The following is a 56,011-nucleotide window of genomic DNA, read 5'->3' as shown; positions in this document are numbered from 1 at the left end:
GATGTCAGCAGCGGGGTGAGGCGTTGCAAGGACTGTTCGAGGGAGCGGTTCAGTACTGCGGTGACCAAATCGCCGCGGTTCGGAAAGTAGTACTGCAGATGGCCCAGCCGTATCTCGGCGGCGGAGGCGACGGCGCGCATGGTCAGTTCGCCGTGACCTGATTCGGTGAGGATCCGTTCGGCTATGTCGAGCAGGTCGCTTCGGCGTTGGGTTCCCTTGGTGGTCCGGGCGGCGCCGCGCGGCTGGGTCATGCGGCCCTGCCGGTCTCGGCTACGGTGTCGACCCGCACACCGTGGTTCGCCAGCATGGTCGGAACCTCGGCGGGCGCGGGTGTCTGCTCTGGGAAGCTGACGCCGGGAGACGCGGGTGCGCCGTCCAGGCCCAGCACTCGGAATATTCCTTGCAGTGCGCCGACCGCCGTGAGGTGGGCTTGCCCGGCCGGGTCGGTCACGACCGCGGTACGGGTGATTCCGCCGTGGGTGACATCGATGCGTAGCTTGGCGATGCCGCCCTCACCGGGCGCATACAGCAATGTCCGCCGCGCACCGGCGAAGCAGTCGCCGCGCCCCCAGCGGAAGAACCCGATTCGCTTGACCGCGAGCAACGCGGAAGTGGACGCGGCAGAATCGAATCCGATACGGGTTGCCGCGGTGGTGGTGCCGAGTGTCAGGGGCAGTGTGAACTGTTCCGGCGTGTCGATGCGGGCGACCCGGGTGACGCTGTCGCCGATGCGGATTCGGCGAGCGTCGCTGAGCGGCATCACGGTGCGCCGCTGCCCGTCCTCGACCACCTCGTAGTCCAGTCCCAGCCGGTCCATGAACTCCACCGAGTCGGCCCCGGCTCGGTCCCGCAAGTCCCAGCGGATCGCCACCTCGACGGTGTCCGCGCCGCCGAGCTCGTCGGCGAGATGGGCCGCGACGAGGCTGGTGACGCCACCCATCCACGCCGAGGACAGCAGCACAGGTGCGGCCGGACGGAGCATCGAGGCCACGGTCGCGGCGCGTTGCAAACGGCTGGTCCAGCGGGTGACGTCGACGAACGGCACCCCGCCCGCGATCGCCGCCCGCAGGATCCGGTCATCGGGGTCGTTGACCAGCCCGGCGACCGCACGCACACCCGCTCGAAAGGGAGCCGGATCGGCCAGATCCCACACCCGCAGCGCCGCACCGGTCTCCGCCGCCAGATCCCGACCGCGTTCCACGGACCGGCCGGTGAGCAGCAGCGGCAGCGATGCGGCCGCCATCCGCGCGACCTCGGCGCCAACCGTCCCGTACCCGCCGACCAGAAGAACCGGGCCCTGCGCATCGAACTGGAGGTCATCGTTCACGAACCGTAATATAGGTCAGTCGACCTAAAATGTCCAACGCGGCACGTCGTCACAGTCGATCGGAGACGGCCCGGCGCCTCGGCCGGTCAGCGGGTCGAGGCTCGCGCTGTTCAGCCATGACGTCCGATGCCGCCCAGATTCGGTGTGGCGAGGGGATGTTCGCGGTATTCGTCCGCTCGAGCACGACTGCGACGCAAGTGTCCGGTGCACCGCGTAGAACTACCGGATGGACGAATGACCCGCTACCCGGCGCCTCGGCGGCTGATTGGGCGGAATGAGCGCTGGTATTGCCATGCATCGCACCTGGGCGCCGCCGCTCGCAAGTGCTGTGCTGGTAAGAGCCGAGATGCTTGCTCTCGCAGTCTGGGCGAAATCACCTGGGGGAGGCGCCGATCCAGATGCCGGTGATGACATTGGCCATGATCGACTGATCGGATTGTTGCTGCCCGTATACGGCGACGACGGTGCCGACGCGTATGTCGGCAGCCCGGGCGGCCGACAGGACGTGCAACTTGGTGGCGGTGTTGCTGCGGACTTTGACGCTTCTGCCGGTGATATTCTTGACCACTAGCGTCGTACCGTCGTTGGCGGTGACCTTCCCTAAGGCCACCCCGATGCCCAGCCTGGCGGCAGGTGGAACGTGTGTGGGCTTTGCCGCGGGCGCGGTAGTCGGGGGCGCCGTGGTGCTCGGCGGCGTGCTGGCGCGGAGCCAAGTGGTCGGCGTCGCCTGCTCGGTGGGACGATCGACGAACAGGCAACCGGAGACCACCAAAAGCACTATGCCGATACAGAGCCCGACGAGCGCGGCTGTGCCGGAGCGGTACGTGTGAAGCGGGAAATCTTCTCGCTCTTGCCGTTTCGGCGGTGAGATCGCCGCCGACCTTGCGCTGTAACGTGATTCGAGTTTCGCAGTCGCCGCAACCCGGGCAAGATGCGCTGTGAACGCGGCGGGTGCTTCGCTGTGGACATCCGACGGCGAATCGGTACGGGCAACGCTGTTCGATTTCGATCTCGACCTGGAAATGGTTGCCGCTGATAGCGTTTCGGTATCGTTCCATGCTGAGCTGGTGGCCCCACTATCGCTGCCGTGCGTGCTCCACCTGGGCATAAGGCAAGCGTATGTGGCCTCGTGAGTGGGTTTGTTGTCACTGGCGGGAGTACGGATGTGACCAGCGCCAACGGGCGCTCGTCGGTGAGTCGCTCGCCAAATTGGTTGCAATGCCAAGTGCCTGTTGGGTTTTCGATGGCGGTGCCGCGACCGTCGAGTTCGACCAGGGCGTCGGTTGTTGGGCCTCGAGGATGCCGACTTCGGCTGGCCGACAGCGCCTCCCGTCGGTGAGACGAGGAGGCGCTGCCGGAGATACGCCGAGCCTAATAGGGCCCGTTGACGTTATCGATCGAACCGTAGCGGTGAGCCGCGTAGTTGCAGGCAGCGGTGATGTTGGCGACCGGGTCCCAGATGTCGAAGGGGGTGCCGTCGACGTGATACGCGTTGAAGGTCGGGTCGATCACCTGGAGCAGGCCCTTGGAGGGGGTGCCTTTGGCGGCGTTGGAGTCCCACGTGTTGATGGCATGGGGGTTTCCGCCCGATTCGCGCATCACGTTGCGATGGATGCTGTCGTAGCTGCCCGGGATGTTGTGGACGCGCATAATGTCGAGGGACTGGCGGATCCAGCCGTCGAGGTTGTTCTCGTAGACCGGCGGCGGCGGTGGGGGCAGGATGCCCATCAGCGGCAGCCCGGGCAGCGGAGGCAGTGGGGGCAGGCCGGGCAGGGCGGGGGCGCCGGCGACCGGCGCGATACCGGACGGAACGCCGTCATCGGCCACCGCCACGCCGGCGGAGGAGCCGATGGCGATGATGCCGATGGCGGCCGCGAGGACGGCGCCGTTACGAAGCGACAGATGGCGGAAAGGAGAAGGGCGTGAGTCAGGCATTGCGAAATCGGTTCCTTGATCATGCGGCGATCCGGCCCGAGCAGGCAGCGCGGATCGACAGCGGGCGTCCGGTGGGAAAGTCCGCCCGAATCGGCTCGTGTGCTGTTTTCGGATTTCGTTGTGAAAGCCAGGGATTCGAATTCCTGGCGGCGCGATGCGGGAACTACTCGGGGTCGGTGCCCCTCGGGTGCCGCTGTCGTACCCGGGGAGAATCCAGTCACGGTCTGGGTTCTCAGTCTCTTTCGGACCTGATCTCAGCTTGGTCACGACAGGTGAACACACAGCAAACGGATAGTTAATAAGAGAAATTGCCGATCTTCAAGGTCCATCTTTCCGGCGTTCAATACGCGCCTGAACAGCAGTTACGATAGGAAACGTGAGATAGCTCACATTCTGGAATTATCTGTTAACGCGGGCGCTTTATCACGATCTGATCACCTAAGAGTCCGATGAATCTGTTGGTCGAGCGCGGAATGCGAAGCAAGAATCCGCCCGAGTCGGCCGATAATGAATCGCCCGTGATCTTGTCGGGGCGAGTCGGTGACTGCATAGTCCGCCGACGTCGTTCGTAGCCGGATGTTGCACCGGACGCCTGGTCTATTCGAGCACAGTGATCAGCGTCGCCGATCACTGCCATGCTCGGACGAGTTCTTCTGGGCCCCAGTGCATTGCCAGCGGCAAGGTTTCTGCGATGCAAGATCGGGAGACAGCCACGAACCGGTGTCGTGATCGGTTCCGGGCACTGCGAGCACGGAGCTGGCTAGGGTTTCGTAGTCGTGGCGGTCGAAGGGCTCAGGCGATGACCGCCGGAGGGCGGTGCATGTGTTCGATGGTCGGTTCAGCCGAGGAAATTCTCGATCAGCGGAATGGTCTCGGTCGGGCAGTCCTCGTGCACGGTGTGACCGCAACCGGGCAGTCGTCGGCGGCGGCAACGAGTGCCGCCAAGGTTCGCTTGGATCTGGCCGAAGGGTGCGTACGGGAGGGACCCTGACGATCCATGAGTGACGAACAGGCGATAGAGCGTCTATCCGCGGACTTGGCACCGCTGTGGCAGGCGTTGCATCGGCGTCTGGCGACAGGTCGGCCTGTGAATCGAGTCAAAGTCGGGCCGCTGGATACTGGCCAGCAGACGGCCCTCGCCGATTTCTTCGGGGCGTCTCGACTGCCCGGCGAGTACCGGACAGTCAGTTTGGCCGAGGTCGATGCGGTGCTGCTCGAGGTCACCGGGGCGGATGCCTACACGGTCGTCGAGCGCCTTATCGGGCCGATTGGCGACAGATCAGCCGAGCGCGCTGCTCAGCTGGCTGCTCGACAGCAATTGTGGGCGTGGTTGTCCGGCCACGGCGTCGTGCGCGCTCAACCTGCTCTGGAGGAGTGGGTGGCCTCGACGCGGCGCGCGGGGTTGATGACGAGGTCGGTCGAATACACGAGATTCGAGCTGGAACGAGCGTTTCGCGTCCTGGGCGAGCTACCCGGAGCAGGTGTCCCTTTGCCGGTGTTCGCCGAGCGAGTGCTCGGCGACCCGCACGCCCTCGACGACGGAACGCGGTTACAGGCCACGGTTATCCGCGCGCTGGCGGTGCTGTACGACAGCGATCCGCCAACCGATGCCATTCGGTTGCGCGCTCTGTGGGAGCGTGCCGGGGTGGCCGACGACGAACTGTCATCCACCGTGCTCGTCGCTGGTCTGCCGACGAGAGGTGCCGACGGAGTGGTCGGCCAGATCTTGCGCACCTGCGCAAGCCGTGGGCTCGCCGGGGTTGTCACGCTGCAGCAAATCCGATGCGAGCCACGGATGGCCGAAGCAGCCGGTCGAGTGTGGGTGGTCGAGAACCCCAGCATCCTCGCGATGGCGTTGGCGCGCTTCGGCGATCGTTGCCCGCCGATGGTGTGCACGGCCGGGTGGCCGAGCAGCGCCTGCGTGCATTTGCTGGATCGGTTGTCGCGTGCGGGAGCCGAACTTCGCTACCACGGTGACTTCGACGGTGAGGGCCTGCGGATCGCCGCCAACATCGTCGCCAGGTTCGGGGCGATGCCGTGGCGGATGACCAGCGCGGATTACCTCTCGGCGGTTGGGGCGAACGGACCCGCCGTCGGCAGGGTGACGCCGGTGCCGTGGGATGGCGACCTGTCCGAGCACCTGCGCCGGACCGGCCTGGCGGTCCCCGAAGAGCGGGTTGTCGACGTTCTGCTCGCCGACATCGGGCCGTGAATGTCGGCCCCTGGGTCTATGGTGGGCAGTCGAGTCGCCAGCCAGAGGGAATTGCTATGGACCCGATTCGTGTTCCGCCCGAGATGTTCCGCTTCACCAGCGGCGATCGCGCCGGTCTCTATGTGTCGGTGCTGCACGCGTTCGGTGAGGCGAACGAACGTCTGGAGACCGCGCTCGGCATCGACGAGGTTCGGGCGCGGCTGCGGTCGGTCGGATGGTTGGAAGCCGTCGAGGACGACGACCTCACCGCGGCGCTGGACCAGCTGCACACCTGGAATCTGGTCGACGTCATCCAGAACCACTCCGAAAACTACCGCACCGCAAGCGAATACGAACGCCGCAACCTCCAGTACTCGCTCACCAAGCAGGGGGAGGCCGCATTCGCCGGTGTCGTGCACGCGATGACGGTCCTCGCCTCGACCGGCGCCCTGCAGACCGCCGTACTCGACGCGATCTCCGACCGGCTGGCCGACCTGGCGCACGAACTCGACTCCGGCCCGGACCGCCGAGTGTTCACGGTGTTGAGCGAGCTCGAGTCCCACTTGGAGGCGCTGCGCGGCAACACCAAACAGTTCAACGGCGAACTACAGCGACTGCTGCGTGCCGACGGCGTCGACCTCACCGTATTCCACGAGGTAAAAGCCGCCACGGTGGCGTATCTCCAGGAGTTTCTGACCAACATCGAATACCGCACGCACGCCATCGCCTCCCGCATCCAGTTGATCGAGAACTACGGCGTCACCCGCATGCATCAGCGCGCACTGCTCGGAGCCGAGCTGCCGCAACTGAGCGGCGCCGATCCGAGCTCCGCGTGGCTGGAGCACCGCAGAGCGCGCTGGGACGGTCTGCGAGCCTGGTTCCTGCCCGCCGACGGGACCACACCGCGCATCGACCAGCTACGACAAGTCGGCCGGAAGGCCATCATCACGCTGCTGCAGGTACTCGACCGGATCACCGAGTCGCGCAGGCGGTCGAGCAGCGCCGCGGCCGACTTCCGTGAACTGGCGCGGTGGTTTTCGGTGCTGCCGGAGCAGGACGACCTGCACCGGCTGTGGTCAACGGCCTTCGGGCTCAGCTCCGCGCGGCATCCGCATCTGGCGCACCCCGACCCGGAGTTGGTGAGCTACACCGCGTCGTGGCACGAGGCGCCTGCGGTCGAGGTCTCGCCGTTGCTGCGTTCGTCGGGTCGTACCGAGCGCTTCGGCAGGACCGGCGCGATTCCGGATGTCGCGGCGATCAAAGCCGCCAGGGCCGCAAGGGCCGCGGCCGAACGGGCCGAACTACAGGCGGCGTGGGACATGCTGGATACCGGTGGAACCGTGCGCCTTTCGGGGTTCGGCGAACTGGATCACGGAGTGTTCGAACGGCTGCTCGAGTTGCTCGGCCGAGCGCTGGGCAGCGCGCCGGAAGCGAACGGAATCCGGCGGGGCAGTACCACGGATGGTCGTGTGGAGATCGTTCTGCGCACCCCGCCGGACGGCGGAACCGCCGAACTGAAGACGCCGCGTGGCGTATTCCGCGGACCCGACTACATCGTGGAGGTCACCGCGCTCGGTCGCGGTGCGCGGCGACGAGGAGCATCCGCGTGATCGCGGCGAATCACGGGAGGAAGCTGTGAGCGAGCTCGCCAACCAACTGGTGATCGCCGAGCGTGAGGAGATCGCGCGCGGCGTGCGGCACCTGCTGGCCGATCCGCTGATCACCGAACGTGCCACACCGGAGGTGTTCGACGTGATCCGGCGGCGGCGCGATCCGATCGCGAAGTGGTTCGACTACCACTGCGGTTGGGCCCTGATCGTCGAGCCACGCCTCGGCTACGCCCGTCTGGTCAAAGTGCGCGCGGCCATCGACCCGACCCGACCGGCGCGCCGACTGCGTTCGGGCAGAGCCGAATTCGATCGCAGACGGTACGTCCTGCTGTGTGTTGTGGCGGCGGAACTGTTCGCCGCTCCGGTGACGACGATCGGTCTGCTCGCAGGGCGGGTGCGTGTCGCCACCGCGGAGGACCCTGTGGTGGCGAGCTTCGATACGGCCAACCGCGCGGAGCGCATGGCTTTCGTGGACGCGTTGCGGTTGCTGGAGGCGTTCGGTGTGCTCGAGGCAATCGACGGAGCCGCCGATTCGTACGTGGAGTCGGATACCGCGAAGGTGCTGTTCCGAGTCGACACCACGCTGCTGTTGCGGTTGCTGGCACTCCCGACCGGCCCCTCGCAACTGGGACTGCCCACCGCGGAGGTGCCGTTGCGGTTCGACGATGTACTCGTGGAACTCACCAGGGAACGCCGCTACGGTCTGGCGGCTGCGTCGGGCAGGCATGCCGACCGCACAGGTGTTTCCGACGTTCAGCGCAATCTGTGGTTGCGGCACAGTGTATTTCGCCGCCTGGTGGACGATCCGGTGGTGTACTTCGACGAACTCACCGAGGACGAGCGGGCCTACCTCGCTTCGCCCACCGGCAGGCAGCTACTCCGTCGCGCCGCCGAACAGGGCGGTTTCGTTCTCGAAGAGCGGGCCGAAGGACTGTTGCTGGTCGACCCCGACGGCATCGCCACCGACAGCCGGTTTCCCGATGACGCCGGCACCGCCAAGGTGGCAGCCCTGCTGCTTCTCGACGCCATGCCTGGCCCGACCACCGCCGAACAGTTGCAGCGCAGCGCCGCCGGAATACTGGACCGGTTTCCGCGCTGGGCTCGCACCTATCGAGGTGATGACGGCGCGCGCCAACTCGTTTCCGACGCTCTCGCCGTGCTGAGGTCGTTCGGGCTGGTCCGCCTCTCGGCGTCGGGACTGGTGACCCCGCTGCCCGCCGCATCCCGATACCGCGTCAGCGAGATCCGCACAGCCGACTCCACCGAGGAACCGTCATGACCGTGACCCAGTTGCCGCAACCGCTGCCCGGTGCGCAGGAGAGCAGCCGGTGGGTGCCGACCCGCGCGGGAATTCTCAACGTCTGGCGCTACTACGACGAGGTTTTCGAATTCCACGACGGACGTCTGCTGCTGCGCGGCCCGAACGGGAGCGGCAAGTCCAAGGCGCTGGAACTGCTGCTGCCCTTCCTGTTCGACGCGAATCTGCGGGCCAATCGGTTGTCCACCTTCGGCACCGGTGAACGAACCATGTATTGGAATCTCATGGGCGAGGGCGCGTCCGGTGCCACCCGGGTCGGATACGTCTGGCTCGAATTTCGGCTTCCCGGGGAGACGGAAAAGTGGTTCACCTGTGGTGCGCGGCTACAGGCCACCAGCCGGACGACGTCGGTGCACGCGGATTACTTCACCACCGAGTTACGGATCGGCACAGCGCATTCCGAGCGCGAGCTGGCGCTGACCGAATCCGGCCGCCCGCTGACCCGTGCGGCGCTGGACGAGCGGCTCAGCGCCGGAGGAAAGGTGCACGACAGCGCGGCCGACTACCGCGTGAGAGTGCGTTCGATGCTGTTCCCGACGCTGAACGAACAGCGATACGACGCGTTGATCACCGCTTTGCTTCAGTTGCGGACGCCGAAACTGTCCCAGCGACTCGACCCGGCCCTGTTGTCGACACTGCTGTCGCGCGCGCTGCCGCCGCTGAGCCACGACGAGATCGCCGACCTCGCCGAGGGCTTCGAGCGTCTCGACGCGCAGCGGGAACGGCTGGCGCGCTTGGATGCCGAGGTCGCGGCCACTCGCACGCTGGCACGTCATCAGCGCACCTATGCGCAGCGGGTGCTGCGTGCCGGGGCCGCCGCGCTCATCTCGGCGACCACAGAGCTGGAGAGAATCTCCGCCGCGGCCAAGAAGTCCGCCGACGAGTACGAGCGCACCGAGCAGCGTAAAGGCGAGACCCAGCAACGCATAAGCGCGAGAAAACTCGATCTGTCGCAGGCCGGGGCCAGGCGGGAAGGGCTGAGAAAATCCGATGCCTATAAAGAGGGCTTGAAACTCGTCGACAAGCGCGAAGCAACCCGAAGCGCCGGGGAGCGGGCAGAGCGCGCCGAGGCAGAATCGCAGCGGAAGCAGTCTGCCGCGACGACTGCCGCGGAAGATCACGCCGCCGCCGTCGAGTCCGAAGAACGGCTCGCGAGGATCGCGGAGCGAAGCGGCATCGAAGCCCGCCAAGCCGCGCACCGCGCCGGGCTCGTCAGCGTGTACGACGAGCTGGCCGCCGATCCGCAATCCCCTCGGTCCCGAGCTTTGCTGCGCGCGGCGGTGCGGGGCAGACGCGATCGCATCGGCGATATGAGTCGCGCGCTGGAGCGACACGAACGAGCGGTCGATTCGCGTACGGACGCCGAGAAGGCGTTGGAGTCGGCCAGGGACGAGTTCGCGACCGCCGGGGATGCGCGGACCAGGGCCGCCGAGGAACACGCACGCGAGCTCGATGCCCTGCGTGATCGCCTGCGCGACTGGGCCATCGGATGCCGCGCACTGTCGTTCGAGAACCCGGACAACCTCGCCGATCTGGCCGACCGCCAATCGGCACTGATCGACACGGTCAACAAGGTGGTCTCGGCCGCGTTGGAAGATCTGGCGCGGCAAGAGACCCGGTGTGAGCGAGAAATCGGCGATGCCGAAAGCAAACGCGGCGAACTTGCCGCTGAGCGAGACAGCCTCACAGCTGAACACGACATCCCACCGACAACCCCACCTTGGCGCACCACCGACCGGAGCCGGATGGCCGGTGCACCCCTGTGGCGGCTGATCGACTTCGCCGAGGAGGTGCCCGATAGCGCCGCGGCGGGCATCGAGGCCGCCCTTGAATCCGCTGGACTGTTGGATGCCTGGATCGGTTCACGCGGCGACGTGGAAGGCCACGACGCATTCGCCGACCACACCGCTGTGGCGCCGGTGGCTGGTCGCTCGCTCGCGGATGTTCTTGTCGCGGTTCCCGATGCCGAGGTCACCCCTGACGTGGTGCGCGGCCTGCTGGCCACTATCGCTTTCGGCGATCGACTGCCCACCGGGTCGGTGGCTGCCGTCGGCGCCGACGGCGGCTGGCGCATCGGCAACCTCAACGGCAGCTGGCACAAGGATCAACCCGCCTACATCGGCGCCTCGACCCGGGAACGCGCCAGACAGCGTCGCATCCGCGAAATCGGAGACGCGATAGCAGAGTACGACCATCAGCTGGACGAGCTGCACGCCCGACTGCGGCAGCTGAGCGTCCATCGCGGCCTGATCGAGTCCGAGCGCGACAGCCGTCCCGATCACGAGCTGCTGCTCGCCGCCGAAAACCAGCTCACCCGAGCCGAATCGGACCTTGCCGCGGCCGATCGCCAGGTACGCAACTGCCTCGAGACCGTCTCGGCGAAGGAAGCCGGGGTCAAAAGCGCCCTGCACGGCCTTTCCTCGCTCGCCGCCGAAAGTGGACTTCCCACCGAACGCGCCGCCCTCGCGACTCTGAACGAAGCCATCGACGATTTCGCCGGTCAAGCCGACGGCTGGCTCGACGCTCACGGCGACTTGCGGCAGGCCCGCGCGACCACCAGCCTCCTCGCCGATCACGCGCAGACCTCAGCCGCCGACGCCATGGAGCATGCCGGAGCCGCCATCAGGGCAGCCGCCGAGTACCAGCAGATGAAGACCGAACTCGAAGCCATCGAAGAGTCGGTCGGGCGTGACTATCGCGAAGTACTGACCGAGATCGAACAGCTCCGAATCCGAATCGAGGAGCTCAACGGCAACCTCGAACAAGACCGCGCCACGCTCACCGACCTCGCCACGGAGGTAGGCCGTCTCGCAGCGCAAAAGGCCGCCGACGCCGAGGCCAGAGCGACCGCGTCCGCAGCGAGAGACGCAGTCGCGCTGCGCTTTCGGCATCTGTCCGTCGGAATCTTCCCAGACGACAGCGCACTTCCTGATCTGCTGAAATTCCGGGAGACACTGGCCACCTCGGATGGTGTTCGCGCCGCACTCGATGCCGCGCGATTGGTCGCCGCGGCCTGGCCCACCGTGCCGTACGCCCCGGCGAACCTCAACGAAGCGGTGCGCCGCCTGAACGAGGCTGTGCACGAATGCCGCACGGCGCTCAGCGCCCGCGCCGACCTCGATCTCGAAACCGACGACGACATCCAGGTCTTCACCGCGGTCGTCGACGGAGTCCGGGTCGGCTGCGCCGAACTCCTCCAGGTCCTCGTCGCCGAAGCCGACCAGAGCAAGAACGAGATCACCGAACAGGAACGGCGGTTGTTCGACCAAACCCTGACCGGTGACACCCGCCGCCACCTCGCCGCCCGCATCCGCCAGGCCAACGACCTCGTCGACAGCATGAACGCCCGGCTGGAGCGCGTGCGCACCGCCTCCAACGTCGCCGTCCAATTGGTCTGGCAGGTAGGCAAAGATCTCCCGCCGGGCACCAAGGCCGCCCGCGACCTCCTGCTCAAGGACCCTGTCCGCCTCAGCGAGGCCGACCGCGAATCCCTGCACCGCTTCCTGCGCGACCGCATCGAGGAGGCGAAAGCCGACGACACCGCCACCAGCTGGGAACAGCAACTCGCCCAGGTCTTCGACTACACGGCCTGGCATCGTTTCGTGGTCAAGATCGACCGCGGCAACGGGGAAGGCTTCCAGGAGCTGACCAAGAAACTGCACGGCGCGCTCTCCGGCGGCGAGAAGGCCATCGCGCTGCACCTCCCGCTGTTCGCCGCCGTCGCCGCGCATTATCAGGCCGCGCCACAGGCCCCGCGCGTGATCTTGCTGGATGAGGTGTTCGTCGGGGTGGACACCGTGAACCGGGGACAGATCTTCGCACTGCTGACGGCGTTGGACCTGGACCTGATGCTGACCTCGGATCACGAATGGTGCACGTATGCGGAGCTGAGCGGGATCGGGATTCATCAAATCGTGGGCGGCGACGGGAATGACGCGGTGACGACGGCGCGGTTCACCTGGGATGGGCACGAGTTGGTGGAGGCGTGAGCCGGGCGGCGAGTGGGGGAGGCGTGCCGTCCCAGAGCCTACGGCGCCTGAGCATCGTCGGATCGAGAGACGTTCATCAGCAGGGTGCTGCGAGCCTCGGTGATCCGACACGATCCTCGTTTGCCGGTGCCAGCGTGTTCGGCACCTACGCATCGAATCCGGTCCGCTGACGCTGGACTACCGAGCGTCGGCTGAACAAGCCCAGAATGTCGCCGATGAGCTGGCGAATCGGCTCCGGACCTGGAACTTGTGGTCACTATCGACAAACATTCACCCGGATCTGCGACCGCTGCCGTGCGGTCAGCTGTGGAAGTGGCGATGTCTAGTCCAAGGACAAGCCGTGCCCTCCGACCTTCCGTCGACCGGTCACGATGATCGCGCGCGCAGTGATCAGCGTAGCTGATCACTGCCATGCTCGGACAAGTTCGTCCGGGCCCCAGTGCATTGCCAGCGGCAACTTCTCTGCAATGCCGGATCGGGAGACGGCTACGAGCCGGGTGTCGTGATCGGTACCTGGCACTGCGAGCAGCGAGCGGGCAAGGCTGTCGTAGTCGTGGCGGTCGAAGGGCCGGTCTTCGAGCCACTTGATCGAACCGACGAAATGTACTGCCCTGGCGATAGGTTCGCGGTCGGCGCCGATCAGGTCGATTTCGGGGTTGTTCTGCCGGTTCCACCAGCCGCCGACCGCCTCGGTATCAGGCCATCGCTCGTCAGGTAGTAAGCGCATCAGGGATTCGCGGACCAATGGTTCGATGGCGCGTCCACGCCAAGTGGTCCATGAGCGTTCGATCCGTGCTAGCGCGAGATCGCCACGGCCGCGTTCGATGAGCGGAATGCCGCGTTGCAGGAAGGCCAGCCAGAACCGGAGATAGGAGTCGGCGATTCGGTAGCGCTTGTTCTTGGTGTCCGGTTTCGTGGACAGCGGTAGGTCGCTGGCGACGATTCGCTTGTCTTGCAACATGTTCAGTAGCGGATTGAGGGTGCCCGCTGGCAGTGCGTTCGCCCCACCGGCTTGTGCGGCGATGGTGCTGAAGGTTCGTTCTCCGCTGCCGATGGCTTCTAGGACCGCGCGCGAGCGCATTCCCTCCGGGAACTCGCCGAGCAATGACAGCTCACCCGCCACAAGCAATGGAGCCAGCGGGTTCGCAGCCGCGTCGCGCAGGAAGTCGGTTCGGCTCATTCCTGGACGCCACGAACTGACGATCTCGGGGAACCCGCCGGTGATCAACAGCGCGTCGACGCTGTCGGCGGCGTTGAGGCCGGTCATGGCCTGCACATCAGCTAGGTGCAGTGGTTCGACGGTCATTTTCGTCGCGCGCCCGAAGAACGGCCGGTCGCGGGATCCGAGGGCCTCCATGACCGAGATGTGGCTGCCGACCAGGACGAGAAGTACCGGCTTGGCCGACAGATGGCGATCCCACACCGTCTGCAAAGCGCCTTCGAACTCCGGATCCTGTTCGACCAGCCACGGCACTTCATCGATGACCGCAATGCAGGGCGCGTCATCTGGCAAGGCAATCGCAAGGGACCGGAGAGCTTGATTCCAGTCGCCGGCCTGCAACCCGCTGACCAGTTCCGCGCCCCCGAACGCGGATTGAGCGACCGTGGCGGTGAACTCCTCTCGCTCGGCGACTGGATTGCGGCCGCGCGTCGCCTGGAAGACCAGGTAGGCGTGGTTCGACCGATCGCAGAATTCCTGGACGAGTCGTGATTTCCCGACCCGTCGGCGACCGGTCACGATGACCGCACGGCCACGGGTGGTGGCGGTGCCCGCGATCACCGAGTTCAGCTGACGAGTGAGCAGGTCGAGGTCGGCCGATCTTCCTGTGAACTCCACGCCTGGCTCCTAAACTAAAGTAAAATCTTACTAAGATTGAATCTTAGTTCAGTCGTAGATGGTTGCCAAGGGCGGTGGATGCGTTCGATCTCGGTTCAGCCGAGGAAATTCTCGATCAGCGGAATGGTCTCGGTCGGGCAGTCCTCGTGCACGGTGTGACCGCAACCGCGCAGTACCGCCGCGGTGGCATTCGGGATTCGCGCGGCCAGGCGTTCGGCCTGGGTGGCAGGCAGCCATTCGTCGGCGCCGCCCCACAGCACCAGGGCCGGGGCGCTCACCTTGGCCAGTTCGGCGTCGGTGAGGCGGTAGTCGAGGTTGCGCCAGAGTGCGAGGAAGCCGTCGCGGTTGTCGGGGCGCGAGAACGGCGGCCACAATTCGTCGATCATCTCGTCGGTGACCAGCGCCTTGTGGTGGAACGTGCCGCGGATGCTGTCGGCATAGAAGTCGCGGGTGGTGAGTTTCGTGGCGAGCTCGCCGAGGATCGGCATCTGGAACAGAGGTGTCACGGGCGCCTTTTCGGCGTCGAGGCCCGGCGAATCGAGCAGGATCAGCCGGTCGACTCGCTCGGCGTGCTGCTCGGCGAAGTACAGGCTCCACGCGCCACCCCACGAGTGACCCACCAGCGCAGCGTGATTCAGGCCGACGGCGTCGAAGAAGGTGCCGATGGCCTCGGCCATTGCCGGCAGATCGAACGCGAAGCCGGGGCGGCGCAGTTCGGTATAGCCCTGGCTGGGCAGATCGACCGCATAGACGGTGTGCTGCCGCGCCAGCGCGGGAATCACGTCGCGCCACGAGTACTGCCACAGCCCACCACCCGCGATGAGCACGACCGGTGATCCCTGACCGGTCACCGTGTAGTGGAACCGGGCCAGATCGGTGTCGGCATAACGGGAATCGATGCGGTCGAGGTAGGCCGGCCGGTCATGCGAGCTCGGTGGGTTCTCGGCGTAGGCCACCGGCGGCGAGATTGCGAACAGCGCGCTGATGACGGCGGCGAGTCCGAGGGCGAGCCGACGGGCCCAGGTGGTGATCCTCATGGTGCACTCCGTGGTTGGTTAGTTGGTCTCGAGTGGTGGACGAGCTGTTGCCCGGCGACGTGACGCGCTGTGGCGGGCCTCACAGCGCAGAACCCGGCAGCCGGTCGAGACAAACGGCGATGAATGGGGGCGATCGACCGGGCGTCGCAGGCAGCACGGCGCTTCGCTGGACAGCATCGGCGCAGTGGCAGGGCCATCAACTCGGCCAGATGGGGTTTCCAGGGCGAAGTGGCCGGTGCCGAACGAGGACGACGACTGTGTTCTGCTGGTCGGACCCGCCCTCCCGGGGCGCCGCTGGTGCTCACCACAACACTGCGGCAACCGGGTCCGCGTAGCCCGGCACTGCGAGCGTTGGACCCGGATTCGTACTGCGTCACTGTGACGCTGTTCTTCCCGGTGGCAGTGTTACCGAGAAACTCGCGGCGGCGAGTCGACTGGTTGTGCGGCAGCGGCGCGGAGCCACACGACGCGCATAGTCAGCCGGACGCCGTCGACAAACGTCGGCCCTCGCACATGAGTGTGTGCGAGGGCCGAAACTGCTTGGTGAGTGGTCAGGAGCCGAAGCGGGCCAACACGGAGCTGGCTTCTTGCGAGGCGGTGCCTCCCTCGGCGAGGTGAGCCATTTCCGGGGCGATTTCGCGACCATGGTGCGCCATCGCCTGGGCATACAACCGGCCTGCTCGGTAAGAGGAGCGGACCAACGGGCCTGCCATGACACCTGCGAAGCCGATTTCTTCCGCCGTCTTGGAGTGCTCGACGAACTCTTCCGGCTTCACCCAGCGGTCGACCGGGTGGTGGCGCGGCGACGGACGCAGGTATTGGGTGATGGTGAGGATGTCGCAGCCTGCCTCGTGGAGGTCGCGCATGGCCTGGGTGACTTCCTCGGGGGTTTCGCCCATGCCCAGGATGAGGTTGGACTTGGTGACCAACCCCGCTTCGCGGGCGGCGGTCAGCACCGCGAGGGAGCGCTCGTAGCGGAAGGCGGGGCGGATGCGCTTGAAGATGCGCGGGACCGTTTCGAGGTTGTGCGCCAGCACTTCCGGGCGGGTGGAGAAGACCTCGGCGAGCTGGTCGGGGTCGGCGTTGAAGTCGGGGATCAGCAGTTCGACGCCGGTATGGGGGTTCAAACGCTTGATGGCGCGGACGGTTTCGGCGTAGAGCCAGGCGCCGCCGTCGTCCAGGTCGTCGCGGGCGACGCCGGTGATGGTGGAGTAGCGCAGGCCCATGGCCTGGACGCTTTCGGCGACACGGCGGGGCTCGTCGCGGTCGAGGGCCGCGGGCTTGCCGGTGTCGATCTGGCAGAAATCGCAGCGGCGGGTGCACTGTTCGCCGCCGATGAGGAAGGTGGCCTCGCGGTCTTCCCAGCATTCGAAGATGTTGGGGCAGCCTGCTTCTTCGCACACCGTGTGCAAGCCCTCGCGCTTCACCAAGCCCTTGAGTTCGGAGTACTCGGGGCCCATGGTGGCGCGGGTGCGGATCCACTTGGGTTTGCGCTCGATCGGGGTTTCCGCGTTGCGGGCTTCGATGCGCAGGAGCTTGCGGCCGTTGGGTGCGGCCGCGTTGTGGGGTGTCGGGGTGTCGACTGAGGTCACTCGATCGACCTTACGCCGTCGCGGTGGGAGGCCGCGGGGTGGTGTTCCCGGGAGTGACGCGCGAAATATCGTGCTCCGTGACCGGCAGCTCGCCGTCGAGGGCGCGGATGACGGCGTCGGTGACCAGCGGTTTGATCTCGGCCACGGTCACCTCGCGGCCGAGCTCGCGAGTCAGGGTGGTGACCCCTGCGTCGCGGATACCGCACGGGGCGATGGCCTGGAACCCGTCCATGGCGGAGTTGCAGTTGAACGAGAGGCCGTGCAGTGCGACGCCGCGTTGCACGCGCACACCGATCGCGGCGATCTTGCGTTCGGCATACAGCTCGGTCGCGGGCAGCCAGACGCCGGAGCGGCCCTCGACCCGGCCGCAGACGAGGCCGAGGCCGGTGCAGACGGTGATCAGCGCCTCTTCCAGGCGGCGCACGTAGTTGACCACGTCGACCGGCTCGGCCAGCCGCACGATCGGGTAGCCGACGAGTTGACCGGGACCATGCCAGGTGATCTTGCCGCCGCGGTCCACCTGGACGACCTGGCTGCCGTCGATCGGCAGATCCTCGGCCTCGGTGCGGCGGCCCGCCGTGTAGACCGAGGGGTGCTCGAGCAGCAGCAGATGGTCCGATCCGCTGCCTTCCGCGCGCTGGTCGGCGATGGTGCGCTGCAGCTCCCAGGCGGCGTGGTAGTCGATGAGTCCGAGATCCTCGACCACGATCGGGGTCGTATCGAATCGGGCGGACAGGGTGGTGCGCGTGTGGTTCACAGCCATGACGGTACGCCCACGGGGATGTCCGATTCCAGCAGCTCGGTGTGGGAACCACCACAGGCCGATCAGGTTTGCCGAGGGAGAGCTGTAGGGATGCTCGACCGACCGCGGTGGCTCAGTCGACGCTGATCGGCAGCGTCAGTTGCATGAGGGTCAAATCCATCCAGCGCCCGAACTTGTGGCCGACCTCGGGCAGCACGCCGACCGTGCGGAAACCGAAGCGTTCATGGAGCTGAACCGACCCGGTGTTGCCGGCTTCGATGGCGGCGACCATGGCGTGCACGGTGCCCGCGCGGCGCGCCCGTTCGACGAGTTCGGTGAGCAAGGCGGTGGCGATGCCCCGGCGGTGGAAGCGCTCGTCGACGTAGACCGAGTTCTCCACGGTGAAGCGGTAACCGGACTTGGTGCGCCACGGACCGTAGCTCGCATACCCGGCCACCTCACCGTCGATCTCGGCGACCAGGACGGGCAGACCGGCGCCGGTGCGGTCGCGGTACCAGGTGCGGCGATCATCGAGGCCGACCTGCTCGGTGTCCCAGATCGCGGTGGAGGCGGCGATGTTCGCGTTGTGGATGGTGAGGATCGCGGGCAGGTCATCGGGGTTCGCGTCCCGGATGACGGTGGCGGGCCTGGTGCCGAGTCCGGTCATCGATCGTCTCCGTGTTGTCCCACCGTGGCCGCAAGTGCGGCGCCGATGGTGGGATGCTGGAACTGGTAGCCCGCCTCCTCGAGGGCCGTGGGAATTGCCCTGGGGCCGCGCAGGATCGCCTCCTGCGCCAGCTCGCCGACCAGTGCGCGCAGCACGAACGAAGGCATCACCAAGGCAGTGGGCCGGTGCAGCGCGCGCCCCAGCGCACGGCTGAACTCGGCGTTGGTGACAGGTGCCGGGCCCACCACGTTGATCGGGCCGGACACCGTGTCGTGGGTGAGCGCGAAGAGGATCGCGCCGATCTCGTCGGCCATCGAAATCCACGGCGTGTACTGACGGCCGTTGCCCAACCGGCCGCCCAAGCCCACCGAGTACAGCGGATGCAGCATGCCGAGCATGCCTCCGGTGCGGGACAGGACGACCGCGCTGCGCAGCAGTACGGTGCGCACACCGGCAGCGGCGGCGGGCTCGGTCGCGTTCTCCCAGTCCCGGCACAGGGTGGCCAGGAAACCCGAACCGGCCGAGGAGGTTTCAGTGACCACACGGTCGCCGGTAGCGCCGCCGTAGTAGTGCACGCCGCTGGCATTGAGCAGCACCGGCACCTTCGCGGCGACGACCGCCTCGGCCAGCACGTCGGTGGAGGTGATCCGGCTGTCGCGCAACTCCTGCTTGAAGCTGCCGGTCCAGCGGCGTCCGCCGACACTCGCTCCGCACAGGTTGACCACGGCGTCGGCGCCGCGAAGCGCCCGCTCGTCCAGGTGGGCGCGGGCGGGGTGCCAGGCGAATTCGTCTGGGCCCGCCGCCTTTCTGCGCACCAGTCGGGCGACGTCGTGCCCGTCGCGGCGCAGAGCCGCGACGAGCGCCGTCCCGATCAACCCGGACGAGCCGGCGATCACGACCTTCATACGTGCCGCGGGACCTTCCTCACAGGCCGAGATCGGCCTCGAACGCCGCTTCCTCGAGCCGGTGCCGGATCGTGGTCAGGAAGCGGCCCGCGTCGGCGCCGTCGATCAGGCGGTGGTCGTAGGTGAGCGGCAGGTAGCACATCGAGCGGACGCCGATGGACTCGTTGCCGGTCTCGTCGGTCACCACCACCGGGCGCTTGACGATCGCGCCCGTGCCCAGCATGGCCGCCTGCGGCGGAACCAGGATCGGGGTGTCGAACAGCGCGCCCTGGCTGCCGATATTGGTGATGGTGAAGGTGCCACCAGCCAATTCGTCGGGCTTGAGGCCGCCGTTGCGTGCGCGATCGGCGATGTCGGCGATGGCGCGCGCCAGACCGGCCAGGGACAGGTCGCTGGCGTTGTGGATCACCGGGGACAGCAGGCCCTGGTCGGTGTCGACGGCGATGCCGAGATGCACCGAGGCGTGGTAGGTGATCTCCTTGGTGGACTCGTCGTAGCTGGCGTTGACGTTCGGGTGCACGCCGAGCGCCTCGACGACCGCCTTGGCGAAGAACGGCAGGAACGTCAGGTTGACGCCCTCGCGCTCCTTGTATGCCGCCTTGGCCTGCTTGCGCAGCGCGGCGATCTTGGTGACGTCGGCCTCGTGCACCTGGGTCAGCTGCGCGGTGGTCTGCAGCGACTCGCGGGTCTTGGTCGCGGTGATCTGGCGGATGCGGTTGGCCTTCTGCACGGTGCCACGCAGGTGGGCCAGCTGCGGGCGCGCCACCGCGGGGGCGGAGGGCGCCTTCGCCGCGGTGGGCGCGGTCGCGGCGGGAGCGGCAGCCGGAGCCTTCTTCGCCTCGGCAGCGGCGAGCACGTCCTGCTTGCGGATGCGGCCGCCGACACCGGAACCGGTGATGGCCGCGAGATCGACCTTGTGCTCCTCGGCCAGCTTGCGGACCAGCGGAGTGACGTACGGAGTTGCGCCGTTGGCGGATTCGGCAGCCGGAGCCGCGGCGGCCGGGGCAGCGGCCGGAGCCGGTGCAGGTGCCGGTGCGGGAGCAGGCGCTGGGGCCGGAGCGGGCGCGGGAGCCGGAGCGGGCGCAGGGGCCGGAGCAGCAGCTGCTGGGGCAGGAGCGGGTTCGGGCTTCGGTGCGGGCGCAGGGGCCGGAGCCGGAGCAGGTGCGGCGGCCGCGGGAGCGCCGCTGCCGATCACGCCGAGCTGTCCACCGACCGCGACGACGTCGTCTTCCTGCGCGCTGATCTCCAGCAGGGTGCCCGCGACCGGCGACGGGATCTCGGTGTCGACCTTGTCGGTGGAGACCTCGAGCAGCGGCTCGTCGACCGCGACCTCGTCACCGACGGACTTCAGCCAGCGGGTGACGGTGCCCTCGGTGACCGACTCGCCGAGCTCGGGCATCTTCACCGGAGTGCCGTCGGCGGCTGCCGCGGGCGCGGCCGGGGCGGGAGCGGCCTGAGGTTCGGGTGCGGGCGCCTCCTGCGCGGGTGCGGGGGCCTCTTGCGCGGGGGCGGGAGCCGCGGCTTCCGGAGCGGGCGCGGGCGCGGCCGACGCCGCCTCACCGGGCTCACTGATGACACCGAGTTCGCCGCCGACCTCGACCACGTCGTCTTCGCCTGCCACGATCTTCGACAGCACACCGGCCGCGGGCGACGGGATTTCGGTGTCGACCTTGTCGGTGGAGACCTCGAGCAGCGGCTCGTCGACCTCGACCGTGTCTCCTTCCTGCTTCAGCCACCTGGTCACCGTTCCCTCGGTGACGCTCTCACCAAGAGCGGGCATCTGGACGGAGAAGGCCATGTCCGTTGACTCCTCTGACTGCTCGACGGGTTCTACAACAGTTGATCTCGCTGCGGACTCCCGGTGCGGGTCGCGCCGGGAGTTCGGAAGCCACCGATCATTGTGCGTGGCACCGGAGATCCGTGTGGTTCTTGTACCGCGGTCCATCCTTGCACTCGCTCGCAAGCCATGTAGCGCAGGGCGGCGAACTGCACAGAGCTGGCAGTATGGGAAGACCGGCGGTGAACATTCTCCGGTGCAGGAAAGGAGGTCGGCGTCGTTGGGTTTGCTGGATCGTTTCCGTAGCGGCGCGGCCCGGGGCGGTGGCGTTCTACGTGGGAGTTCGGTCGACGGGCAGGATGCTCGCTACCTGCTCGACTGGGTGCGCACACACGTGGGTGTCGAAGGCTACGTCGAACCGAAAACCACGGTGACCGATGTCACAGTGGTGCTTATTGCCGCTGATGGTGAATGGACGCGCCGGATCGTCGGCGAGCGTGGGGCGCGACGGCTTGCCAAGGATTTGCGCATCCCCGTCTACGACGTGCGCAAAACCGGATACCCGCAGCGGATGCGCGACTACGACGCCCGCAAGCGGGTGGAGCGGCGGCGCGCGCTGGAGCAGGATCTGCACGACCCCTGAGCGGTGGGTGTGTCCGTTCCACCCGATTTTCGCGGCGGTGTCCGGAGCGCAAGTCCTTCCGGTTCGACCGAGTCTCTGTGCAGTCGTGGGGCGAGCCCAGTGCAGGCTGAGCGGCGACGAGCGTCGTCCGGAGTCGCTCCGGACGACGCGCCGCAACCTCACTCGGCGGCGATGGCCTCGAGCACCGCGATCAGGGTGCGGACCGGGACGCCGGTGCCGCCCTTGCCGATGTACCCGAACGGGCCGCCGGTGTTGTAAGCCGGACCGGCGACGTCGAGGTGGGCCCACTGCACGTTCTCGGGGACGAACTCCTTCAGGAACAGCGCGGCCGAGAGCATGCCGCCCCAGCGGTGCGGCGCCACATTGGCCAAGTCGGCGATCTTAGAGTTCAGATCCGCGCGCAGCTCGCTGGGAAGCGGCATCGCCCAACCGTTCTCGCCGACCTCGCGGGAGATGTGGGCAACCCGGTCCCGGAACTCTTCGGTGCCCATCACGCCGGGGGTGCGGGTGCCGAGCGCGACCATCTGCGCGCCGGTCAGCGTGGCCACGTCGATGAGGTATTCGGGCTCGTCCGCACTCGCGCGCACGATTGCGTCGGCCAAGATCAGGCGGCCCTCGGCGTCGGTGTTGATCACCTCGACGGTGGTGCCGCCGTACTGGGTGAGCACGTCGCCGGGGCGCTGGGCGGTGGCCGACGGCATGTTCTCGGCCATCGGCACCGTGGCGGTGACGGTGATCGGCAGGCCCAGTCGTGCGGCGAGCAGCGTCGTGGCGATCACAGCCGCGGCGCCGGCCATGTCGGAGGTCATGTTCTCCATGTTCTGCGCGGGCTTGATGGAGATGCCTCCGGTGTCGAAGGTGATGCCCTTGCCGACCAGCGCGACCTTCTTCGGCCCGCCCGCATAGGTGATCCGGATCAGGCGCGGCGGGCGCGAGGACCCCTTGCCGACCCCGAGCACGCCGCCGTAACCACCTGCTTCCAGGGCCTTCTCGTCGAGCACCTCGACGGCGAGCCCGGCGGCCTCAGCGAGCTCCCGTGCGCGGGAGGCGAACTCGGCCGGGAACAGGTGGCTGGGCGGAGTGTTCACGAAATCCCGTGCGGTCGCGACGGCCTCGGCGGTGACCTGCGCGTGGAACAGCGTCTCCTCGCCGTATCCCGGCTCGGGCACGAGGAACTCGACGCGGGCGACCGGGCGCTCGTCCGGCTTGGGTGCGGACTTGTCCGACCGGAACGGCGTGAACGAGTAGGCGCCCAGGTAGAAGCCCTCGGCGGCGGCGGCGAGATCGAGGCCCGACAGCGTGGTCACCACCAATTCGGTGCCGGACAGCGCGCGGGCGGCCACGCCTGCCGAGCGGCGGATCTGCTCGGCGTCGATATTGTCGGTGGCGCCGAGACCGACGGCGAGCACGCTGGACACCCCGTCCAGTCCGGCGGGAGCCGGAATGCGAGTCAGCTCCTCGGCCTTGCCCTTCGCGCCGACCGCGCCGAGCTGATCGAGCAGTTCCGCGCGAACCTCGGCGGTGATCACGCCGCCGAACAGGTCCTCGGGCACGATGGCGGGACCGTCCTCCGAAGAGGTCAGCCCGATGACGAGCACATCGGTGTCCGCACCGATCGTTTCGGTGCGTGCCAGTTCCGGTCCGAGTGAGCGATCTGCAACAGCGGTCATTGGCACAGGCTATTCGGTCGATTCCAGATGACGCACCGCGACGCCGTCGAGCAGCAGTTCCACCGCGGTGGCCAGTAGGTCGTCGAAGTCCATGGCGAAGTCGGAGTCCTCGTCGCCGAAGTAACGGTGCAGGGCCGGACGCACCGCGGGGTCGAGCAGCTCGGCGAGGTCGTGGCGCAGCGCGGTCTCTCCTGCCGCGTCCCGCGGATCGCCGAGCCGGTCGACGCGTTCCGAACTCCACAGCAGCGCGAGTCCCTGGACCAGGCCCGATAGCGCGAGATAGATCGTTGAGACGGTCCGCCTGTCCAGGCCCGCACGGTCGAGCGCGGCGAAGTTTCGTTCCAGGATGTCCAGCAGCGCGGGCCCGAGCGGCGGACGGGTGCGGGCCAGGAGCGGCAGCATCCACGGGTGCTCGCGGTAGAGGCGCCATTCTTCGTGCGCTTCGTGCCGCAGCCGGGGACGCCAGCCGCGGCAGTGCGGCTCCGGCGGTGGGATCTCGTTCAGCACCAGCTCGGCCATGCCGGCCAGCAGCGCTTCCCGGTCGGGGAAATGCCGGTAGAGGCCGGCGGTCGCGACACCGAGCGCGCTGGCCAGACGGCGCATGGTGAGGCCATCGATGCCGTCGCGGTCGGCCAGCTCGACGGCGACCCGCGCGATGCCCACCTCGGTGAGCCGGATCGGACGGGTCGCCCGGCGAACGGGGGCGGAGCTGCGGCGAGCCCGGTAGGCGCGAGCCTGACAGGACCGGGAGCAGTACCTGCGCCGACGGCCCCTGGTGGGCTGGGCGAGTTCGCTACGACAGATGACGCACCTCATGCGGCTCCTATTTCGACACACGAACCGGTGTGACGAAATACTAGCAAGATGCTTGTGGCCTGCCTAGATTCGCCATAACACACAATGTTCACACCGAAAGGATGGCGATGGAGATCAGCGCTCGGCAGGCGAGTGTCCGGGATCGCGACGCGCTCATCGAGGCGTTCGGCGCGGCCAGCGCGGACGAGGTGGTGACGACCTGGCTGCTGGAAGAGCAGCCCGATACGAGCGTCCATGCCGCGTTCGTCCCGAGGTTGATCGACGCCGCCTTGCGGGACGACGAGATCTGGGTGGCCGGGGCGGGCGAGGAGATCTGGTCGGTCTCGCTCTGGCAGCACATCACCTCGGTCGAGCGGTTCGCCGAGGAAGCGGCCGAGGCGCAGACGATGGCCGAACAGGCGCCCGGCATGCGGGTGCTGCAGCGCGTGGCGATCCTGACGGACCTGCTCGCCAGAGAACACCCCCGCGAGTTTCCGCATCAGTACTTGCAGGTGATTGTCACGGTGCCGGAGCATCGCGGCAAAGGCGCAGGCGCGGCGATTCTCGCCGACCGGTTGAAAGCGGCGTCCGAAGCGTCGGTCCCGGCATTTCTGGAAGCGAGCACCGAGCGATCCGCCCGCCTGTACAGCAGGTCCGGTTTCGCCCGGACCGGAATCACCCACACGCTTCCGGAGAACGGCCCGGCCCTCATTCCCATGTGGTTTCGTCCCTAGTCGAAGAAGCCCGCTACGGTGATGGCGTCCAAGTCGGCGGATAAGCTCGGCTGGTGACCGAGACGAGCCTGCTGCCAGGACCCATTCACGCCGTGCACATCGAACTGGGCGCGACCTTCGCGCCGTTCGGCGGCTGGGAGATGCCGGTCTCTTATGCGGGGACGGTGACCGAACATCAGGCGGTTCGTACGACCGTCGGGCTGTTCGACGTCAGCCACCTGGGCAAGGCGACCGTGCGCGGGCCCGGCGCCGCGGCGTTCGTGGACTCGGCGCTCACCAACGATCTCGGCCGGATCCGGCCGGGAAAGGCGCAGTACACGCTGTGCTGCGCGCCGGACGGCGGAGTGATCGACGACCTGATCGCCTACTACGTCAGCGACGACGAGATCTTCCTGGTGCCGAACGCCGCCAACACCGCGGCGGTCGTCGGTGAACTGCAGAAGGCCGCGCCCGACGGCATCACCGTGACCGACGAGCACCGCGACTACGCCGTATTCGCCGTGCAGGGCCCGCGCTCCGCGGCGGTGCTGACCGCGCTCGGGTTGCCCACCGACCTGGAGTACATGGCCTACGCCGACGCCGAATGGGACGGCCGTCCCGTTCGAGTCTGTCGCACCGGCTACACCGGTGAACACGGCTACGAGCTGCTGCCGCGCTGGGACGACGCCGAACCGCTGTTCCGCGCGCTGGTCGACCAGGTGCGCGCCACCGAGGGCCAGGTCGCGGGGCTCGGCGCCCGCGACACGCTGCGTACCGAGATGGGCTACCCGCTGCACGGGCACGAACTGTCGCTGGAGATCTCGCCGGTGCAGGCGCGCTGCGGCTGGGCGGTCGGCTGGAAGAAGCCGGAGTTCTGGGGCAAAGCGGCGCTGGAGCAGGAGAAGTCGGCTGGTCCACGCCGAATCCTGCTGGGACTGAAGGCTCTCGACCGCGGCGTACTCCGGCAAGGACAGACGGTGCTGCGCGCGGGCGAGCCGGTCGGCGAAACCACCTCCGGCACCTTCTCGCCCAGCCTCAAACTCGGCATCGCCCTGGCCCTGCTCGAGACCTCGGCGGGCATCGAGCCCGGCGCCGAGGTCGAGGTGGATGTCCGCGGCCGGCGCCTCCGTTGCGAAGTCGTCCGCCCACCCTTCGTGGAGATCAACGCCAAGTAGCCGGGTGCGGGCCGGTGGGGCAGAGCGGCGGGGACGACGGGTTGGCGATCGAGCGCGCGCACTTGCCCCGTAGACCATGGGCAGATGGCCGGAATCGGTACGGTTAGGATCTCCGGCATGACCGCTGCCGCACAGTTCACCCGTGTTCCGCACCTCGCGCCCGTTCCGGCGCAGCGGCGACAAGAGGTACTGGCGGCGCCGGGGTTCGGGCGGTACTTCACCGATCACATGGTCTCGATCGATTACATCGATGGCGCGTGGGCGAATGCGCGGGTGGAACCCTACAGCCCACTGTCGTTGGACCCGGCGACGATGGTGTTCCACTACGGCCAAGCCATCTTCGAGGGTCTCAAGGCCTACCGTCAGAGCGACGACAGCGTCTCCTGCTTCCGCATCGACGCCAACGCCGCGCGTTTCCGCAGGTCGGCTCGTCGCATGGCGATGGCCGAGCTGCCGGACGAGCTGTTCATCGAGTCGGTGCGTCAGCTGCTCGAGGTGGACCGGGGCTGGGTGCCCGCGGCGGGTGGCGAGGAGTCGCTGTACCTGCGGCCGTTCATGTTCGCCACCGAGGCGGGGTTGGGTGTGAAGCCCGCCGCGTCGTACAAGTACCTGTTGCTGGGTTCCCCGGCGGGCGCGTACTTCCCGCGCGGCGTGAAGCCGGTGCGGGTGTGGCTGTCCACCGAATACGTGCGCGCCGCGCCGGGCGGCACTGGCGAGGCCAAGGTCGCGGGCAACTACGCCGCCTCGCTGCTCGCCCAGGCCGAAGCCTCGGCCAAGGGATGCGATCAGGTGGTGTGGCTGGACGCCTGCGAGCGCCGCTACGTCGAGGAGATGGGCACCAACAACCTGTTCTTCGTCTTCGGTTCCGGCTCCGAGGCGCGTCTGGTCACCCCGGAGCTGTCCGGCTCGTTGCTGCCCGGCATCACCCGCGACTCGCTGCTGACCTTGGCCGCCGATTCCGGCTACCCGGTCGAAGAGCGCAAGATCTCGGTGGAGGAGTGGCGCAAGGGCGCCGAATCCGGTGAGATCACCGAGGTTTTCGCGTGCGGTACCGCCGCGGTGATCACCCCGGTCGGCTGGGTCCGTTCCGGCGAGGGTGAGTTCACCATCGGCGGCGGCGAGCCAGGTGAGGTCACCATGGCCCTACGCGACACCCTCACCGGCATCCAGCGCGGCACCTTCGCCGATATCCACGGGTGGATGCGCCGGATGTGACTCAGCCCGGCATGAGCATGTGCCACTGCTCCAGGGTCTGCGGACGCATGACGTAGTTTTTGTCCCGGACAGTGGACAGCGCCGCGCTGGGTTCCTCCGAATACCAGTGCCCCGGGTAGACCACCGGGTCACCGGCGAGTCCGGCGAGGTAGCGCAGGCTGCGGAACATTTCGTCCGAGTCGCCCCCGGGGAAATCGGTGCGGCCGCAGCCGTCGACGAACAGGGTGTCGCCGGCGATCAGCCGGTTGTCGAACAGAAAGCACTGGCTGCCGGGAGTGTGTCCGGGCGTGTGTAGTAATTCGATGTCGAAAGCGCCGACCGTGACCTTGTCGCCGTGCTCGTGTCCGGTCAGCTCACTCTCCGCGATCCCGGTGACGCCGGCCACCCAGGGCAGCTCTTTGGCGTTGACATGCACTGGGACGCTTGTCTTTTCGAGTAGTTCGGGCACGCCACGCAGGGTGAACCCGAGCATCGTGCCGCCCACGTGGTCGGGGTGGTGGTGAGTGGCGAGCACACCGCTCAGCCGCAGTCCGTCACCTTCGGCGATGTCCACCAGGTCGCCCGCGGCGTAGGCCGGATCGACCACAACGCACTCGCCCGTCTCCCGATCGCCGATCAGATACGCGAAGTTGCGCATCTGTGTCGCGATCGGATCGCCCACGGCGTAGTCGCGTCCCGACAACAGCTGGCGAAAGTACAGGCGTTCAGCAGACATACCGCATACTTTATTGCCCGACCCAGACGATCCGCGCGCCGCGGCCGGAGATATTCCAGTGACCAGACTCCGGCCCGAGCCGAACTGGAATGATGCTCGAGTAGATCGGACGCCGATCCGTCCAGCCCTCGTCCCGACTCCGCCGCTGGACGCTTCAGCGAGCGTGGACACCGTGGAGCACGGCTCAGATGGCGAGGGACAGCACTGCCGCGGCGACAGCCACGGAGGATTCCAGAGCGGCGCCGAGGACGTCACCGGAGAGTCCGCCGAAGCGCCGGGCGCAGTGGACGACCAGGACCGACGAGGCGGCGAGGGCGACGACGACGGCGAGCGGGCCGAGCCATGGACGATCGGGAACGGCCAGGACCGAAATCGCGACGGCGGCCGCTGACCAGGACACCGCGGCGAGTCTCGATTGGGTACCCGCGACCAGAACGCCGAACCCGGTTCCGGGAGCGGCGGCGATACCCCGGCAGGCGAGCACCACGGCGACGCGGCCGGTCGCCACGGCCAGGGCCACCGCGAACCAGCGGCCCGCGCCCGCCAATGCTGCGAATGAAAACGCCTGCACGCCAACGGCGAACATGATTCCAGCGACACCGAACGGCCCGGCCCCGCCGCTCTTCATGATCTGCCTGGCCCGCTCGGGCGGTCCGTAACTGCCGAGCCCGTCCATGGTGTCGGCGAGCCCGTCGAGATGCATGCCTCTGGTGGCCAACGCCAGCGCACCGACCACCAGCAACCCGGCCAGCGCAGCACTCGCACCGGCCCGGGTGAGTGCCAAGAGCAGCCCCGCCGCGCCCGCCCCGAGCAGCGCACCGACCAATGGCGCCACCAGAATCGCCCGCCCCGCCGCTCGATCGACGTCATCCGGTCCGCGCACCGGCAGCACCGTGAGCCACGAGATCGCCAACCGAATTCCGTTCATGGTGAAACTCGGCTGCGTGCCACGGCGGGCGTGGGATCGTGCTGGGACCGGTCCACCGGTTCTGCCCACGCGGTCTGTCGGCGGGCGGGGACCGCACTCGGCTTCGACGAGCGGGAATGGGCGGCGTCGCCGGGGCGCTGAAGCTTCACTTGCGCAGGTTCGGCGTGGGGACGGGCGGTTCGGCCTCGGCGGTGCTGACACCGGCTTCGGCGAAGGTGGACATTTCCGCGAGGGTCGCCACGGCCGAGCGGAGGATGGGCAGGGCGGTGAGGGCGCCGGAGCCTTCGCCGAGGCGCATGTCCAGGTCGATCAGCGGTTCGAGGCGCAGGTGTCGCAGAGCGAGGGCGTGCGCTGGTTCGGTGCTGCGGTGGCCCGCCAGCCACCAGGCGCTCGCGCCCGCGGCGAGGTCTTCGGCGATCATCGCCGCCGCCGCGACGACGACGCCGTCGAGAATGACCGGTGTGCGCCGGGTGGCGGCCTGGGCAAGGAAAGCGGCCATCGCCGCGAAGTCGGCGCCCGCCGCGACGCGGAGAAGTTCGACCGGCTCCTTCACAACCGGGCGGGCGCGGCGCATCGCGTCGCGAATGGCGGCGACCTTGCGAATCCATCCCGCGTCGTCGACCCCGGTGCCGCGGCCGACAGCGGCGACCGGCTCGGTGTTGGTGAGGCCGGCGATCAGCACGGTGGCAGGGGTGGTGTTGCCGATGCCCATGTCACCCACGATCAGCAGGTCGGCGCCCGCGTCGATTTCCTCGTCCGCGATGGCGCGGCCCGCGGCGATGGCCGACTGGACTTCCTCGTCGGTGAGCGCGTCCTCGTGATTGATCGCCCCGCTGGAGCGGCGCACCTTGTGCTTCGACACCTCGGGGTCGGTGTCGGCGTTGACGGAGATGTCCGCGACCCGCACCGTGGCTCCCGCCACCGCCGCGAGCGCGTTCACCGCGGCCCCGCCACCCAGGAAGTTCGCCACCATCTGCGCGGTGACATCGCTCGGATATGCCGACACACCGTGCCGCGCGACGCCGTGATCCCCGGCGAACACCACGACGCGGGCGCGCTCGAACTGCTTCGGCGGACATATGCCCTGGCACGCGGCCACCCAGTTGCCGAGTACCTCTAATCGGCCCAGCGCGCCCCCGGGTTTGGTCAGCTGCGCCTGCCGCTGCTCGGCGGCCGCGCGAAACTGTGCGTCCGGGGGCGCTACCGGTCCGAATCCGTGCGTCACTGTCGAGCCTTTCCGGTCATGGCGGTTCCCGCCGACTACGCCGCCCAATCTTGCCATTGCCCAACCCCGCCGCTCTCCACCTGACCACCGCCCTCGAGGCAGTGACGGGTTGCTGCGCTCCCCACAGGACTGTGCAATCTGCTAGCCGCCAGGCAGGTGTCGGTTGAGTCGACGGCAGGCGTGCGGCAAAGGGGAGGCGCGGGCTATTTGAGGCGGAGGGGGAGACCGGCGACAACGAAGTAGGCTTCGTCGCACGCTCGAGCCAGGCGTTGGTTGAGGATGCCTATCTCGTCGCGGAACAGACGGCCGGAGCGGGTGGCGGGGATGACGCCCATGCCGACCTCGGGGGTCACGATGACGAGGTTGCCCGGGTAGGCGGCGACCGCTGCGACGAGGGCGTCGGCGTCCGGGGTGATCGTGCCGCGGGGTGCCTCCCACGCGTCGCGCGCATCGATGCGGGCGGTCAGCCAGGTGCCGACGTCGTCGATGAGGGTGACCGAAGGCGGGTTCGACGGCACCGTTGATTCGGCGAGAACCGTTGCTGGATCGGCACTTTCGACTGTCGACCAGCGCGCCGGCCGTCGCCTGCGGTGCTGGGCGATCCGTTCGGTGAAATCTCGGTCGTCCGGGTCGGGCACCGCGGTGGCGAGATAGCGCACCGACTCGCCGACCTCGCCCGCGAGTTCCTCCGCGAACGCCGACTTTCCGGACCGCGCGCCGCCCAGGACGAGGACGCGGCGCGGCGCTGCGGACGAGGAACTGTGCGACACGTGTGCACGGTATCAATCACCGAGCAGGTGGTACCCAGGGCGCTGTCCGCCGCGGCGTCGGCCGTGCCACCGGTCAGGCCGACGTCGCTGCCCCATTTTCGGGGCTCCTGCCGAAGCGGCGGCGGTACTCGGTGGGGGAGATGCCGACCAGGCGTTGGAAGTGGTGGCGCAGGAGAGCGCCGGAGCCGAAGCCGGAGCGGGCCGCGATGTTTTCCAGGCCGAGCCCGGTTTCCTCCAGCAGCTGCTTGGCGAGCAGGATGCGCTGGTTGGTCAGCCATTTCACCGGGGTGGTCCCGGTCTCGGCGGCGAAGCGGCGGGCGAAGGTGCGGGTGGACATGCTGGCGCGGGCGGCCAGTTCCTCGACCGTGTGGGGCAGGTCGAGGTGTTCGTTCATCCACTCCAGGATCGGGATGAGGCTGTCCGAGGTGCACGCGGAGACGGGGCGTTCGATGAATTGCCGCTGCCCGCCGTCGCGCTGTGGCGGCACCACCATGCGCCGCGCGATCGCGTTGGCGACGCCGCTGCCGAGTTCGCGCCGCACCAGGTGCAGGCAGGCGTCGATCCCGGCGGCGGTGCCCGCGCTGGTGATCAGATCTCCCTCGTCGACGAACAGCACGTCCGGGTCGACGGTGGCCTCCGGGTAGTCGGCGGCGAGTCGCTCCACATAACGCCAGTGTGTGGTGCACTTGCGCCCTTCGAGCAATCCAGCCGCCCCGGCCAGGAAGGCTCCGGAGCAGACGGTGAGCACGGTCGCGCCCGCGGCGGCCGCGTCGCGGACGGCCGCGACGACCCGCGGATCGAATCCGCGGTCCACCGCGGCGGCCGGGATGGCGACCAGATCCGCTCGGGCCAACTGTCCGAGCCCGTGCTCCGGTGTGACGGTGATTCCCGGACTGGTTGTGTGCAACGCGACGCCGGGCTCGGCGCCGCACACCTTGAAGTCGAAGGCGGGCAGTCCGTCAGCAGTGCGGTCGAGGCCGAAGACCTCGCAGATGACCCCGAATTCGAACATGGCCATCCGCTCGGACAGCACGACGGCGACCTTCGACAGCATGCCCGCCAGTCTACTGGCCGTATTTTTGCGAACATTGTCTGTACGGACACTTTCGGCGGTAAATCAATGACCGCAAAATTACTGCCATGGTTACTTTCCTCGTTTCCCTGGCGGTCATCGTGGCCGTCGCCGCACTGATCGCCCACAGCACCGGCCGCGTGGGCTCGTCGAATGTCATCGACCGGGACGCCGAGCGGCTGCGGTCCGAACTGGCGGCGATGGTCGGCCGAAACGGTGCCCACCAGCGTTGACCCTGGTGCGGCGACCCGGATCGCCGCAAGCACTACACAGCGTCGCCGGGGCTGACCCGCGGCTTCGGCGCACGCATCTTGCGGATCTGCGAAGCGCGCACGAAGGCGTACCAGCTCAGCCGGTATCCGGTGTCGGTGCTGTCCGGGAACCGCTCCCTGACCCGGTTGTTCACGACTCGGCCGAGCAGGAAGCCCTCGATGATCATGAACGCCATCATCACCAGCATGGCGAGCGTGACGATCGTCTGCAGCGCGGGCGCGACGAACATCGACAGGATCAGCACCAGCGCCATCGGCATGAACAAGCCGACCAGGTTGCGCCGGGCGTCGATGATGTCGCGGACGAACGCTCGCACCGGCCCCTGGTCGCGGGGCAGGAGGTACTTGTCCTCGCCCGCGAGCATGCGGGCCCGCCGATCCTGGGCGGCGGCGCGCCGGTCGGCCGCGGCCGCCTTGCGCTCCTCCTTGTTGCCGCGGACGGCCTTGCGCCGGGCGCGGGCCTCCTTCGCGGTAAGCGGAGCGGGTGCTACCGGGCCGCGGCGCTTGCCTTGCGCGTCACGGCGTTTCGGGGTGGGACGGCCTTTGCCCGCGGTCGCCGTTGGCGCCGTACGGGTGCTACCTGCGGCCGAGCCGCCGTCCGTGACCACCGTCGATTCGGCGGTCGCGTCGGTGGTGCTGGACTCGCCGCGACGGAACAATTTCACACCGACCAGGCTATTCGATGGGTTGCGCGGCGAGAAATGCGGTCCGATTCGCCGAGAGTGTGCGGGGTCACGGAGGTTGCGTGTCACGGCGGACCGGGTGGTGGCAAGATGGGGGAATAGCAGCCAGCCTAGTGGTGTTGACCGACACAACCCGTGCGCTGTTCACGGGTTGACCCCAGGTTCCTCGAGGAGAGTTCATGACTGTGCAGAACGAGACCGCCATCCACGGTGTGACTCTGACCGACGCCGCCGCGGCGAAGGCGAAGGCACTGCTGGACCAGGAAGGTCGCGACGACCTGGCGCTGCGGATCGCGGTGCAGCCAGGTGGTTGCGCCGGCCTGCGCTACCAGCTGTTCTTCGACGACCGCTCGCTGGACGGCGATCTGACCGTCGACTTCGCCGGCGTCACGCTGGCCGTCGACCGGATGAGCGCGCCGTACGTGCAGGGCGCCTCGATCGACTTCGTCGACACCATCGAGAAGCAGGGCTTCACCATCGACAACCCGAACGCCACCGGCTCCTGCGCCTGCGGCGACTCCTTCAACTGAGCTGTTCCGCCTCTCCGGGTATTCAGGCCGTACTGGTCGCGTAGTACGGGATTTGCGTTCAGGTCCTGCGTTGGGTGCCGCTCGGGTCTTGGGCGTGCCCGGCGAGTTACCCATGTTCTCGCGAAATCAATTGCCCCGGATGGGCATGCTCGTGCGCGGGTGTACCCGGATCGGTGTGCGGATCGGCTACGGTGAGATCGGGGCGTTCGCGTCCCGGTCTCGACCGCCTGCCGCCTACCGTTGAAGGGCTCAGCCACGTGTCCATCGCCGTTTCCGCGTCCATTGCGACCGACCATCTCATGCGTTTCCCCGGACGGTTCGCCGACGTACTGCTGGCCGATCAGCTCGACCATGTATCGCTGAGCTTCCTCGTCGACGATCTGCAGATCCGTCGCGGGGGTGTCGGCGGCAACATCGCCTACGCCATGGGCCTGCTCAATCGCACGCCCCTCTTGATCGGTGCGGTGGGCGCGGACTTCGCCGAGTACCGGGCCTGGCTCGAATCGCGCGGGGTCGACTGCTCCGCCGTGCTGATCTCCGATCGCGCGCACACCGCCCGCTTCGTCTGCACCACCGACGACGACATGGCCCAGATCGCGTCGTTCTACCCGGGCGCGATGAGCGAGGCCCGGGACATCTCCATCGCCGAGCTCGCCGAGGCGCGGGACCTGGACCTCGTCCTGGTCGGCGCCAACGACCCCGAGGCGATGCTGCGCCACACCGCGGAGTGCAGGGAACTCGGCATCCCGTTCGCCGCCGATCCCTCCCAGCAGCTGGTCCGCCTGGACGGCGACCAGTCCGTGCAGCTGATCGACGGCGCCGCATACCTTTTCACCAACAAGTACGAGTGGGCGCTGCTGCTGCAGAAGACCGGTCTGAGCGAGGAAGAGGTCGCGCAGAAGGTCGGCATCCGCGTCACCACGCTGGGTCCGGACGGGGTGCTGATCATCGATGCCGACGGCACGGAGGTGACCATCGGTGTGGTGCCCGAGCTCGAGAGGGTCGAGCCGACCGGCGTCGGCGACGCCTTCCGCGCGGGCTTCCTGACCGGGCACACCGCCGGACTGAGCCTGGAGCGCTCCGCCCAGCTCGGCTCGCTGATCGCCGTGCTGGTGCTGGAGACCATGGGCACCCAGGAATGGACGCTGAACAAGGAAACGGCCCTCCAGCGACTGACCGACGCCTATGGCCCTGAGGCCGCCGCCGACATCAAGCCCCTGCTCTGACCCGCCTCTCCGGGTATTCAGGCCGTAGGAGTCCGGGTGAGGCGGAATTGCGTTCAGGTCCTGCGTCTGGGCCGCTCGAGTTCTGGGCGTACCCGGTGAGTTACCCATGTGCTCACGAAATCACTTGTTGCGCTGACGATCCCGGGGTGACTCGCCGACGATGACGGCGGCGGGTCACCCCGACGGGCATCGAGTTGCATTATTGGCCTGGCGGCGGCGCCCGGCGCATCGGGTGCCGCCGGAGCGGCTGGTGCTGGTCTCTCCTGGGCGCGGCGCAGTATCGAACGCCCGCAGCGATGGACGGCCGGAGCGCTCGCCGCGGGGCCAGCCGACTGGTACAGGCCAAAGACCCGAAGAGGCGGGGGAGTACCTACAGGGAGACGGGGTAGACCGGCTCCTGGATCTCCGGCTTGATCCGTTCTTCGACGAAGATGCCGTGCCACACCATGAACACCAGCAGCGTCCACAGCCTGCGGCTGTGGTCGGCGTTCCCGGCGCGGTGGGCGACCAGCATGTCGCTGATCGCGGCTTTGTTCAGCAGATGGCCGGTCTGCGACTCGGCGATCTGCTGCTGAGCCCAGTCGTAGAGTTCCGTCCCGCGCAGCCAGTGCCGCAGCGGGACCGGGAAGCCGAGCTTGGCGCGGTGCAACACGTGCGCGGGGACGATGCCCTCCAACGCCTGGCGCAGCGCGTACTTGGTGGTCTCCTTGGTGATCTTCTGGTCGAACGGCAGCCCTTCGGCCACCTTCAGCACCTCGGCGTCCAGGAACGGCACGCGCAACTCCAGCGAGTTGGCCATGGTCATCTTGTCGGCCTTGACCAGGATGTCGCCGCGCAGCCAGGTGAACAGGTCCAGGTGCTGCATGCGTGCTACCGGGTCCCAGCCGCGCGACTGGGCGTACAGCGGCGCGGTGACGTCCTGGTGGGTCCATTCGGGCCGGAACTCGCGCAGCACGGCGCGCAGCTGGGCATCGTTGAAGCTGCGCGCGTTGCCGTAGTAGCGCTCCTCCAGGGTGAGCGAGCCGCGATGCAGCAGGCTCTTGCCCCTGGTGCCCTCCGGGATCCGGTCCGACAGCTTGCCCGCCAGCCTGCGCAGCCCGCGGGGCAGCTTCTCGAAGGGCTTCAGCGACAACGGTTCCCGGTAGATGGTGTAGCCGCCGAAGAGCTCGTCGGCGCCCTCGCCCGAGAGGACCACCTTGACGTGCTTGCGCGCCTCCTTCGCGACGAAGTACAGCGGGACCAGCGCCGGGTCGGCGACCGGGTCGTCCAGGTACCAGACGATCTCGGGAATCGCCGCGGCGAACTCGGCGGGGGAGACCACCTTGACGACGTGCCGCGCGCCGATCGCCTCGGCGCTCTCGGCGGCCACGTCGACCTCGGAGTAGCCCGCGCGCTCGAACCCGGTGGTGAAGGTGATCAGCTTCGGGTTGTGCCGCATGGCCAGCGCGGCGACCGCGGTGGAGTCGATCCCGCCGGACAGGAACGAGCCGACGGTCACATCGGCGCGCATGTGCTTGGCGACGGAGTCCTCGAGCGCCTCGGCTATCTCCCGGTAGCGCGCTTCCGCGGAGCCGGGGGCGAACGGGCGCACCGGGAACTTCGGCGTGAAGTACCGGGTGATCGTCGGCGTGGTGCCGGGCCGCACGGTGGCGTAGCTGCCCGATTCGAGCCTGCGCACGTCCTTGTGCAGCGTCTCCGGCTCCGGCACGTACTGCAGCACCGTGTAGTGCTCCAGCGCGCGCGGGTCCAGCGCGTCGCTCAGCTCCAACGCGGGCAGCAACTCCAGCAGGCTCTTCTTCTCGCTGCCGAACGCTGTTCCGCCCGGGCCGGTGGCCAGGAACAGCGGCTTGATGCCGAACGGGTCGCGGGCGAGGAACAGCTCTTGGGTCTCGGTGTCCCAGATCGCGAAGGCGAACATGCCGCGCAGCCGCCGCACGGCCTCGGGGCCCCAGTAGTGGAACGCCGCGACGATCGCCTCGCTGTCGCCTTCGGTCCGGAAGATCTTCCCGTCCGGGAACTCGGCGGCGTGCGCCTCGGCGATCTCCGCGCGCAGCTCCAGATAGTTGTAGATCTCGCCGTTGAAGGTGAGCGCGTAGCGCTCGGGCTGCTCGGGCGGGCCCCAGCGCAGCGGCTGGTGCGAGTGCTCGATGTCGATGATCGACAGGCGGTTGAAGCCGAAGATCAGGCGCTCGTCGTGCCAGGTGCCGCGCTCGTCCGGGCCGCGGTGGCGTACGCAGTGCAAGGCTTCGTAGACCTGCTCCACCGTGCCAGGTGCCGCCTCGTCAGATGCCAGGAATCCGAGCAGTCCACACACGGCGTCGGCAACCTCGTTTCTCGCAGTCGGGATACGCGCGCACCGGACGGAGCGCAAGGGGATGAAATCTAGTGTCCGAGTATGCCGCACCCATCGCCTCCGCGCGTCGTGCGCACCGCGTCCCGGCCGGAAGCGCTGGTGGTGGTGATCCGCTGCGCTCGGTCAGGTGTCGAAGCCGACCCGACGACAAACGGGGCGCTTGTTTGGTCTACGCTGCGTAGTACTCAGGTCTCTCTCAGGTGACCCGCGCGTGAACGCGCAGGCCCGGAGGGCGTCCTGAACGAGCTTAGGACGTATCGTCAGGGCCGATCGCAGCCCGGCGATGCACTGTCGGAATGTGTGGCGACCAGGAAGGCGTGAGCGTGGCGCACAAGGCGAGCGAAGAGATCGGGGCACGACCCGTGAAGGGTCGGCAGGGCCGCATCCTTCGGCGGGCCGGGCTGGCGGTGTCCTTGGGGATCACCGCGCTGCTCGTCTCGGGCTGCTCGATCGACAATGTATGGCTGCGGTTCGGCTGGCCCTCGGGTGTCACGCCGCAGGCCACCCGGATGCGGGAACTGTGGACCTGGTCGGTCATCGCCGCGCTGGCGATGGGCGTGCTGGTCTGGGGCCTGACCTTCTGGACCATCGCCTTCCACCGCAAGAAGGCGGACTCGCCGGAGTTCCCGCGCCAGACCGGCTACAACGTGCCGCTGGAGCTGACCTACACGGCTATCCCCTTCATCATCATCGCCGTGCTGTTCTACTTCACCGTCGTCGTGCAGAACTACGTGCACGAGAAGGTGAGCAATCCCGACGTCACGGTCGACGTGACCGCCTTCCAGTGGAACTGGAAGTTCGGCTACCGCAACGTCGACTTCAAGGACGGCTACAAGTTCAACGGCATCGACTCCACGCGCGAGGCGCTGAGCCAGGAACAGCTCGAGGCGTACCAGGAGCGGCGGACCACGGACGGCCACCCGCAGCCGGGCCCGGTGCACGGCAAGCCGGAGAACGACATCCTGTCCTACCTGCACTACGACAAGGTCGAGACGATCGGCTCCAGCAGCGAGATCCCGGTCCTGGTGCTGCCGACCGGCAAGGTCATCGAGTTCCAGCTCGCTGCCGCGGACGTGATCCACGCCTTCTGGGTGCCGGAGTTCCTGTTCAAGCGCGACGTGATGCCGAACCCGAAGGAGAACAACTCCGACAACGTCTTCCAGATCACCAAGATCGAGAAGGAAGGCGCGTTCGTCGGTCGCTGCGCCGAGATGTGCGGCACCTTCCACTCGATGATGAACTTCGAGGTCCGCGCGGTGACGCCGGAGAAGTTCACCAAGTACCTGGACGCTCGCCAGGCGGGCAAGACCAACGCCGAGGCGCTCGAGTCCATCGGTGAGTCCCCCGTCGCCACCTCCACCGCGCCGTTCAACACCAAGCGCGACATCAAGAGCGCGGCCTCGGCCGAGAGCAAGTGAGGAATTGATCTGACATGAAGATCGAAGCGCGGATTTTCGAGCTGCTCACGGTGTTCTTCATCATCGTGGCGGTGATCTACGGCTTCTTCACCGGCCAGTCGCGCACCGGCGTCGAGTGGGCCGGCACCACGGCCACGGTGCTGACCGCGGGCCTCTCGCTGATCATCGGCACCTACTTCCGGTTCGTCGCCCGTCGCCTCGACCTGCGTCCGGAGGACTACGAGGACGCGGAGATCGTCGACGGCGCGGGCGACCTGGGCTTCTTCTCGCCCGGTAGCTTCTGGCCCATCACCCTGGCCGCCGCCGGTTCGGTGACCGCCATCGGCCTGGCGTTCTTCCAGTTCTGGCTGATCGGCATCGGCGTGGTCTGCGTCCTGGTCGCCGCTGCGGGGCTGGTGTTCGAGTACTACCTCGGGCCCGAGAAGCACTGACCTGAGAACTGCCGAAACGGCCCCATCGGAAAATCCGGTGGGGCCGTTTCGTCGGTCTACGCCTTTGCGTCATGAGGTGAGCGGCCGCGGAAGGTGCAACATGGCGGTCACCATCTCGGCTATCAACGACAGGCTCCCGCCCGAACGGATCCGAGCCCAGAAGGAACCGCTACTCGCTGTGGCGCGGGAGATCACCAACTACATCGCATAGGCCGTATCTCGTGTCGCCGATTCGCGCCTCATCCTTGCCTACCCCATTGCGGCACGACGGCCGGAAACACTTGCGGAGCCAGCGGCGATAGTCCGGGCAGTCCCCGGCGTCCGGATTGCGCAGGGCCACTGGAGGACTGGATGACCACCAACCACTGAGGTGTGGTCCCGCGCGGCGGTGAGCCATGGCGAGATGCGTTCATGCCTTGTCGGGGAGGCGGCGCTCACCAAGCAACGACGCTCGGACACGCACCTCTACCTCGGAATCAGGGAACATGAAAATAACACGACGACGTGCCGCCGTCCTCGTCACCTTCGCGGCATTTACGGTGGGAGCCGCCGCGTGCGGCTCCGCGACGCCCTCGACACCGGCCACGACCACGCGACTCAGCACTTCGGCGGCAACAGCCACCCGCACGACGCCACCCCCGACGACAACCACTGCTGCGCTACCGATTCGGCCCACACCCCCATCGAGCATCGAACCGGCACCGCCATCGGCAGCGCCGGGGTCAACATCCGCGCCGCCCGCCGCACCGGTGCCGCCGCAGGCAGCGCCCGGGCCCAGCTCTGTGCCGCCCGCCGCACCGGTGCCGCCGCCAGTCGTCGTACCCGCGCCGCCGCCCCCATCGCCCAACGTCTACTACCCCAACTGTGCCGCAGCCCGCGCCGCGGGCGCCGCGCCCCTTCGGCGTGGGGAACCCGGCTACAGATCACAGCTGGACCGAGACAACGACGGCATCGCCTGCGAAACGTGACGATCAACCCGAATGCGATATCGCGCTCACCTACGCGAGATCCCCTGTGGCGCAGGTAGTGCGGATGATCGAGAGGCTGCATCCGGCGTGCTTCGGTTGGCTGGGTGCGGTCACGGTCTCGGTGCCTACACCCGATCTCGTAGTCATCGTCCAGAGGCTGAATCTCCAAGATCAAGTACAGCAGAAGCGCACCCAGGGCGAAGTGGATTCCGAGCGGCGCCCGAGCCCTGGATGTCAGATCACCGCCAACAGGACGGAAATTGAAAACCGGCGGCCAGGGTGATCCCATATCCGAAGATCATGACGAGAACCCCGAGGCTGCTCGGGACAAGGCGCAGAAGGCCGATCCGAGAGTGGTTGGTCGACAGGAGGATCAATAGGAAAATCCCGATCGCCACCAAAATACCGGCACTGGTGACCTGAAAGATTTGGGCAGCAATAACATCTGCTCCGCGTGGTTCCGGGTCGAAATGAGAGACGCAGCGATCGCTGGTTCGAATGCGGTACACACCGGTCAGGTAGATGGTCGGTCCGATCAAGACCGAGCTCACGATGTAGATCAGGGCGGCTGCGACCGGGCGGCTGCGGAGGGGCATCGTGCTGATCCTAGAGACCGCCGTGGATGGCGATTCTCTATCGGTGGGAGGATCTCGCGCAGGAGCGTTCGGTTGTCGGCGCCAGATCCGGTTTTCACTGGCGGGAAGGTGTTCGATACGGGCGTCGGGATCCCCGGGGAAAGATGACGTGTCGTTAGCACCCGGGCCTGCGATCCGGCCGGACGGCTCAGCTTGAGAGGGAACCGAATTCGATGAGGATCAACCGCATATTTCGCCTCGGTATCGGGGCGATCGCCGTCGCCCTCGCCGCCACCGCCTGCGGTGGCGGCAGCGACGCCGGGACCGCCACTGATCACGCGAGGGAGGGCAAGCTGACCATCGGCATCAAGTTCGACCAGCCGGGCCTGGGCTTTCGCGACAAGGACGGCGCGTACCAAGGGTATGAGGTGGAGATCGCCAAATACGTGGCCGGGAAGCTCGGCGTGCAGTCCGACAAGATCACATTCAAAGAGGCGCCGTCGGCCAAACGCGAGACGATGATCATGAACGGCGAGGTGGACTTCATCGTCGCCACCTATTCGATCACCGACGGCCGCAAGGAGAAGGTCGACTTCGCCGGGCCGTACTTCGTGGCGGGGCAGGCCCTGCTGGTGAAGAAGGAGAACACCGAGATCACCGGTGTCGAGTCGCTGGTGGGCAACAAGAAGCTCTGCTCGGTCAAAGGCTCCACCCCGGCGCAGAACGTCAAGGACAACTACGCCAAGGACGTTCAGTTGGTGGAAGTGGACAACTACTCGCAGTGCATCGAAGCGCTGCGCAGTGGTTCGGTGGACGCGGTGACCACCGACGACATCGTCCTTGCCGGTTACTCGGGGCAGTCACCTGGCGAACTGAAGCTGGTCGGCAAGCTGTTCACCACAGAGAGATACGGCATCGGCCTGAAGAAGGGCGATCAGGAGACCCGCACCAAGATCAACGACGCGATCGAGGCGATGATCGCCGACGGTTCTTGGCAGAAGGCGTTCGAGGAAACATTCGGTTCGCTCGGCACCATGACGCTGACGCCGCCTACCGTCGACCGGTACTGATCGGACTCCAACGATCCCAGCGCCAGCACACATCACCCGAGCCTCGGGCTCCGGCTGCCGGATTCGGCTACCAGCAGGACGGCGTTTCCGAACTAGCATCCGAGGGTGGGCCTATCTGGTTGCGGCACAATAAGGGTCGGAAGACGACGCCTGCCCGCGGTCAGTTCGAAGGACAGATCACCGTAGCCGAGTGCGAGTTCGGCGAGTTGTTGCCATGCGTAGTGCATTTCCGGCTGCCGTGTGTCGCGGTGCAGTGCGGTGTGGGCGAGCACCGAGTACCTGGCGAGGCGGTCGACCACCGCGCCGACCGTCTCGGTGTGCAGGTATGCCGCACCCATTGCCTGCGGCAATGCGGACGCGACCCAGCGGTCGATATGCCGAGTCAGCCTTGTGCGATGGCGGTCGATTTCTTCCCGCGCCGGGTAGGGGGTATCCAGGCGCGCTTCATGGAGCGCGGCGAGTTCGTACGCCGCCTCCAGCAGGGGATGCGGGAGCCGGATCCTGCCTGTGCATGCTTCGAGGACAAAATCCTTCGAAGGCAGGAGTGATCTGCTGTCGTTCACCGCTCGCTCGCTTCGTCCGAAGGGTGCCGCATGTCGTGCGCCAGGGCGCTGAGCCCATCGAGAACTTGTTGGAACGTCACGGCTTTCGGCGTGCCGGCCGGAGAGGGCCGGTGGTCGGTGTCGTCGGCCGGGAAGGCGATGCCGCGCAGGTATGCCCGTTCGCGGGGGCTCAATTCCGGCGGCTCGACTCGGCCGTAGTGGACGAGGGTGCAGTACGCGACCCACTTCCATGCACAGCGATCGATCCGGCACGCTCGGTGCCGCTGCATTTGCCGGTGCGCCAACTCGATCTCGGCGAGGCCGCAGACGGTCGGCGGGGTGACGAGAGCGACTTCGTTCATCATGCGGCCCCGATCTCGATACCTGGAGCCGAACGCGCCCAAGTACCCTGCGGGGAAACGGTTTCCAGGTCATATCCTTCGTCGCAGATCAACGCAGGCTGGTTGTTCACGTGCTCCAGATCGAACACGACGATGGTCGCGACGCCGAGCCCAGCGGCCATGCCGAGCGCGTACCCGATCGGATCGCCCTCGTCGGCTGGCGGCCGGACGGTGTAAACATACTGGTAGCCCAATGTGCGGGCATGCCGCTGCACCTCGTTGGCGTGACGCGGTGCGTGCAGCCCGGACACGTCGCCGCGCACGAAACCAATGGCCTTCGGCCGGACGGGCGTTGGCGGCGCGATGATGTCGGTGGCCGGTGGTTTGATGATGTGGGTGTAGGTCATGGTTCCCCCAGAACTCAATCGGTGGGTGTGTGTGCGGCGTCCGGCAACCGCAAGCAACTTGCCATCCCTCCTGTTCGTGCCTAGGTGCGGCCATCAAGAGACTTTGGGCATAGTTGAAGTTGTTGTGACTCCGGCAAGTCGGGAGAATCCGGCTCCGAACCTGCGATGTCACTCGAACGCCATGACCAAGCACACCACCAGTGACCGATCGGTTTCAGGGAAATCGGATGCCCGACAGCAATTTATCCGAAACTGCACGTAGCCATCCGACAGTGCAGTAGAACTGACCCGATTTCGTGTGTGATCCGATCCGATTCCGCGATGAAGGGGAGGCCATGACCAGCGACGTTGACGACGACATCATGGACACCGGACCAAGTTCGACACTTCCGAGGCGCCAGCTCGGGCGTTTTCTGCGCGAGGTCCGCGAGGCAAGCGGGTTCACCCTCGCCGCTGCGGCGAAGCTGGTCGACCTATCCCCACCCGCCCTGCAACGCATCGAGACCGGCCAAACTCAGAAGGTCCGCAAGCAAGACGTCCGCGCTCTGTGCGAACTCTATGGCGTCAGCTCGGAGGACATCCAGCGCGCGATCGACCTTGCGGCTCTTGCCAAGACGCAGAGTTGGTATCACGCCTACGGGGGCCTGTACTCCACCGCGTTCAACATGTACGTCGGTTTGGAAGGTGCTGCGCGACAATTGGTCACCTACCACGAACACGTCCCTGGACTGTTGCAGACCGCTGACTATGCCCGCGCCGTCATCGGCGCATACCCCGGATTCGATGACCGTGACGACATCGACCGACGCGTCGAACTGCGGCTCAGGCGGCAAGCCATCATCACCCGCAAAGTGAAGCCGGTCGCGCTGGTAGTGCTACTTCACGAGTCGGCGCTATACCGGGTGGTAGGTGGCCGAAAGGTCATGGTGGTTCAGCTTCGGCACCTGGCCGAGATCTCCAAGTTGCCCAACGTTGTGTTGCGGATAGTCCCGTATGGCGCGGGGCTGATCTGGGGTATGCCGCACGGTTCGTTCACTCTTCTGGAGTTCGACACGAACGCCAAAGGTGGGACTGTCGAACCGCCGATTGTCTTCATGGAGGGAGGGCCAAGCCCGGATGTATACCTGGAGAGACCCGATGAGGTACGGCTCTATAGTGAACTTGCTATGGCCCTCCGAAGCGTTTCGCTGGATGAAAAGCAGACCCGGGATCTCATTCGCCGGGTGACGAAGGAGTTTGAGCGTGACCAGCATTGACCTATCCGAAGCCGAGTGGTTCAAGAGCAGTTACAGCGGCAGCCAGAGCGATTGTGTCGAGGTAGCGTGGCTGGCAGAGGGCAGTGTCGGCCTTCGCGACTCGAAGAACCCGACCGGTCCGGCGCTGGTCTTCACCCCGGGGGAGTGGGAGGCTTTTACCGCAGGCGTGAACAACGGCGAGTTCAATCGGGTCTGACCATCGCGTGGTGAGCCGTGTAACTCGCTGCGGTGGATGGCAAAGGTGTGAGCATGAGTGAGGCGTCCGAAGCTGCTTGGTTCAAGAGCAGTTACAGCGGCAGCCAGGGCGATTGCGTCGAGGTAGCGTGGCTGGCGGAGGGCGGTGTCGGCCTTCGCGACTCGAAGAACCCGACCGGTCCGGCGCTGGTCTTCACCCTGGGGGAGTGGGAGGCTTTCACCGCAGGCGTGAACAACGGCGAGTTCAATCGGGTCTGACCATCGCGTGGTGAGCCGTGTAACTCGCTGCGGTGGATGGCAATGGTGCGAGCATGAGTGATGCGTCCGAAGCTGTTTGGTTCAAGAGCAGGCGCAGCGAGAGTGGGTCGACTTGCGTCGAGGTCGCATGGCTGCCGGGAGGCAAGGTCGGTGTTCGTGACTCGAAGAACCCAATGGGTCCAGCGCTGATCTTCACGCCCGGCGAGTGGGATGCTTTCACGGCGGGCGTCATCGACGGCGAATTCCACCGCTTCGCCTAACGCCCACCAGCAACGCTGAGACGGCAGAGACCCTGGTCGGTGTGGATCGGGGTCTCCTTCTGTTGTCCGGTCGAACCGGCTCACCCGGCGAGGGTCGTGCCTGATATGAAAGTGCGAATGGGACGTAAGAAGTTGCTGGAGCCGACATTGACGGAGTTGCCGCACGGGCCGCACGGTCTTGCTCGGGATCTGGTGACCGGCTCGCAGCGGGAGCGGCTCTTGTTCGGGGTGACGGTCGTCGTCGCGGACCGCGGCTATCTCACGGTGACGGTCGCGGATATCGCTGCGGCGGCGAAGGTTTCGCGTCGGACGTTCTATCAGCACTTCGTGGACAAGGAAGCGTGCTTCCTCGCCGCAGCCGAGACGGGGCGCGATCTGATGATCGCGCATCTCGAGCACGTAATGAGGCAGGTATTCGCCGAACCGGTGGAGCCTCTCGAGGCGCTCCGGCGGGGCATTCGCGAATACCTCACCCTGTTGCGTGACGAACCGTCGTTCGCGCGCTCGTTCTACCTGGAGACCGCCGTGGCCGGGTCGCGCGCGATCGAGTCGTTCGAACGATGCCAGCACTGGTTCGCCGGATTCATCCGATCATGGCGTGCAGCGGCTGGCCTCGTCGGTCCATCGGTCCCCGATTTCGCCTATCTGGCGGTGACCGATGCGACCAACGAGGCCGTTCGCCGAACCCTGCGTGCCGGAGGTGACTTGCTCGAACTCGAGGACACCGTGATGTACATCCACCGCGCGCTGCTCGGGCTGGCAATGCGTGCCGACAAGGTGTAAAAGGGCTGGACGTTGGTTACGCGGCTGCGCAGCCGTGATGCGGTCGGCTGATTTCCTGATCCGCTGTGCGGCAGGCGGGGATCCCGGTGCCGGGAGATCGGTCAGTCATTGCGGGGTTTGCGGAACTCTTCGATCAGGACGGGATACTGCTCTCCACCGTCTCCGGCGGCGATGGCGCGGTCGGCCATTGCCTTGATCAGCTTCGGTAGTTCGGTGTTGACGCCCACCGCCTCGCTTTCCTGGATCAGGTGTGCCATGGCCCGCGCGTCGGTCTGCAGGGCCGACACCTCGGCGGGGAAGGAGTTGTTGTCGATCTGCTCGGCATACCCGGGCAGCCATTCGGCCACACCGGCAGCGATCTGCTGTGCGAACGGCGCATATGTTGCGGCGTCGACACCGGCGGTCTCGAGCAGGGCGGTGCCCTGCAGCCAGGCGTTCAGGACACTCCACATCATGGCCAGGCCGGCCACGTCGTACAGCGACGCCAGCCCGTGGTCGGCACCCAGGTAGGTGAGGGTGCCGAGCGCGTCGAGTGCCGGCTGGTGTGCCTCGAAGTCCGGCTGCGGCCCGCTGAACAGAATCACCGCCGCAGCGGTCCCGATCACCGGCGGGACGGCCATGATGGCGCCGTCCAGGTAGTGGGCGCCGCGCTGTCCGGCCCAGTGGGCGGTTTCCCGGGCCTGGGCCGAGTCGCCCGAGGTCAGGTTGATCACCGTCGTGCCGTCGAGCTCGATATCGTTCGCTGCGAGCAGCTCGTGCATGGCCTGGTAGTCGGTGAGGCAGATGATCGTCAGGGAGGATGCCGCGAGCGCGTCGCCGACCGTCGGCGCCAGCCGCGCGCCCTGGGCCACCAACGGGTCGGCCTTGGATGTCGTTCGGTTCCATACGGTGGTGGGATGCCCGGCTTTCAGGAACGCACCGGCGAGCGCCTGGCCCATCAGTCCGAGTCCGATGACTGTCACGGGTGTATCGGTGTTGTTGTTCATGGCAGCATCGTCAACGTTGATACCGGTGTGAAGGTCAAGTGAGGTTGCGATGCGGATCGGGGAACTGAGCCATCGGACGGGCGTCAACGCCCATCAGTTGCGCTACTACGAGGCCCAGGGCCTGCTGGAGGCCGAGCGCGGCGGGAACGGGTACCGCGAGTACGACGAGCACGCCGTGCTGCGGGTGAAGCAGATCCGGCACCTGCTCGGTGCCGGTCTGTCCTCCGAGGACATCGCGTATCTGCTGCCCTGTGCGGTCGGGGAGGCCCCGGAGCTGCCCGGGTGTCCGGAGTTGCTGGCCGCGATGCGGTCCCGGCTGCAGCGACTGGACGATCAGATGAAGAGGCTCGCTCGATCGCGCGACGCTCTTGCCGACTACATCGACGCGGCCGAGCGAATGGGTGGCGAGAGCTACCCGCCCTTCGACGACGCCGACCTGGAGCCCGTCCCCGCCTGAGCAGCCGGTCCGCGAGGACCCGCAGCGACTAGGACGCGACTCTGTCGCCTGCCCCGGTGAGGTCGCAGGAAGGATCGTCGCTGGTGTTGCCGCCTTCCGAGACGATTCTCGCGAAAACCTTCGCGCAGTTGGCCACAGCGTTACCGGACGTGTTCGCCGTGATAGTGGAGTTCCGCAAGACGACGGTGCCGATGGGAACATCGACCCGATCGGTCACCTGGCGCGGGAGGGTGTCGAGATAGGCCGGTGCCACGTTGATGCCGCCGCCTGCGTCCGAGGCGGTGTTTCCGGTGATCGTCGCACGATCGAAAGTCACCACGCCCCGGCCCCGGACGTCGACACCGCCGCCGCGTCCGGCGAATCCACCGGGGCGGTACCACACTCCGGGATTGACCACATGGTTGCCGGAGATCGTGGAATCGGTGAAGGTGCAGGTGTTATCGCAGCGCACCCCGCCCGCCTCACCGGACGTATTGGCGGTGATGGTCGTATTCCTCGTCTGCAGATCCGATCCGGGCACGTTGAAGATCCCGCCGCCGTACCCGGCGCTGTTGCCCCGAACCACCACGTCTTCGAGGACGAGGTTCGACGAATTCGAAATTCCGCCCCCGCCGGTGTCGTAGAAGGGGATCTCGTGCTGGGCGGTGACTCCGCCTGTCACAGTCAACCCCGCCAACGTCACGGGCGCGGCGATACTGAGCACTCTGTCGATCCCGTTGGCATCCAACACTGTCCGATCGCGGCCCGCGCCACGCAACACTGTGGGCGTGGTGAGGTTCAGGTCTCCCGTGGTCGCATCCGGGTTGCGGCCCTGCACTTTCCGCGGGTCGGGAGCCATCGTCAAGATGTACCGCCCATCGGGAACCACGATCGTGCTCCCTGGACGGAAATTGGCCGTCTGGACTGCGGCGCGCAGAGTGCAGGCGCCGGCGACCGTGCGACATTGCCCGCTGTGTGGGTCGGCCGCGACCTCGTCTGCTGTGCTGTTCACGGTGATCACGGCGGGGGAATTCCCCTCGGGCGCGTTGTCGGCGTAGGCCGCTGCGGGGAATGCGCCCGCGGCGGCAACGACCAGGGCTGTGATAGTGACGGCGCCAGCCGCCGCGGCAGATGTTCTCGTCCTCATGAGATCCGATCCCGAACATGGAGTAGGGTACGGCCGCGTCCAAGTGGGGAACGCGAGCGTTTACAACTATGTCGTAGAGCGGCGCCCGTTGATGGGGTTTCCGGGAATCCAGTCGGCAGTTACCGATTCACCTCGATCGGCCCGGCGGTCGCGCCGAGATCGATCGCTACCTCGACGCATCAGCGCCGCGGCGATCCGAGCAGCTCCACTCACGCGTTCGCCCGGCAAGTGCTGATCCACACCGGCGGCCACGGGCGTAAGCGGAGCGAGATGCAATCCTCCGGTGCGTTGATCAGGGCCGAAAGCCCGTGGGATGCTGCGGGAATCGACTCGCAGCAGGTCGGTCGCTAGTATTCCGCTGTGCGGCGGTTGGGGAGGTTCGGCGAGCGGGTGAGCCGGAGGTTGCATCGCGCGGCATTGTTGCTGGCGGTGCTGCTGGCGGTAGTCGGCGGACTGCTGATCGCGGGGATCGTCTGGTGGCTGCTGTGGTGGTTCCTCGGAGCGAGGGCGGAGACGCCGAATCAGGTGGATCTCACCAAGATCGCGTTGACGGTGACCGCGGGAGTCGGTGGCGCCGTCGCGCTCGTGGTCTCTTATCGCAAGCAGCGTGATCAGGAGCGCGCACGCTTCGCGGAGCTGTTCGGTGCGGCGGCAAAGCAGCTCGGCGATCCGGATGTGGCGGTGCGTATCGCCGGGGTGTACGCCATGGCCGGTGTCGCCGACGAATTCGGTGCACCCGGCAGGCGACAGCAGTGCATCGATGTGCTGTGCGGATACCTGCGCCTGCCGTACGAACCGGACGCCGGGGCCAATCACCTGATATCCCGGTCCGAGACCGTCGAGAACAACGGCGTCGAGGTGGAGCGGCGCTATCAGTTCCGGCAGAACGATCGCGAGGTCCGCCGCGCCATCGTCGACGTGATCGTCGCCCACGTCCGCCCGTCGGCCGAAATAACATGGTCGGACCGTGATTTCGACTTCGCCGACGCAGTATTGGAGGATGCCGATTTCCGATATGCGGAGTTCTCGGGGGAGCGCACGTATTTCGCGCGTTCGGTGTTCACCGGAGCCCGCGCCACCACATTCGAATTCGCGAAGTTCACCGGTCGGTACATTTCCTTCCATGGCGCGGTCTTCCGCGGCGTGCGCACACTGTTCGACGAGGTGACATTCGCGCCGACGGAGTCCGCGCGTACCGAGTTGCGCGGAGCCGGCCTCAAATTCGACGGCGCGATCTTCAGTTCACCGGTCTCGTTCCACCGGACAATTTTCCGCGGCTCGGCGGCCCGGTTTCGTGGCGCGAAATTCCGCGGTGAGCGAACGTCGTTCGCCGAAGCCGGGTTCCTCGCCGATCATGTCGAGTTCGGCGCCGCGACCTTCGAGGGAGCGCAGGTCGTCTTCGACAGTGCGATATTCGGCGGATCGCAGATCGACATCAGCGGCCCTGTTCCATGCCGCGTCCACCTCCTTCGTGCAGGCCTCCTTCGGCCATCCGGGTGGACGAATGCGCCGCTTCGGCAGCCCTGGCGGCAGGGTCCGCTTCGACAGCGCCGAATTCCACGGCGATGTCTCGTTCGCCCAGGCGCGGCTCGGCGGGCGCGAGGTGAGCTTCCGGGCAGGTGACTTCTTCGGCGCGATCACCTTCGCCGGCACCCGATTCGAGGCCGGGGAGGTGCGGTTCGATCGCCCGAATGCATGGGTCGGTGTCACGTTCGACTGGGACGGACAGCCCGGCGGCAAACCGGCGAGCGTCAAGCCCGACGAGTGGCCGCCCGCTCCCGTCGAACCCCCGCCCGCACCGTCGCGGTGATCGTCCTGCGCGAGCCTTCCGCTATTCGGCCTCGTAGCGCAGCGCGTTCTCCGAGCGGCAGATCTCCTCGATCCCGGACATGATGTCGCGCAGCAGTTCCGACGGCAGGGCGGCCGTCCGTAGGCGGCAGGTGAAGGTGATCAGGCCGTGGTCTTCGGGGGACAGGCCGCGTGCGGCCGCTTCCGCACGCAAGTAGCGCGAGCGCACGCCATAGGTCATCGCGGAGATGACGGTGAAGCAGCCGGTGCGTTCACGGTGTCCGGAGAACAGGTCGTGGAGGCGGTAGAACACCGACGAATAGCTCGACAGGGGGGCGAAAATGCCGACCCGGTAGGCCGGGCCCCGCTCGGACGAGCTGAGGGCTGTGTCGGCCAGATACTCGGCGTCGCGCAGGGTTTGCACCTTGGGTGCGAACAGTACCGCGCCCGCGGCCGCGTTGCGTACCGGCATGCCCGCTTTGCCCGGTGCGGCGGAGGCGATGGCACCGAGCGACTTCCGTGCTCGCGAGCCGACCTCACGCCGGGCCCGCAGCCCTCTGGTGGGCGCGGTGGGGTACAGGCTCGACCACTGCCCGAAGCGGACGGTGCCCAGCTGCACGTGGCCGGTGCCGACCGGGCGCGCCACCTTCAGCGGCGCCGTGTCGACCCAGCGCCCGACCTGGAGGTGGGCGTTGCCCGGGCGGGCGATCTCGGCGTGGGCGTGCTCGACGAACGAGTCGAAATCGAGGAACCGGTCGGCGGTGGTGGTCAGCCAGGTGCGGTCCTTGTCGATGTCGATCGCGTCCAGGGTGAGCGCGGTGATGATGCCCGCGCGGCCGCCCGCGCCCAGGATGCGCTGGAATCGGTCGGTGTGATGGGTGCGCCCGCAGGTGCCGATACGCCCGTCGACGTCGACATACTCCAGATCGACGATCTGGTCGATGAACAGGCCGTACTTGTGCGACGCCCCGCTGACGCCGCCGACCGACGCGAAGCCGCCCGCGGTGATATCGCGGTGGTCGCCCACGATGGGCAGGCCGAGCCCGTGCGCGCCGAGCCTGCGGTCGATGTCGGAGAGTTTGGCACCCGCCTGCACCCGGACGGTGCGCCGCCCCAGGTTGATGTCCAGCACTTGGTTCATCCGGCGCAGCGACACCACGGTCGGCTGCGCGGGCAGCGTGAGCCCCTCATCGACCAGCTCGCCGCCGCGCACCATCAAGCGTTCCGTTCGCCCCCGTGAATCCCGCACCGTGCGAACGACATCAGCGGTATCGCGGGGCAGATATTCTTCCGCGTCGGAGACAATGTGCGGCGTGCTCATGGCACGAAAGCTAACCACAGCGCGGCCCGTGACGCTCGCCCGAAGTCCTCGATCACCGTGACGCGGGCGTAAGGCGCTGGCTGAACAGGACGGATCCGCTCGCATCGCACAGGTCGACGGTCAGTTCCCTTGACTTTCCGTCGATGCGCACCTCGCCGAAGTGCTGGAAGGCGTCCAGCGGGGAGCTGTTCTGGAGCGGGGGAGCGTGCACGAAGACCGCCTCCGGACCGAAGGTGGCGTCCAGCTGGTTCGGGCCGAACGCACCCGCGTTGAGCGGACCGGAGACGAACTCCCAGAACTCGTCGAAGTCGGAGAAGGCCGCGCGGTCGGGGGAGTAGCGGTGGGCCGCCGTGTAGTGCACGTCCGCGGTGAGCCACACGACGTTGGTCACCTTGTTCGCTTTGATCGACGAGAGCACGCGGGCGATCTCGCTTTCCCGGCCCGAGGGAGCGCCGGGGTCGGCGTTGGCGGGACCTTCGTAGGCGCTGGTGTTCTTCTGCTCGCCATCCGGGACGATCACGCCCAGCGGCATGTCGATGGCGACGATCTTCCACGTTGCCTTGGACTCGCGCAGGCCGTCGATCAGCCATGCCGTCTGTGCCGGACCGAGAATGCGGCCATCGGGTCCGTTGTTGGCGTCGTTGGCGTCCTTGTTCGTCCGCATGTCCAGCACGAAGACGTCCAGCAGCGGGCCGTACGCGATCTTGCGGTACAGCCGCCCGTCCACCGCCTCCTCGGGTTCCAGCGGCATCCACTCGTGGAATGCCTGCCAGGAGCGGGCGGCCAGGGTGTCCATGCTGCGTTCGGTGTAGCCCTTGGACTCGGCGACCAGACCGCCCGGGTACCAGTTGTTCACCGTCTCGTGGTCGTCCCACTGCACCACCTGGGCAACCGAGCTGTTGAAGCGGCGGTAGTTGTCGTCGGTGAGGTTGTAGGCGTAGTTGCCGCGGAACTGGTCCAGGGTCTGCGCGACAGCGCTCTTCGCCTCGGTCACGACATTGCGCCAGATCCGGCCGTCGGGCAGGGTGACCGATTCCTTCAGCGGTCCGTCGGCGTAGATCGAGTCACCGGAGTGCAGGAACAGGTGCGGGTCGCGGGCGGCCATGGTGGCGAAGATCTTCATGCCGCCCAGGTCCGGGTTGATGCCGTACCCCTGGCCCGCGACATCGCCGGACCACTGCAGCTTGATGTCCGCCGCGGCGGTGGGCACGGTGCGGAAGACGCCGGTGACGGGTTCGGAGGTGACGCCGTCCTCGCCTTCGAGCGTTACTCGGTAGTGCACCTGCTGACCCGCGGGCAGGCCGTTGACGCGCACCCTGCCGGTGCCGTCGGAATCCGGTGTGAGCAGGGGCCCGGTGAAACGCTTGGCGTCGGTGAACGATTCGGTGGCGGCGGTCTCCACGATCAGTGTGGCCGGACGGTCGGCGCGCGCCCAGATCAGGGCGCCGTCGGTGCGCGGGTCACCTACCGCGACGCCGTGCGTGAGCACCGGGCGCTGCCGGACCAAGCCGGGGCCGCTGTCCGACGAGCACGCGGCCAGCGCGGGCACGGCGACGAGTCCGAGAGCGGAGGCGCGCAGCACGGTGCGCCGGGAGATGCCGAATTCCGAACCGGTCATGCAGCAACCTTGGCGCAGCTAGCTCAACGCCATGTAAACGGGTTCGGTCCGTAGGGCCAACAGCCACCCGCCCGAGGTATGGCTGTGGGACGTCCCCACGATCTCAGGGCATCGAGCCGAGTCGAATGGCGGTTGCCGGGGTGTGGATCGAGCCGCCGCCATTTCTCTACACCCAATCGCGCTCCTGACACAGCCTTTCCAGACTCGGCCGATGCGCCCGGCGTCGACACGGCTGGGGCGGCTCCAGAATTCGAGGTGCGCCAGCCGGGCCGTCAACGGTCTGCGCCCGCTCAGTGCGCCAAGCGTTCTACGCGATGGTGGAGTTCGCCCGACCAGTCCACGCTGCCCAGGTGCTGGTAGTCGACCCACAGCGCGTCGAAGACGTCGCGGCCCTCGGAGATCCATCCGCCGCGCTTGTCCGCCTCCAGGACCACGCTCATCCCGGTCTCGGTGGGGACGAAGGTCACCTCGAGCTGGTTCAGGCGCGGGTAGTGCGGCGAGCCGGCGAACTCGATTTCCTGGTAGAACGGCAGCGTCTGCGGCGTGTTGTGCACCCGGCCCGACTCCACGTCCGCGCTGCGGAGGTGGAATCCCAAGTGCTCCACCGCTTCCAGCAGCACGTGCTGGGCGGGCAGCGCGCCGACGCCGATCGGGTCGGTGTCGGCGGCGTCCACCGCGCCCTGGATCTCCACGATCGTGCGCAGCGCGACCACCGTGCCGGGCAGGTGCCTGCCGTTGTAGAACGTGATCGGCGTTTCCATCGGCGCGCGGGCCGCGAAACGGAAATCCAGCACCGCGCCAGCGGGCAGGTGCAGCGGACCGTATACCCCCGTGCGGCCGAATGCTATATCGCGGACACCCTCGTGATCCTCGTACTCCTGTTCGGCCCTCGTCACGAATTCGACGGCCACCGAGGCGATCTCTTGATCGACCTGCCCACCCCGCAACCGGACCACACCCTCGACCGTGCCGCCGGGCTGCACACCCGGCGTGAACAATTCGGTCTCCACCTCGGCCCCACCGACCCCGGCCGCCGCCAACAACTTCTTGAACATGCCCGCAGTCTCCCCGCCCCACCCGAATAAAATCTTGGCGTTTCCTTACGCTGTGAGAAACCTCATCCCACTACTCGCGCCGGTGTGCGGCTCGAGCGTTCGGCCGCCGCGTGCTTTCGCATCGCGAAGGCATTCGAAGCTGGTCTCCGCCAAGGGAAGATCGGCGTGCCGCAGTTCGGCGGCGGGCGGGCCTCGCGGGTACGAGCTTTCCTGTCGCGTGAGCCGAGCCGAGATAGGAAACGGCCCCGAGACCAGGTGTTCTCGGGGCCGCAGTGCGGTTCGGGGTCAGCCGACGGCGGTGTCGGGGATTCGCACTGGGACGGCCTCGGGCCGGCTGCCGCTCGGCACGCCCTTCTTGAGGCTGTGGGCGTAGACGTCGACGTACTCCTGGCCCGTGAGCTGCATCAGGTCGTACATGACCTCGTCGGTGACGGCACGTTCGACGAAGCGGTTGCCGCCCATGCCCTCGTAGCGGGAGAAGTCGATGGGCTCACCGAACTTGAGGGTCACCTTCCTGCGGCGCCAGCGGAACGGTCCGGGCGGGCTGACCTCGTTGGTGCCGATGACGGCGACGGGGATGACGGGGACACCGGTCTCCAGCGCGAGGCGGGCCAGGCCGGTCTTGCCCTTGTACAGGCGGCCGTCGGGGGAGCGGGTGCCCTCCGGGTAGAGACCGACCAAGCGGCCCTCGTCGAGCAGCTTGCGGGCCGCGTTGAGCGCGTCCTCGGCCGCGTCGGCTCCGCTGCGATCGATCGGATACTGGCCTGCGCCGCTGAAGAACCACTTCTGGAGGCGACCCTTGATGCCCGGGGTGGTGAAGTACTCGGCCTTGGCGAGGTAGGTGATCCGTCGCGGGCTGAGCAGCGGCGCGAACAGCCAGTCGGCGAAGGAAAGATGGTTACCCGCCATGATGGCCGGCCCATGCGCCGGAATGTTCTCCACACCTTCGACCGTGGGCCGGTTGTAGAGGTGAATGAATGGTCCCAGCAGCACGAACTTCAGCAGCCAGTAGAACATGACGTCCTTCCCCCGGAGCCGGGATAGTTGCGGGCACCTGCGTCAAGTGCCGACTTTACCGCTGGTGCAAGATCACATCCAAGCGCAGAGGCGAATCTCACCACACTTCGGCGCTGCGGCCGACCGATGGCGACACTCAGCGTGTCGCCGCAGGCTGTGCGGGTCGTGCCGAGGTGGGTCAATGGCTGGTCCGCGCCACTCGCGCGGACTTGCGCGCGTCCGCGGGCAGGGCCGCCCTGGCCAGGTCCGCGGCGCCGATCATGCCCGCCGCTTCGCCGAGCTGGGTGGTCCGGATGCGTGCCAGCGGCCGGTGTCCCGCGCCGGTGACCGCGCGCGCGTATTCCTCGCGCGCCTCGTCCAAGAACAGCGGCGCCGAACTGCTCACCCCGCCCGCGATGACCACCAGGTCGGGATCGAAGATGTCGCTGACGAACGCGAGCCCGAGCCCGAGCCAGCGTGCGAAGTCGGCCATCACCCGCACCGCGAGCGGGTCACCGTCCTGCGCGGCGCCGGCGACCCGGCGTCCGGTCAGCGACCCTGGATCGCGTGCCACGTCCCTGGCGAGCACCGACCGCACCGGGTCGGTGGCCAGCATCTCGATCGCGGTGTCGGCGAGGGCCGTTCCGCTGCAGTAGCGCTCCCAGCAGCCGCGCTTGCCGCACGGGCAGGGCCGCCCCTGCGGAACCACTTGCAGATGGCCGAGTTCCGGTGCGACGCCGTGCGTGCCCCGATACAGCTGGCCGTCGATGAGCAGGGCGGCGCCGATGCCGGTTCCGATCGCGATGAGCACCACGTTGTGCCCGCCCGCCGCGGCGCCGAAGCGGTACTCGGCCCACATGGCGGCGTTGGCGTCGTGCTCCAGGATCACCGGCAGCCCGAGGCGTTCGGTGAGCCGCTGCGCGACCGGAGCGTCCTGCCAGGGCAGGTGCGGGGCGAACCGCACGGTCGTGCGGTCACCGCTGATGAATCCGGCGACGGCCAGGCCGACCGCGCTGATCGGGTGCCTGCCGCGCAGATCGCGCACGGCCCGGTCGAGCGCGTCCTCCAGCGCCCGCGCGGAGTGCGGCGTCGGCGCCTGGACAGTATCGAGCACCTCGCCGCCGCCATCGATCACGGAGGCGCGAATATTGGTGCCGCCGACGTCGATTCCGACGGTCAGCGGTCGCGCGCCGGCCATCTGGTGCGTCATACCTTGATCGTCACGGGGATGCCGACGTAGCGGGAGCG

The 56,011-nt window shown here is 67.4% G+C and carries 56 protein-coding genes (2 of these 56 running past the window's edge); 24 read left to right on the top strand and 32 right to left on the bottom strand.

The genetic code is table 11. The features are described 5' to 3' along the window. The 4 genes from OHA40_RS06085 to OHA40_RS06070 all read right to left on the bottom strand — a co-directional run. Positions 1–251, bottom strand: the beginning of a protein-coding gene (locus tag OHA40_RS06085) for a TetR/AcrR family transcriptional regulator (protein ID WP_330232084.1). Its footprint begins 385 nt before the window's first position; the window shows 251 of its 636 coding nt (coding positions 1–251); the start codon lies at positions 249–251; the stop codon falls past the left edge of the window. Continuing rightward, the gene (locus tag OHA40_RS06080; protein WP_330232083.1) at positions 248–1,327 is read right to left on the bottom strand and encodes a saccharopine dehydrogenase; all 1,080 of its coding nucleotides are present in this window, start codon (positions 1,325–1,327) and stop codon (positions 248–250) included. Before OHA40_RS06080 ends, OHA40_RS06085 begins: the two co-directional genes overlap by 4 nt. A 373-nt stretch (positions 1,328–1,700) precedes the next feature. Further along, on the bottom strand, positions 1,701–2,435 hold the full coding sequence (locus OHA40_RS06075) for a DUF5666 domain-containing protein (protein WP_330232082.1): 735 nt from the start codon (positions 2,433–2,435) through the stop codon (positions 1,701–1,703). 263 nt (positions 2,436–2,698) lie between these two features. Then, positions 2,699–3,262 carry a transglycosylase SLT domain-containing protein gene (locus OHA40_RS06070; RefSeq protein WP_330232081.1) on the bottom strand — a complete coding sequence of 188 codons (564 nt, stop codon included), beginning with the start codon at positions 3,260–3,262 and terminating at the stop codon, positions 2,699–2,701. A 997-nt stretch (positions 3,263–4,259) separates the two neighbouring features. Between OHA40_RS06070 and OHA40_RS06065 the strand changes: the two genes are divergently transcribed. The 4 genes from OHA40_RS06065 to OHA40_RS06050 are packed head-to-tail and all read left to right on the top strand — an operon-like array spanning position 4,260 to position 12,370. Then, positions 4,260–5,474, top strand: coding sequence for a TIGR02679 family protein (locus OHA40_RS06065; protein ID WP_330232080.1), 1,215 nt, complete (start codon positions 4,260–4,262; stop codon positions 5,472–5,474). Positions 5,475–5,530: 56 nt separating this feature from the next. Further along, complete coding sequence (locus OHA40_RS06060) at positions 5,531–7,063, top strand: TIGR02677 family protein (protein WP_330232079.1); 1,533 nt, start codon at positions 5,531–5,533, stop codon at positions 7,061–7,063. Positions 7,064–7,088: 25 nt separating this feature from the next. Continuing rightward, the gene (locus OHA40_RS06055) at positions 7,089–8,342 is read left to right on the top strand and encodes a TIGR02678 family protein (RefSeq protein ID WP_330232078.1); all 1,254 of its coding nucleotides are present in this window, start codon (positions 7,089–7,091) and stop codon (positions 8,340–8,342) included. After that, a complete protein-coding gene (locus OHA40_RS06050; protein WP_330232077.1) occupies positions 8,339–12,370 on the top strand; it encodes a TIGR02680 family protein in 4,032 nt (1,343 codons plus the stop codon). The genes OHA40_RS06055 and OHA40_RS06050 overlap by 4 nt, the downstream gene beginning before the upstream one ends. Positions 12,371–12,773: 403 nt before the next feature. On the opposite strand, the gene OHA40_RS06045 is transcribed toward OHA40_RS06050, so the two are convergent. Both OHA40_RS06045 and OHA40_RS06040 read right to left on the bottom strand, forming a co-directional pair. Further along, the gene (locus OHA40_RS06045; protein WP_330232076.1) at positions 12,774–14,207 is read right to left on the bottom strand and encodes an ATP-binding protein; all 1,434 of its coding nucleotides are present in this window, start codon (positions 14,205–14,207) and stop codon (positions 12,774–12,776) included. A 95-nt stretch (positions 14,208–14,302) separates the two neighbouring features. Further along, the gene (locus OHA40_RS06040; protein ID WP_330232075.1) at positions 14,303–15,244 is read right to left on the bottom strand and encodes an alpha/beta fold hydrolase; all 942 of its coding nucleotides are present in this window, start codon (positions 15,242–15,244) and stop codon (positions 14,303–14,305) included. A gap of 184 nt (positions 15,245–15,428) precedes the next feature. On the opposite strand from OHA40_RS06040, the gene OHA40_RS06035 reads away from it, so the two are divergent. Next, positions 15,429–15,626 carry a CGNR zinc finger domain-containing protein gene (locus OHA40_RS06035; protein WP_330232074.1) on the top strand — a complete coding sequence of 66 codons (198 nt, stop codon included), beginning with the start codon at positions 15,429–15,431 and terminating at the stop codon, positions 15,624–15,626. 169 nt (positions 15,627–15,795) lie between these two features. Here the strand turns inward: OHA40_RS06035 and lipA are convergent, their stop codons facing one another. From lipA to sucB, 5 genes are all read right to left on the bottom strand, one after another. Continuing rightward, the gene (lipA, locus tag OHA40_RS06030; protein WP_330232073.1) at positions 15,796–16,836 is read right to left on the bottom strand and encodes a lipoyl synthase; all 1,041 of its coding nucleotides are present in this window, start codon (positions 16,834–16,836) and stop codon (positions 15,796–15,798) included. A 10-nt stretch (positions 16,837–16,846) separates the two neighbouring features. Continuing rightward, entirely contained in the window at positions 16,847–17,599 is a 753-nt protein-coding gene (lipB, locus tag OHA40_RS06025; RefSeq protein ID WP_330232072.1) for a lipoyl(octanoyl) transferase LipB, read from the bottom strand. Positions 17,600–17,711: 112 nt separating this feature from the next. Further along, positions 17,712–18,245: a GNAT family N-acetyltransferase gene (locus OHA40_RS06020; RefSeq protein WP_330232071.1), complete on the bottom strand. Its 534-nt coding sequence runs from the start codon at positions 18,243–18,245 to the stop codon at positions 17,712–17,714. Further along, entirely contained in the window at positions 18,242–19,150 is a 909-nt protein-coding gene (locus OHA40_RS06015; RefSeq protein ID WP_330232070.1) for a TIGR01777 family oxidoreductase, read from the bottom strand. The genes OHA40_RS06020 and OHA40_RS06015 overlap by 4 nt, the downstream gene beginning before the upstream one ends. Positions 19,151–19,169: 19 nt before the next feature. Further along, on the bottom strand, positions 19,170–20,948 hold the full coding sequence (sucB, locus tag OHA40_RS06010; RefSeq protein WP_330232069.1) for a 2-oxoglutarate dehydrogenase, E2 component, dihydrolipoamide succinyltransferase: 1,779 nt from the start codon (positions 20,946–20,948) through the stop codon (positions 19,170–19,172). Positions 20,949–21,207: 259 nt separating this feature from the next. Between sucB and OHA40_RS06005 the strand changes: the two genes are divergently transcribed. Further along, on the top strand, positions 21,208–21,570 hold the full coding sequence (locus tag OHA40_RS06005) for an oxidoreductase (protein ID WP_330232068.1): 363 nt from the start codon (positions 21,208–21,210) through the stop codon (positions 21,568–21,570). A 158-nt stretch (positions 21,571–21,728) separates the two neighbouring features. On the opposite strand, the gene OHA40_RS06000 is transcribed toward OHA40_RS06005, so the two are convergent. After that, positions 21,729–23,240 carry a leucyl aminopeptidase gene (locus tag OHA40_RS06000; protein WP_330232067.1) on the bottom strand — a complete coding sequence of 504 codons (1,512 nt, stop codon included), beginning with the start codon at positions 23,238–23,240 and terminating at the stop codon, positions 21,729–21,731. Between the two features lie 9 nt (positions 23,241–23,249). Further along, positions 23,250–24,056 carry a TetR/AcrR family transcriptional regulator gene (locus tag OHA40_RS05995; protein WP_330232066.1) on the bottom strand — a complete coding sequence of 269 codons (807 nt, stop codon included), beginning with the start codon at positions 24,054–24,056 and terminating at the stop codon, positions 23,250–23,252. 107 nt (positions 24,057–24,163) lie between these two features. On the opposite strand from OHA40_RS05995, the gene OHA40_RS05990 reads away from it, so the two are divergent. The 3 genes from OHA40_RS05990 to OHA40_RS05980 all read left to right on the top strand — a co-directional run bounded on the left by OHA40_RS05990 (position 24,164) and on the right by OHA40_RS05980 (position 27,138). Continuing rightward, positions 24,164–24,769 (top strand): GNAT family N-acetyltransferase, encoded by a 606-nt coding sequence (locus OHA40_RS05990; RefSeq protein ID WP_330232065.1) that lies wholly within the window; start codon positions 24,164–24,166, stop codon positions 24,767–24,769. Positions 24,770–24,822: 53 nt separating this feature from the next. Beyond that, on the top strand, positions 24,823–25,923 hold the full coding sequence (gene gcvT, locus OHA40_RS05985) for a glycine cleavage system aminomethyltransferase GcvT (protein WP_330232064.1): 1,101 nt from the start codon (positions 24,823–24,825) through the stop codon (positions 25,921–25,923). 117 nt (positions 25,924–26,040) lie between these two features. After that, the gene (locus OHA40_RS05980; protein ID WP_330232063.1) at positions 26,041–27,138 is read left to right on the top strand and encodes a branched-chain amino acid aminotransferase; all 1,098 of its coding nucleotides are present in this window, start codon (positions 26,041–26,043) and stop codon (positions 27,136–27,138) included. A gap of 1 nt (position 27,139) precedes the next feature. Here OHA40_RS05980 and OHA40_RS05975 read toward each other — a convergent pair whose 3' ends face one another. The 5 genes from OHA40_RS05975 to OHA40_RS05955 form a co-directional block, all read right to left on the bottom strand. Continuing rightward, the gene (locus OHA40_RS05975; RefSeq protein WP_330232062.1) at positions 27,140–27,853 is read right to left on the bottom strand and encodes an MBL fold metallo-hydrolase; all 714 of its coding nucleotides are present in this window, start codon (positions 27,851–27,853) and stop codon (positions 27,140–27,142) included. Positions 27,854–28,037: 184 nt separating this feature from the next. Then, positions 28,038–28,781 carry an adenosylcobinamide-GDP ribazoletransferase gene (locus tag OHA40_RS05970; RefSeq protein WP_330232061.1) on the bottom strand — a complete coding sequence of 248 codons (744 nt, stop codon included), beginning with the start codon at positions 28,779–28,781 and terminating at the stop codon, positions 28,038–28,040. Positions 28,782–28,926: 145 nt separating this feature from the next. Continuing rightward, complete coding sequence (gene cobT / locus OHA40_RS05965; protein ID WP_330232060.1) at positions 28,927–30,006, bottom strand: nicotinate-nucleotide--dimethylbenzimidazole phosphoribosyltransferase; 1,080 nt, start codon at positions 30,004–30,006, stop codon at positions 28,927–28,929. Between the two features lie 203 nt (positions 30,007–30,209). After that, the gene (gene cobU / locus OHA40_RS05960; RefSeq protein WP_330232059.1) at positions 30,210–30,776 is read right to left on the bottom strand and encodes a bifunctional adenosylcobinamide kinase/adenosylcobinamide-phosphate guanylyltransferase; all 567 of its coding nucleotides are present in this window, start codon (positions 30,774–30,776) and stop codon (positions 30,210–30,212) included. A 73-nt stretch (positions 30,777–30,849) separates the two neighbouring features. After that, positions 30,850–31,830 (bottom strand): helix-turn-helix domain-containing protein, encoded by a 981-nt coding sequence (locus OHA40_RS05955; RefSeq protein ID WP_330232058.1) that lies wholly within the window; start codon positions 31,828–31,830, stop codon positions 30,850–30,852. Between the two features lie 86 nt (positions 31,831–31,916). Between OHA40_RS05955 and OHA40_RS05950 the strand changes: the two genes are divergently transcribed. Continuing rightward, positions 31,917–32,081, top strand: coding sequence for a hypothetical protein (locus tag OHA40_RS05950; protein WP_330232057.1), 165 nt, complete (start codon positions 31,917–31,919; stop codon positions 32,079–32,081). Between the two features lie 32 nt (positions 32,082–32,113). On the opposite strand, the gene OHA40_RS05945 is transcribed toward OHA40_RS05950, so the two are convergent. After that, complete coding sequence (locus tag OHA40_RS05945; protein ID WP_442943935.1) at positions 32,114–32,785, bottom strand: DUF3043 domain-containing protein; 672 nt, start codon at positions 32,783–32,785, stop codon at positions 32,114–32,116. A 197-nt stretch (positions 32,786–32,982) separates the two neighbouring features. Here OHA40_RS05945 and OHA40_RS05940 point away from each other — a divergent pair, with 197 nt between their 5' ends. Both OHA40_RS05940 and OHA40_RS05935 read left to right on the top strand, forming a co-directional pair. Continuing rightward, complete coding sequence (locus tag OHA40_RS05940; protein WP_330232056.1) at positions 32,983–33,333, top strand: HesB/IscA family protein; 351 nt, start codon at positions 32,983–32,985, stop codon at positions 33,331–33,333. 257 nt (positions 33,334–33,590) lie between these two features. Continuing rightward, positions 33,591–34,559, top strand: coding sequence for a carbohydrate kinase family protein (locus tag OHA40_RS05935; protein WP_330232055.1), 969 nt, complete (start codon positions 33,591–33,593; stop codon positions 34,557–34,559). A 370-nt stretch (positions 34,560–34,929) separates the two neighbouring features. Here the strand turns inward: OHA40_RS05935 and asnB are convergent, their stop codons facing one another. Beyond that, positions 34,930–36,873: an asparagine synthase (glutamine-hydrolyzing) gene (gene asnB / locus OHA40_RS05930; RefSeq protein ID WP_330232054.1), complete on the bottom strand. Its 1,944-nt coding sequence runs from the start codon at positions 36,871–36,873 to the stop codon at positions 34,930–34,932. Between the two features lie 401 nt (positions 36,874–37,274). On the opposite strand from asnB, the gene ctaC reads away from it, so the two are divergent. The 3 genes from ctaC (at position 37,275) to OHA40_RS05915 (ending at position 39,729) form a co-directional block, all read left to right on the top strand. Further along, the gene (gene ctaC / locus OHA40_RS05925) at positions 37,275–38,330 is read left to right on the top strand and encodes an aa3-type cytochrome oxidase subunit II (RefSeq protein ID WP_330234067.1); all 1,056 of its coding nucleotides are present in this window, start codon (positions 37,275–37,277) and stop codon (positions 38,328–38,330) included. Positions 38,331–38,344: 14 nt separating this feature from the next. Next, the gene (locus OHA40_RS05920; protein ID WP_330232053.1) at positions 38,345–38,761 is read left to right on the top strand and encodes a cytochrome c oxidase subunit 4; all 417 of its coding nucleotides are present in this window, start codon (positions 38,345–38,347) and stop codon (positions 38,759–38,761) included. Positions 38,762–39,156: 395 nt separating this feature from the next. Continuing rightward, entirely contained in the window at positions 39,157–39,729 is a 573-nt protein-coding gene (locus OHA40_RS05915; protein ID WP_330232052.1) for an excalibur calcium-binding domain-containing protein, read from the top strand. A 239-nt stretch (positions 39,730–39,968) separates the two neighbouring features. Here the strand turns inward: OHA40_RS05915 and OHA40_RS05910 are convergent, their stop codons facing one another. Next, positions 39,969–40,325 carry a hypothetical protein gene (locus tag OHA40_RS05910; RefSeq protein ID WP_330232051.1) on the bottom strand — a complete coding sequence of 119 codons (357 nt, stop codon included), beginning with the start codon at positions 40,323–40,325 and terminating at the stop codon, positions 39,969–39,971. Positions 40,326–40,537: 212 nt separating this feature from the next. On the opposite strand from OHA40_RS05910, the gene OHA40_RS05905 reads away from it, so the two are divergent. Beyond that, complete coding sequence (locus OHA40_RS05905; RefSeq protein WP_330232050.1) at positions 40,538–41,374, top strand: glutamate ABC transporter substrate-binding protein; 837 nt, start codon at positions 40,538–40,540, stop codon at positions 41,372–41,374. Between the two features lie 92 nt (positions 41,375–41,466). Here the strand turns inward: OHA40_RS05905 and OHA40_RS05900 are convergent, their stop codons facing one another. Genes OHA40_RS05900 through OHA40_RS05890 form a run of 3 tightly spaced genes read right to left on the bottom strand, consistent with a single transcriptional unit; the run spans position 41,467 to position 42,664 of the window. Beyond that, complete coding sequence (locus OHA40_RS05900) at positions 41,467–41,937, bottom strand: DUF4254 domain-containing protein (protein ID WP_330232049.1); 471 nt, start codon at positions 41,935–41,937, stop codon at positions 41,467–41,469. Then, positions 41,934–42,281, bottom strand: coding sequence for a hypothetical protein (locus OHA40_RS05895; protein ID WP_330232048.1), 348 nt, complete (start codon positions 42,279–42,281; stop codon positions 41,934–41,936). Before OHA40_RS05895 ends, OHA40_RS05900 begins: the two co-directional genes overlap by 4 nt. After that, positions 42,278–42,664 carry a hypothetical protein gene (locus tag OHA40_RS05890; RefSeq protein WP_330232047.1) on the bottom strand — a complete coding sequence of 129 codons (387 nt, stop codon included), beginning with the start codon at positions 42,662–42,664 and terminating at the stop codon, positions 42,278–42,280. The genes OHA40_RS05895 and OHA40_RS05890 overlap by 4 nt, the downstream gene beginning before the upstream one ends. A 335-nt stretch (positions 42,665–42,999) precedes the next feature. Between OHA40_RS05890 and OHA40_RS05885 the strand changes: the two genes are divergently transcribed. The 5 genes from OHA40_RS05885 (at position 43,000) to OHA40_RS05865 (ending at position 45,416) form a co-directional block, all read left to right on the top strand. Next, positions 43,000–43,920 (top strand): helix-turn-helix domain-containing protein, encoded by a 921-nt coding sequence (locus OHA40_RS05885; RefSeq protein WP_330232046.1) that lies wholly within the window; start codon positions 43,000–43,002, stop codon positions 43,918–43,920. After that, positions 43,907–44,116, top strand: a complete 210-nt coding sequence (locus tag OHA40_RS05880; protein WP_330232045.1) for a DUF397 domain-containing protein — start codon at positions 43,907–43,909, stop codon at positions 44,114–44,116. Before OHA40_RS05885 ends, OHA40_RS05880 begins: the two co-directional genes overlap by 14 nt. A gap of 53 nt (positions 44,117–44,169) precedes the next feature. Further along, positions 44,170–44,373, top strand: coding sequence for a DUF397 domain-containing protein (locus OHA40_RS05875; protein ID WP_330232044.1), 204 nt, complete (start codon positions 44,170–44,172; stop codon positions 44,371–44,373). Positions 44,374–44,426: 53 nt separating this feature from the next. Next, positions 44,427–44,633: a DUF397 domain-containing protein gene (locus OHA40_RS05870; RefSeq protein ID WP_330232043.1), complete on the top strand. Its 207-nt coding sequence runs from the start codon at positions 44,427–44,429 to the stop codon at positions 44,631–44,633. A 117-nt stretch (positions 44,634–44,750) separates the two neighbouring features. Beyond that, entirely contained in the window at positions 44,751–45,416 is a 666-nt protein-coding gene (locus tag OHA40_RS05865) for a TetR/AcrR family transcriptional regulator (protein ID WP_330232042.1), read from the top strand. A 101-nt stretch (positions 45,417–45,517) separates the two neighbouring features. Here OHA40_RS05865 and OHA40_RS05860 read toward each other — a convergent pair whose 3' ends face one another. Beyond that, a complete protein-coding gene (locus tag OHA40_RS05860; protein ID WP_330232041.1) occupies positions 45,518–46,402 on the bottom strand; it encodes an NAD(P)-dependent oxidoreductase in 885 nt (294 codons plus the stop codon). A 49-nt stretch (positions 46,403–46,451) separates the two neighbouring features. Between OHA40_RS05860 and OHA40_RS05855 the strand changes: the two genes are divergently transcribed. Continuing rightward, complete coding sequence (locus OHA40_RS05855) at positions 46,452–46,859, top strand: MerR family transcriptional regulator (protein WP_330232040.1); 408 nt, start codon at positions 46,452–46,454, stop codon at positions 46,857–46,859. 28 nt (positions 46,860–46,887) lie between these two features. On the opposite strand, the gene OHA40_RS05850 is transcribed toward OHA40_RS05855, so the two are convergent. Next, positions 46,888–47,985 carry a CSLREA domain-containing protein gene (locus OHA40_RS05850; protein ID WP_330232039.1) on the bottom strand — a complete coding sequence of 366 codons (1,098 nt, stop codon included), beginning with the start codon at positions 47,983–47,985 and terminating at the stop codon, positions 46,888–46,890. 360 nt (positions 47,986–48,345) lie between these two features. On the opposite strand from OHA40_RS05850, the gene OHA40_RS05845 reads away from it, so the two are divergent. Further along, complete coding sequence (locus OHA40_RS05845; RefSeq protein ID WP_330232038.1) at positions 48,346–49,608, top strand: pentapeptide repeat-containing protein; 1,263 nt, start codon at positions 48,346–48,348, stop codon at positions 49,606–49,608. Then, on the top strand, positions 49,589–49,795 hold the full coding sequence (locus tag OHA40_RS05840; protein ID WP_330232037.1) for a hypothetical protein: 207 nt from the start codon (positions 49,589–49,591) through the stop codon (positions 49,793–49,795). Before OHA40_RS05845 ends, OHA40_RS05840 begins: the two co-directional genes overlap by 20 nt. 21 nt (positions 49,796–49,816) lie before the next feature. Here the strand turns inward: OHA40_RS05840 and OHA40_RS05835 are convergent, their stop codons facing one another. The 6 genes from OHA40_RS05835 to OHA40_RS05810 all read right to left on the bottom strand — a co-directional run. Next, positions 49,817–51,094, bottom strand: a complete 1,278-nt coding sequence (locus OHA40_RS05835) for an FAD-binding oxidoreductase (protein WP_330232036.1) — start codon at positions 51,092–51,094, stop codon at positions 49,817–49,819. Between the two features lie 52 nt (positions 51,095–51,146). Next, complete coding sequence (locus OHA40_RS05830; RefSeq protein WP_330232035.1) at positions 51,147–52,712, bottom strand: alkaline phosphatase D family protein; 1,566 nt, start codon at positions 52,710–52,712, stop codon at positions 51,147–51,149. Positions 52,713–53,002: 290 nt separating this feature from the next. Then, entirely contained in the window at positions 53,003–53,767 is a 765-nt protein-coding gene (locus OHA40_RS05825; RefSeq protein ID WP_330232034.1) for a sporulation protein, read from the bottom strand. A gap of 285 nt (positions 53,768–54,052) precedes the next feature. Then, positions 54,053–54,784 (bottom strand): lysophospholipid acyltransferase family protein, encoded by a 732-nt coding sequence (locus tag OHA40_RS05820; protein ID WP_330232033.1) that lies wholly within the window; start codon positions 54,782–54,784, stop codon positions 54,053–54,055. 178 nt (positions 54,785–54,962) lie between these two features. Next, positions 54,963–55,973, bottom strand: a complete 1,011-nt coding sequence (locus OHA40_RS05815; RefSeq protein ID WP_330232032.1) for an ROK family protein — start codon at positions 55,971–55,973, stop codon at positions 54,963–54,965. Next, positions 55,970–56,011, bottom strand: partial view of a hypothetical protein gene (locus tag OHA40_RS05810; RefSeq protein WP_330232031.1) — the final stretch only. Its footprint extends 363 nt past the window's final position; the window shows 42 of its 405 coding nt (coding positions 364–405); the start codon falls outside the window, past its right edge; its stop codon occupies positions 55,970–55,972. The genes OHA40_RS05815 and OHA40_RS05810 overlap by 4 nt, the downstream gene beginning before the upstream one ends.

It is taken from the genome of Nocardia sp. NBC_00508, from assembly GCF_036346875.1.
In the GTDB taxonomy this organism is placed as follows: domain Bacteria; phylum Actinomycetota; class Actinomycetes; order Mycobacteriales; family Mycobacteriaceae; genus Nocardia.
This window is presented reverse-complemented; position numbering and strand designations above follow the sequence as displayed.

Excerpts from the sequence above, each read along its gene's own strand:
- OHA40_RS06075 (WP_330232082.1), bottom strand. The coding sequence starts at position 2,435 with ATGCCCAGGTGGAGCACGCACGGCAGCGATAGTGGGGCCACCAGCTCA.
- OHA40_RS06070 (WP_330232081.1), bottom strand. The coding sequence starts at position 3,262 with ATGCCTGACTCACGCCCTTCTCCTTTCCGCCATCTGTCGCTTCGTAAC.
- OHA40_RS06065 (WP_330232080.1), top strand. The coding sequence starts at position 4,260 with ATGAGTGACGAACAGGCGATAGAGCGTCTATCCGCGGACTTGGCACCG.
- OHA40_RS06060 (WP_330232079.1), top strand. The coding sequence starts at position 5,531 with ATGGACCCGATTCGTGTTCCGCCCGAGATGTTCCGCTTCACCAGCGGC.
- OHA40_RS06050 (WP_330232077.1), top strand. The coding sequence starts at position 8,339 with ATGACCGTGACCCAGTTGCCGCAACCGCTGCCCGGTGCGCAGGAGAGC.
- OHA40_RS06040 (WP_330232075.1), bottom strand. The coding sequence starts at position 15,244 with ATGAGGATCACCACCTGGGCCCGTCGGCTCGCCCTCGGACTCGCCGCC.
- lipB (WP_330232072.1), bottom strand. The coding sequence starts at position 17,599 with ATGGCTGTGAACCACACGCGCACCACCCTGTCCGCCCGATTCGATACG.
- OHA40_RS06020 (WP_330232071.1), bottom strand. The coding sequence starts at position 18,245 with ATGACCGGACTCGGCACCAGGCCCGCCACCGTCATCCGGGACGCGAAC.
- OHA40_RS06015 (WP_330232070.1), bottom strand. The coding sequence starts at position 19,150 with ATGAAGGTCGTGATCGCCGGCTCGTCCGGGTTGATCGGGACGGCGCTC.
- sucB (WP_330232069.1), bottom strand. The coding sequence starts at position 20,948 with ATGGCCTTCTCCGTCCAGATGCCCGCTCTTGGTGAGAGCGTCACCGAG.
- OHA40_RS06000 (WP_330232067.1), bottom strand. The coding sequence starts at position 23,240 with ATGACCGCTGTTGCAGATCGCTCACTCGGACCGGAACTGGCACGCACC.
- OHA40_RS05995 (WP_330232066.1), bottom strand. The coding sequence starts at position 24,056 with ATGAGGTGCGTCATCTGTCGTAGCGAACTCGCCCAGCCCACCAGGGGC.
- OHA40_RS05990 (WP_330232065.1), top strand. The coding sequence starts at position 24,164 with ATGGAGATCAGCGCTCGGCAGGCGAGTGTCCGGGATCGCGACGCGCTC.
- OHA40_RS05980 (WP_330232063.1), top strand. The coding sequence starts at position 26,041 with ATGACCGCTGCCGCACAGTTCACCCGTGTTCCGCACCTCGCGCCCGTT.
- OHA40_RS05975 (WP_330232062.1), bottom strand. The coding sequence starts at position 27,853 with ATGTCTGCTGAACGCCTGTACTTTCGCCAGCTGTTGTCGGGACGCGAC.
- OHA40_RS05970 (WP_330232061.1), bottom strand. The coding sequence starts at position 28,781 with ATGAACGGAATTCGGTTGGCGATCTCGTGGCTCACGGTGCTGCCGGTG.
- OHA40_RS05955 (WP_330232058.1), bottom strand. The coding sequence starts at position 31,830 with ATGCTGTCGAAGGTCGCCGTCGTGCTGTCCGAGCGGATGGCCATGTTC.
- OHA40_RS05950 (WP_330232057.1), top strand. The coding sequence starts at position 31,917 with ATGGTTACTTTCCTCGTTTCCCTGGCGGTCATCGTGGCCGTCGCCGCA.
- OHA40_RS05940 (WP_330232056.1), top strand. The coding sequence starts at position 32,983 with ATGACTGTGCAGAACGAGACCGCCATCCACGGTGTGACTCTGACCGAC.
- OHA40_RS05920 (WP_330232053.1), top strand. The coding sequence starts at position 38,345 with ATGAAGATCGAAGCGCGGATTTTCGAGCTGCTCACGGTGTTCTTCATC.
- OHA40_RS05915 (WP_330232052.1), top strand. The coding sequence starts at position 39,157 with ATGGCGAGATGCGTTCATGCCTTGTCGGGGAGGCGGCGCTCACCAAGC.
- OHA40_RS05910 (WP_330232051.1), bottom strand. The coding sequence starts at position 40,325 with ATGCCCCTCCGCAGCCGCCCGGTCGCAGCCGCCCTGATCTACATCGTG.
- OHA40_RS05905 (WP_330232050.1), top strand. The coding sequence starts at position 40,538 with ATGAGGATCAACCGCATATTTCGCCTCGGTATCGGGGCGATCGCCGTC.
- OHA40_RS05895 (WP_330232048.1), bottom strand. The coding sequence starts at position 42,281 with ATGATGAACGAAGTCGCTCTCGTCACCCCGCCGACCGTCTGCGGCCTC.
- OHA40_RS05890 (WP_330232047.1), bottom strand. The coding sequence starts at position 42,664 with ATGACCTACACCCACATCATCAAACCACCGGCCACCGACATCATCGCG.
- OHA40_RS05885 (WP_330232046.1), top strand. The coding sequence starts at position 43,000 with ATGACCAGCGACGTTGACGACGACATCATGGACACCGGACCAAGTTCG.
- OHA40_RS05875 (WP_330232044.1), top strand. The coding sequence starts at position 44,170 with ATGAGTGAGGCGTCCGAAGCTGCTTGGTTCAAGAGCAGTTACAGCGGC.
- OHA40_RS05870 (WP_330232043.1), top strand. The coding sequence starts at position 44,427 with ATGAGTGATGCGTCCGAAGCTGTTTGGTTCAAGAGCAGGCGCAGCGAG.
- OHA40_RS05865 (WP_330232042.1), top strand. The coding sequence starts at position 44,751 with ATGGGACGTAAGAAGTTGCTGGAGCCGACATTGACGGAGTTGCCGCAC.
- OHA40_RS05860 (WP_330232041.1), bottom strand. The coding sequence starts at position 46,402 with ATGAACAACAACACCGATACACCCGTGACAGTCATCGGACTCGGACTG.
- OHA40_RS05855 (WP_330232040.1), top strand. The coding sequence starts at position 46,452 with ATGCGGATCGGGGAACTGAGCCATCGGACGGGCGTCAACGCCCATCAG.
- OHA40_RS05850 (WP_330232039.1), bottom strand. The coding sequence starts at position 47,985 with ATGAGGACGAGAACATCTGCCGCGGCGGCTGGCGCCGTCACTATCACA.
- OHA40_RS05835 (WP_330232036.1), bottom strand. The coding sequence starts at position 51,094 with ATGAGCACGCCGCACATTGTCTCCGACGCGGAAGAATATCTGCCCCGC.
- OHA40_RS05830 (WP_330232035.1), bottom strand. The coding sequence starts at position 52,712 with ATGACCGGTTCGGAATTCGGCATCTCCCGGCGCACCGTGCTGCGCGCC.
- OHA40_RS05825 (WP_330232034.1), bottom strand. The coding sequence starts at position 53,767 with ATGTTCAAGAAGTTGTTGGCGGCGGCCGGGGTCGGTGGGGCCGAGGTG.
- OHA40_RS05820 (WP_330232033.1), bottom strand. The coding sequence starts at position 54,784 with ATGTTCTACTGGCTGCTGAAGTTCGTGCTGCTGGGACCATTCATTCAC.
- OHA40_RS05815 (WP_330232032.1), bottom strand. The coding sequence starts at position 55,973 with ATGACGCACCAGATGGCCGGCGCGCGACCGCTGACCGTCGGAATCGAC.